The organism is Phreatobacter aquaticus (assembly GCF_005160265.1).
In the GTDB taxonomy this organism is placed as follows: Bacteria; Pseudomonadota; Alphaproteobacteria; order Rhizobiales; family Phreatobacteraceae; genus Phreatobacter; species Phreatobacter aquaticus.
Window position 1 is genome coordinate 2264248 of sequence record NZ_CP039865.1, and the last position, 56014, is coordinate 2320261.

57 protein-coding genes (2 of these 57 running past the window's edge) are annotated in these 56014 nt (G+C 64.6%); 23 read left to right on the forward strand and 34 right to left on the reverse strand.

What is annotated here, in order from left to right; all coding sequences use genetic code 11:
• From E8L99_RS10565 to E8L99_RS10580, 4 genes are all read left to right on the forward strand, one after another.
• On the forward strand, nt 1–340 hold the 3' end of the coding sequence (locus tag E8L99_RS10565; protein ID WP_137099494.1) for an inorganic phosphate transporter. It extends 662 nt beyond the left edge of the window; only the last 340 of its 1002 coding nucleotides appear in the window; the start codon falls outside the window, past its left edge; the stop codon is at nt 338–340.
• A gap of 2 nt (nt 341–342) precedes the next feature.
• On the forward strand, nt 343–816 hold the full coding sequence (locus E8L99_RS10570; RefSeq protein ID WP_168201638.1) for an NUDIX hydrolase: 474 nt from the start codon (nt 343–345) through the stop codon (nt 814–816).
• Nucleotides 817–911: 95 nt separating this feature from the next.
• Nucleotides 912–1730 carry an SDR family oxidoreductase gene (locus E8L99_RS10575; RefSeq protein WP_137099495.1) on the forward strand — a complete coding sequence of 273 codons (819 nt, stop codon included), beginning with the start codon at nt 912–914 and terminating at the stop codon, nt 1728–1730.
• 130 nt (nt 1731–1860) lie between these two features.
• Complete coding sequence (locus E8L99_RS10580; protein ID WP_137099496.1) at nt 1861–3114, forward strand: aminotransferase class I/II-fold pyridoxal phosphate-dependent enzyme; 1254 nt, start codon at nt 1861–1863, stop codon at nt 3112–3114.
• Between the two features lie 6 nt (nt 3115–3120).
• Here E8L99_RS10580 and E8L99_RS10585 read toward each other — a convergent pair whose 3' ends face one another.
• The 4 genes from E8L99_RS10585 to E8L99_RS10600 are packed head-to-tail and all read right to left on the reverse strand — an operon-like array spanning nt 3121 to nt 5393.
• On the reverse strand, nt 3121–3528 hold the full coding sequence (locus E8L99_RS10585; protein ID WP_137099497.1) for a MaoC family dehydratase: 408 nt from the start codon (nt 3526–3528) through the stop codon (nt 3121–3123).
• A complete protein-coding gene (locus E8L99_RS10590; protein ID WP_137099498.1) occupies nt 3525–3902 on the reverse strand; it encodes a hypothetical protein in 378 nt (125 codons plus the stop codon). The genes E8L99_RS10585 and E8L99_RS10590 overlap by 4 nt, the downstream gene beginning before the upstream one ends.
• Nucleotides 3899–5113 (reverse strand): beta-ketoacyl-[acyl-carrier-protein] synthase family protein, encoded by a 1215-nt coding sequence (locus E8L99_RS10595; protein WP_137099499.1) that lies wholly within the window; start codon nt 5111–5113, stop codon nt 3899–3901. The genes E8L99_RS10590 and E8L99_RS10595 overlap by 4 nt, the downstream gene beginning before the upstream one ends.
• Nucleotide 5114: 1 nt before the next feature.
• Entirely contained in the window at nt 5115–5393 is a 279-nt protein-coding gene (locus E8L99_RS10600; protein WP_137099500.1) for an acyl carrier protein, read from the reverse strand.
• Nucleotides 5394–5592: 199 nt separating this feature from the next.
• Between E8L99_RS10600 and E8L99_RS10605 the strand changes: the two genes are divergently transcribed.
• Nucleotides 5593–6204 carry a DUF4833 domain-containing protein gene (locus E8L99_RS10605; protein WP_168201639.1) on the forward strand — a complete coding sequence of 204 codons (612 nt, stop codon included), beginning with the start codon at nt 5593–5595 and terminating at the stop codon, nt 6202–6204.
• Between the two features lie 21 nt (nt 6205–6225).
• Here the strand turns inward: E8L99_RS10605 and E8L99_RS10610 are convergent, their stop codons facing one another.
• Genes E8L99_RS10610 through E8L99_RS24000 form a run of 3 tightly spaced genes read right to left on the reverse strand, consistent with a single transcriptional unit; the run spans nt 6226 to nt 9408 of the window.
• Nucleotides 6226–6984 carry a glycosyltransferase family 32 protein gene (locus tag E8L99_RS10610; RefSeq protein ID WP_137099502.1) on the reverse strand — a complete coding sequence of 253 codons (759 nt, stop codon included), beginning with the start codon at nt 6982–6984 and terminating at the stop codon, nt 6226–6228.
• Between the two features lie 10 nt (nt 6985–6994).
• Nucleotides 6995–8215, reverse strand: coding sequence for an LptF/LptG family permease (locus E8L99_RS10615; protein ID WP_252511368.1), 1221 nt, complete (start codon nt 8213–8215; stop codon nt 6995–6997).
• Nucleotides 8215–9408, reverse strand: coding sequence for an LptF/LptG family permease (locus E8L99_RS24000; RefSeq protein WP_252511334.1), 1194 nt, complete (start codon nt 9406–9408; stop codon nt 8215–8217). The genes E8L99_RS10615 and E8L99_RS24000 overlap by 1 nt, the downstream gene beginning before the upstream one ends.
• A 129-nt stretch (nt 9409–9537) precedes the next feature.
• On the opposite strand from E8L99_RS24000, the gene E8L99_RS10625 reads away from it, so the two are divergent.
• Entirely contained in the window at nt 9538–10674 is a 1137-nt protein-coding gene (locus E8L99_RS10625) for a hypothetical protein (RefSeq protein WP_137099505.1), read from the forward strand.
• Nucleotides 10675–10706: 32 nt separating this feature from the next.
• The gene (locus E8L99_RS10630) at nt 10707–11186 is read left to right on the forward strand and encodes a phosphatidylglycerophosphatase A family protein (RefSeq protein ID WP_168201640.1); all 480 of its coding nucleotides are present in this window, start codon (nt 10707–10709) and stop codon (nt 11184–11186) included.
• Between the two features lie 182 nt (nt 11187–11368).
• On the opposite strand, the gene lptB is transcribed toward E8L99_RS10630, so the two are convergent.
• Nucleotides 11369–12085 carry an LPS export ABC transporter ATP-binding protein gene (gene lptB / locus E8L99_RS10635; protein WP_137099507.1) on the reverse strand — a complete coding sequence of 239 codons (717 nt, stop codon included), beginning with the start codon at nt 12083–12085 and terminating at the stop codon, nt 11369–11371.
• 43 nt (nt 12086–12128) lie between these two features.
• Nucleotides 12129–13214, reverse strand: a complete 1086-nt coding sequence (locus E8L99_RS10640) for an inositol-3-phosphate synthase (protein WP_137099508.1) — start codon at nt 13212–13214, stop codon at nt 12129–12131.
• A gap of 84 nt (nt 13215–13298) precedes the next feature.
• Here E8L99_RS10640 and E8L99_RS10645 point away from each other — a divergent pair, with 84 nt between their 5' ends.
• Nucleotides 13299–14267 (forward strand): NAD-dependent epimerase/dehydratase family protein, encoded by a 969-nt coding sequence (locus tag E8L99_RS10645; RefSeq protein WP_137099509.1) that lies wholly within the window; start codon nt 13299–13301, stop codon nt 14265–14267.
• A complete protein-coding gene (locus tag E8L99_RS10650) occupies nt 14264–15433 on the forward strand; it encodes a glycosyltransferase family 4 protein (protein WP_137099510.1) in 1170 nt (389 codons plus the stop codon). The genes E8L99_RS10645 and E8L99_RS10650 overlap by 4 nt, the downstream gene beginning before the upstream one ends.
• On the opposite strand, the gene E8L99_RS10655 is transcribed toward E8L99_RS10650, so the two are convergent.
• From E8L99_RS10655 to E8L99_RS10665, 3 genes are read right to left on the reverse strand one after another with little or no spacing between them, the layout of a single operon-like run.
• Entirely contained in the window at nt 15413–16402 is a 990-nt protein-coding gene (locus E8L99_RS10655) for a lysylphosphatidylglycerol synthase transmembrane domain-containing protein (protein WP_137099511.1), read from the reverse strand. The genes E8L99_RS10650 and E8L99_RS10655 overlap by 21 nt on opposite strands.
• On the reverse strand, nt 16399–17166 hold the full coding sequence (locus E8L99_RS10660; protein ID WP_137099512.1) for a polysaccharide deacetylase family protein: 768 nt from the start codon (nt 17164–17166) through the stop codon (nt 16399–16401). Before E8L99_RS10660 ends, E8L99_RS10655 begins: the two co-directional genes overlap by 4 nt.
• Nucleotides 17167–17211: 45 nt before the next feature.
• Complete coding sequence (locus tag E8L99_RS10665) at nt 17212–18057, reverse strand: hypothetical protein (protein WP_137099513.1); 846 nt, start codon at nt 18055–18057, stop codon at nt 17212–17214.
• Between the two features lie 29 nt (nt 18058–18086).
• On the opposite strand from E8L99_RS10665, the gene E8L99_RS10670 reads away from it, so the two are divergent.
• Together E8L99_RS10670 and E8L99_RS10675 are read left to right on the forward strand one after the other, a co-directional pair.
• The gene (locus E8L99_RS10670) at nt 18087–18881 is read left to right on the forward strand and encodes a CDP-alcohol phosphatidyltransferase family protein (RefSeq protein WP_137099514.1); all 795 of its coding nucleotides are present in this window, start codon (nt 18087–18089) and stop codon (nt 18879–18881) included.
• Nucleotides 18881–19795: a phosphatase PAP2 family protein gene (locus tag E8L99_RS10675; RefSeq protein WP_137099515.1), complete on the forward strand. Its 915-nt coding sequence runs from the start codon at nt 18881–18883 to the stop codon at nt 19793–19795. The genes E8L99_RS10670 and E8L99_RS10675 overlap by 1 nt, the downstream gene beginning before the upstream one ends.
• Nucleotides 19796–19829: 34 nt before the next feature.
• On the opposite strand, the gene E8L99_RS10680 is transcribed toward E8L99_RS10675, so the two are convergent.
• Together E8L99_RS10680 and E8L99_RS10685 are read right to left on the reverse strand one after the other, a co-directional pair.
• Nucleotides 19830–22037, reverse strand: coding sequence for a S1C family serine protease (locus E8L99_RS10680; protein ID WP_137099516.1), 2208 nt, complete (start codon nt 22035–22037; stop codon nt 19830–19832).
• A gap of 172 nt (nt 22038–22209) precedes the next feature.
• A complete protein-coding gene (locus tag E8L99_RS10685; RefSeq protein WP_215907072.1) occupies nt 22210–23460 on the reverse strand; it encodes a serine hydrolase domain-containing protein in 1251 nt (416 codons plus the stop codon).
• Between the two features lie 509 nt (nt 23461–23969).
• Here E8L99_RS10685 and E8L99_RS10690 point away from each other — a divergent pair.
• The 5 genes from E8L99_RS10690 (at nt 23970) to E8L99_RS10710 (ending at nt 30682) form a co-directional block, all read left to right on the forward strand.
• The gene (locus tag E8L99_RS10690) at nt 23970–25607 is read left to right on the forward strand and encodes an amidohydrolase (RefSeq protein ID WP_137099518.1); all 1638 of its coding nucleotides are present in this window, start codon (nt 23970–23972) and stop codon (nt 25605–25607) included.
• A gap of 5 nt (nt 25608–25612) precedes the next feature.
• Entirely contained in the window at nt 25613–26554 is a 942-nt protein-coding gene (locus E8L99_RS10695; RefSeq protein ID WP_137099519.1) for an ABC transporter permease, read from the forward strand.
• Entirely contained in the window at nt 26551–27447 is an 897-nt protein-coding gene (locus E8L99_RS10700; RefSeq protein ID WP_137099520.1) for an ABC transporter permease, read from the forward strand. Before E8L99_RS10695 ends, E8L99_RS10700 begins: the two co-directional genes overlap by 4 nt.
• A gap of 44 nt (nt 27448–27491) precedes the next feature.
• Nucleotides 27492–29087: an ABC transporter substrate-binding protein gene (locus tag E8L99_RS10705; RefSeq protein WP_137099521.1), complete on the forward strand. Its 1596-nt coding sequence runs from the start codon at nt 27492–27494 to the stop codon at nt 29085–29087.
• 140 nt (nt 29088–29227) lie between these two features.
• On the forward strand, nt 29228–30682 hold the full coding sequence (locus E8L99_RS10710) for an amidohydrolase family protein (RefSeq protein WP_137099522.1): 1455 nt from the start codon (nt 29228–29230) through the stop codon (nt 30680–30682).
• Between the two features lie 27 nt (nt 30683–30709).
• Here E8L99_RS10710 and E8L99_RS10715 read toward each other — a convergent pair whose 3' ends face one another.
• The 7 genes from E8L99_RS10715 to E8L99_RS10745 all read right to left on the reverse strand — a co-directional run bounded on the left by E8L99_RS10715 (nt 30710) and on the right by E8L99_RS10745 (nt 38223).
• Nucleotides 30710–32347 carry an FMN-binding glutamate synthase family protein gene (locus E8L99_RS10715; protein WP_137099523.1) on the reverse strand — a complete coding sequence of 546 codons (1638 nt, stop codon included), beginning with the start codon at nt 32345–32347 and terminating at the stop codon, nt 30710–30712.
• Nucleotides 32348–32497: 150 nt separating this feature from the next.
• Entirely contained in the window at nt 32498–33616 is a 1119-nt protein-coding gene (locus tag E8L99_RS10720) for a 5-methyltetrahydropteroyltriglutamate--homocysteine S-methyltransferase (RefSeq protein WP_137099524.1), read from the reverse strand.
• A gap of 31 nt (nt 33617–33647) precedes the next feature.
• Complete coding sequence (locus E8L99_RS10725; RefSeq protein ID WP_137099525.1) at nt 33648–34364, reverse strand: ABC transporter ATP-binding protein; 717 nt, start codon at nt 34362–34364, stop codon at nt 33648–33650.
• On the reverse strand, nt 34361–35122 hold the full coding sequence (locus E8L99_RS10730) for an ABC transporter ATP-binding protein (protein WP_137099526.1): 762 nt from the start codon (nt 35120–35122) through the stop codon (nt 34361–34363). Before E8L99_RS10730 ends, E8L99_RS10725 begins: the two co-directional genes overlap by 4 nt.
• Nucleotides 35119–36126, reverse strand: a complete 1008-nt coding sequence (locus E8L99_RS10735; RefSeq protein ID WP_137099527.1) for a branched-chain amino acid ABC transporter permease — start codon at nt 36124–36126, stop codon at nt 35119–35121. Before E8L99_RS10735 ends, E8L99_RS10730 begins: the two co-directional genes overlap by 4 nt.
• A 5-nt stretch (nt 36127–36131) precedes the next feature.
• The gene (locus tag E8L99_RS10740) at nt 36132–36992 is read right to left on the reverse strand and encodes a branched-chain amino acid ABC transporter permease (RefSeq protein ID WP_137099528.1); all 861 of its coding nucleotides are present in this window, start codon (nt 36990–36992) and stop codon (nt 36132–36134) included.
• A 55-nt stretch (nt 36993–37047) separates the two neighbouring features.
• Nucleotides 37048–38223, reverse strand: a complete 1176-nt coding sequence (locus E8L99_RS10745; protein WP_137099529.1) for an ABC transporter substrate-binding protein — start codon at nt 38221–38223, stop codon at nt 37048–37050.
• A gap of 338 nt (nt 38224–38561) precedes the next feature.
• On the opposite strand from E8L99_RS10745, the gene E8L99_RS10750 reads away from it, so the two are divergent.
• The 5 genes from E8L99_RS10750 (at nt 38562) to E8L99_RS10770 (ending at nt 43204) form a co-directional block, all read left to right on the forward strand.
• Nucleotides 38562–39527, forward strand: coding sequence for a catechol 2,3-dioxygenase (locus E8L99_RS10750; protein WP_137099530.1), 966 nt, complete (start codon nt 38562–38564; stop codon nt 39525–39527).
• Nucleotides 39528–39665: 138 nt separating this feature from the next.
• Nucleotides 39666–40616, forward strand: coding sequence for a ring-cleaving dioxygenase (locus tag E8L99_RS10755; RefSeq protein WP_137099531.1), 951 nt, complete (start codon nt 39666–39668; stop codon nt 40614–40616).
• Nucleotides 40617–40681: 65 nt separating this feature from the next.
• Entirely contained in the window at nt 40682–41023 is a 342-nt protein-coding gene (locus tag E8L99_RS10760) for a hypothetical protein (protein ID WP_137099532.1), read from the forward strand.
• Nucleotides 41024–41047: 24 nt separating this feature from the next.
• Entirely contained in the window at nt 41048–41788 is a 741-nt protein-coding gene (locus E8L99_RS10765) for a metallophosphoesterase family protein (protein ID WP_137099533.1), read from the forward strand.
• Nucleotides 41789–41797: 9 nt separating this feature from the next.
• Nucleotides 41798–43204 carry a bifunctional serine/threonine-protein kinase/universal stress protein gene (locus E8L99_RS10770; RefSeq protein WP_137099534.1) on the forward strand — a complete coding sequence of 469 codons (1407 nt, stop codon included), beginning with the start codon at nt 41798–41800 and terminating at the stop codon, nt 43202–43204.
• 3 nt (nt 43205–43207) lie between these two features.
• On the opposite strand, the gene E8L99_RS10775 is transcribed toward E8L99_RS10770, so the two are convergent.
• Nucleotides 43208–43876, reverse strand: a complete 669-nt coding sequence (locus E8L99_RS10775; protein ID WP_137099535.1) for an NUDIX hydrolase — start codon at nt 43874–43876, stop codon at nt 43208–43210.
• A 203-nt stretch (nt 43877–44079) separates the two neighbouring features.
• Here E8L99_RS10775 and E8L99_RS10780 point away from each other — a divergent pair, with 203 nt between their 5' ends.
• Nucleotides 44080–44340, forward strand: coding sequence for a glycine zipper domain-containing protein (locus E8L99_RS10780; RefSeq protein WP_137099536.1), 261 nt, complete (start codon nt 44080–44082; stop codon nt 44338–44340).
• A 52-nt stretch (nt 44341–44392) separates the two neighbouring features.
• On the opposite strand, the gene E8L99_RS10785 is transcribed toward E8L99_RS10780, so the two are convergent.
• From E8L99_RS10785 to pdxY, 3 genes are all read right to left on the reverse strand, one after another.
• The gene (locus tag E8L99_RS10785; protein WP_137099537.1) at nt 44393–45430 is read right to left on the reverse strand and encodes a glycosyltransferase family 10 domain-containing protein; all 1038 of its coding nucleotides are present in this window, start codon (nt 45428–45430) and stop codon (nt 44393–44395) included.
• A gap of 64 nt (nt 45431–45494) precedes the next feature.
• A complete protein-coding gene (locus E8L99_RS10790) occupies nt 45495–46406 on the reverse strand; it encodes a PhzF family phenazine biosynthesis protein (protein WP_137099538.1) in 912 nt (303 codons plus the stop codon).
• Nucleotides 46407–46408: 2 nt separating this feature from the next.
• Nucleotides 46409–47257, reverse strand: a complete 849-nt coding sequence (gene pdxY, locus E8L99_RS10795) for a pyridoxal kinase PdxY (RefSeq protein ID WP_137099539.1) — start codon at nt 47255–47257, stop codon at nt 46409–46411.
• Nucleotides 47258–47534: 277 nt separating this feature from the next.
• Here pdxY and E8L99_RS10800 point away from each other — a divergent pair, with 277 nt between their 5' ends.
• A complete protein-coding gene (locus E8L99_RS10800) occupies nt 47535–47921 on the forward strand; it encodes a ComEA family DNA-binding protein (protein WP_168201641.1) in 387 nt (128 codons plus the stop codon).
• 55 nt (nt 47922–47976) lie between these two features.
• Here E8L99_RS10800 and E8L99_RS10805 read toward each other — a convergent pair whose 3' ends face one another.
• The 9 genes from E8L99_RS10805 to E8L99_RS10845 form a co-directional block, all read right to left on the reverse strand.
• On the reverse strand, nt 47977–48438 hold the full coding sequence (locus E8L99_RS10805) for a nuclear transport factor 2 family protein (RefSeq protein ID WP_137099541.1): 462 nt from the start codon (nt 48436–48438) through the stop codon (nt 47977–47979).
• A gap of 2 nt (nt 48439–48440) precedes the next feature.
• Nucleotides 48441–48875 (reverse strand): nuclear transport factor 2 family protein, encoded by a 435-nt coding sequence (locus tag E8L99_RS10810; protein ID WP_137099542.1) that lies wholly within the window; start codon nt 48873–48875, stop codon nt 48441–48443.
• Nucleotides 48876–49126: 251 nt separating this feature from the next.
• Nucleotides 49127–50146, reverse strand: a complete 1020-nt coding sequence (gene ilvC / locus E8L99_RS10815) for a ketol-acid reductoisomerase (protein WP_137099543.1) — start codon at nt 50144–50146, stop codon at nt 49127–49129.
• 47 nt (nt 50147–50193) lie between these two features.
• On the reverse strand, nt 50194–50868 hold the full coding sequence (locus E8L99_RS10820; protein WP_137099544.1) for a TetR/AcrR family transcriptional regulator: 675 nt from the start codon (nt 50866–50868) through the stop codon (nt 50194–50196).
• A 114-nt stretch (nt 50869–50982) separates the two neighbouring features.
• Nucleotides 50983–51726, reverse strand: coding sequence for a pyridoxine 5'-phosphate synthase (locus E8L99_RS10825; RefSeq protein WP_137099545.1), 744 nt, complete (start codon nt 51724–51726; stop codon nt 50983–50985).
• 99 nt (nt 51727–51825) lie between these two features.
• Nucleotides 51826–52404: an acetolactate synthase small subunit gene (ilvN, locus tag E8L99_RS10830; protein WP_137099546.1), complete on the reverse strand. Its 579-nt coding sequence runs from the start codon at nt 52402–52404 to the stop codon at nt 51826–51828.
• A gap of 50 nt (nt 52405–52454) precedes the next feature.
• Complete coding sequence (locus E8L99_RS10835; protein WP_137099547.1) at nt 52455–54215, reverse strand: acetolactate synthase 3 large subunit; 1761 nt, start codon at nt 54213–54215, stop codon at nt 52455–52457.
• A gap of 227 nt (nt 54216–54442) precedes the next feature.
• Nucleotides 54443–55669: a hypothetical protein gene (locus tag E8L99_RS10840; protein WP_137099548.1), complete on the reverse strand. Its 1227-nt coding sequence runs from the start codon at nt 55667–55669 to the stop codon at nt 54443–54445.
• Between the two features lie 109 nt (nt 55670–55778).
• On the reverse strand, nt 55779–56014 hold the end of the coding sequence (locus E8L99_RS10845; protein ID WP_137102073.1) for an RES family NAD+ phosphorylase. 259 nt of this gene lie beyond the right edge of the window; 236 of the gene's 495 nt are visible here — the last part of the coding sequence; the start codon falls outside the window, past its right edge — the gene reads right to left on this strand; it ends in the stop codon at nt 55779–55781.

The following is a 56014-nucleotide window of genomic DNA, read 5'->3' on the forward strand; positions in this document are numbered from 1 at the left end:
GGTCGTGATCACATGCCAGTCGGCCATGGCGCTCGGAACGCTCTTTGGCGGCTGGCGGATCGTCCACACGATGGGCTCCAAGATCACCAGGTTGACACCGCAGCAGGGGTTTTGTGCCGAGACAGGCGGCGCCATCACCCTGTTCCTGGCGACCTATCTTGGCGTTCCCGTCTCCACCACCCACACGATCACTGGCGCGATCATCGGCGTTGGCGCGGCGCGTCGCGTCTCCGCAGTGCGCTGGGGCGTGGCGCGCGGAATTGTGGCGGCGTGGGTCATCACAATGCCGATGTCTGCCCTTATGGCTGCGGCAGCCTATTTCATCTCGGGATTGTTTTGATCATGCGTTCTGCGCCTGTCCCCCTGGCGGACGGCTCGTTCCCGAGCCTTCCCACGCCCCGGCTGCAATATGGCACGCTGGCGTTCCGGCGCGCGCCAGTGCTGGAAATCCTGCTGGTGACCTCGCGTGACACGCGGCGCTGGGTCATTCCGAAAGGCTGGCCGATCAAGGGCAAGAAGCCCCATGCGAGTGCGGTGCGCGAGGCTCTGGAAGAGGCAGGCGTTTCCGGCAAGCCGACCAAGACGCCGATTGGAACCTATAATTACATCAAGCGAATGGGCGACGGCTCCGCCCAACCCTGCATCGTCGAGGTCTATCCCCTTCTGGTGAAGCACCAGCGCGACCGTTGGCGCGAGAAGGACCAGCGCGAACTCCGCTGGTTCACGGCCACCGATGCAGCCGCTGCCGTGGCCGAGCCTGATCTCGCCGCTCTCATTCTGGCTTTCTCCGGCAGCCCGCAAGCTCCGCAGGAGTGATGCAGACTCTGACCGGCATGCGGCGGATTGTGAAGCCGATGCGCTCCCGGTGATTCCTGGGCTAAGAAGCGGATGCACGAGCCGGAGGCTTCGCCATGACCAAAGCAAGGGTTGTCCTGATCACGGGCGCGTCGTCCGGCATCGGCCGCGCGACTGCTACACTCCTCGCGGAGACAGGCCACGTCGTCTATGGCACAAGCCGAAACCCCGACCGGCACGCCAGTGCCTGGCGGATGATTGCGCTGGACGTCTGCGACGATGCCTCGGTTGCGGGCGCGGTCGCCTTGGTGCTCGCCGAGCAGGGCCGGATTGACGCGGTCGTCAACAATGCCGGCCTCGTTCTGTCCGGTGCGATCGAGGACACGTCGCTGGACGAGGCTCGTCGTGAATTCGAGACCAACGTCCTCGGCATTGTCCGCGTCGCCAAGGCGGTATTGCCCACTATGCGGGCACGCAGGTCCGGCGTGATCGTCAATGTTGGCTCGCTCGCAGGCCGGGTCGGCATGCCGTTCCAGGGGCTCTACAGTGCCAGCAAGTTCGCGGTCGAGGGGCTGACTGAGGCGCTGCGCCAGGAGGTGGCAGGCTTCGGTGTCACCGTGGCGCTGGTCGCGCCGGGCGATACAGCAACGGGCGTCGTCGCCAATCGGGTCCGGGTGGCGGATGCATCCCTTCCAACCTCTGCCTATCGCGCCGATTTCGAACGCGTGGTCGCAAGCTTCGAGCGGGACGAACAAGCTGGCTCGGCTCCCGAACAGGTGGCGCGTGTCATTGCAGCAATCGTCGAGGGACGCTCAACAGCGCCCCGTCATGTCATCGGACCTGTCGGCCAGCGTATCCTCGTCGGCATCCGCCCCTTCGTACCGACGCGTATTTTCCAATGGGGAATGGCGCGCTATTTCGGTCTCGGCACCTGACGCCCTGATCCTTGGCCGCCCGGCCGCATTTTGGCCGGCAGCTTGCTTGCATCGAGACGGACCACTATAGCGTCACTGCAGTGACATATGCCGAATGGCCAGTTATTTTTTCTAAGGCTTGTCCTCGCCCATGAACTTCCAGCAGATTCCGCAAGACGGCATACGCGCCGCTTCGACACCGCCCCCCCAGTTGTCCGGTATCCTGCGCCGCATCGCGACCCTCGGCGACATGCTTGACCGAGCAGTCGGTGAGCAGGACCATCCGCTGCGGATCCAGATCGATGAGATTCATGGACCGGTCCATGCGACGATCAGCGGCCGTAAGACCACGCTGTTTGGCACCAACAGCTATCTCGGGCTGAATTTCGACCCGCGCTGCATTGCCGCCGCCCATGAGGCACTCGACAAATGGGGCACGGGCTCGACCGCCTCTCGCGTCGCCAGCGGCAACCAGCAGGGTCATGTGGCCCTCGAGAAAACAATCGCGGATTTCTATGGCCGTCCGGACGCCATCGTCTATTCGACCGGCTTCATGGCCAATCTCGGCTCCATCGGCGGCCTCGCCAGCGATGGCGACCTGATCCTCTATGATGCCTATTGCCATGCCAGCATCATCGACGCCTGCCGCGCCAGCGGTGCCACGTTCAAGCCGTTCAAGCACAACGACACGGCCGATCTGGAACGGGCTTTGACCGAAGCGACCGTCCCGGCTTCGCGCATTCTCGTGGTTCTCGAAGGGCTCTATTCGGTCTGGGGCGATATCGGCGACGTCATCGGGCTCGCGACGGTCGCCAAGAACCATGGCGCGCTGGTTCTCGTCGATGAAGCCCACGGCATGGGCATGTATGGCGCCAATGGCCGCGGTGTCACCGAGGTTCAGGGCGCCGAGCACCTGGTCGATGCCATCGTCGGCACGTTCTCCAAGAGCGTCGGCGTGATCGGCGGCTTCTGCGTCACCTTCCACCCCGCCTTGCGCTCGCTGCGCTATCTGTCGCGAGCCTATCTCTACACCGCCTCGCTGCCGCCAGCGGTCGTCGCCTCCGCGCGCACGGCGATCGAGATCATCGGGTCAGAGCCTGACCTGCGCGCCGATCTCTGGCGCAAGGCCGAGCGGTTCTGCACAAGCGTCGAGGCCATGGGCTATGTCCTGCGCGCCACGCCGGGCCCTGTCGGAGCCATCCGGATGCGCGGCCTGATCCAGGGGCTGGAGTTCTGGCGGGATCTGCTGGCAAGCGGCATCTACGTCAACCTGCTGATCCCGCCGGCGACGCCGAACGGCGAAGTGCTGTTGCGGTTCTCGGTGTCAGCCGCCCACACGGACGCGGATATCGATCAGTTCCTGGCCATTCTGCGCGAATTTGCCCCGCGCGCCATTTCGGCCTGATCTCCGTCACATCGCGACGGCGGCTTCCGCCATCGCGATCACCTTCGCATCGGAGTTCCGCAGGATCAGCCGGAGCGTCAAGGAGCGTCCGCTCTCGAGGTCGCTGACCTGCACCACGCGCGCGCTGACGGCGAGGCTGTCGCCTGCGAGCAGCGGTGCTGCGAACCTGCACGACAGTTTGCCGATCTGTCCTTCGGGAAACCACTTGGCGAGCGCCTGATCGGCATAGGCCATCATCAGCATGCCCTGGACGACAGTGCCCGGCAGCCCGATGGCCCGCGCGGCTTCGGCATCGACATGGATCGGATTGTCGTCTCCGGATGCAAGCGCATAGGCGGCGATGTCGCTCTGCGTGATCGGCCCATACCGCTGCTCGGGCAGGGCAGTCCCGACGGGGAAGCGGTCGTCGCTCATGCCATCAACCGTAGCAGCGAGTGCAGGATCGCCACGGGCTCGCCCGATTGGTCCTCAACCGTTGCGTCGATGGTGACATGGATGTCGTCCGTGCGCCGGCCTTCGACCTGGATCGTCAAGGGAAGCCCGATGGGCAGCGACTTGATCGAGGTGATGGTTTGCAACTCATGGACGGGCAATGCGCTCGGCCGATCCGAGGCAAGGCCTGCGATCAAAGCGATGATCCGGGGATCTGTCAGCCAGCGGATCGGAAAGGTCGTCGGCAGCCGCGCGTCCTCGCCGGATTGCCCGACCGCCATGGCGAAGGCCTGGACCTGATCCGCCTGCGCGATCACCTCGATGGCGAGGTGAGCCACGCCGCCGACCTGGCTCACTGGGCGCTTCCAAACACCAGTGCGGCGTTGATGCCGCCGAAGGCGAAGGAATTGTTCAGAACGTGCCGGATCTTGCCGGGCCTTCCGACATTGGGCACGCAATCGATCGGGCAGTTCGGATCGGCCTCAAGAAAATTGATCGTCGGCGGCACGAAGCTCTCTTCCATCGCGCGGATCGAGATCACCGCTTCCATCGCGCCGGCCGCACCCAGGGTGTGGCCGTGGATCGGCTTGGTCGAACTGACCGGCACTTGGCCAAGCCTGTTCCCGAAGATCCGCCCGAGGGCCTCGCTCTCGGTCGTATCGTTCAGCACAGTCGCCGTGCCATGTGCGTTGACATAATCGATGTCGTTTGAATCGATCCCTGCATCATCGATCGCCGCCACCATGGCATTGGTGGCGCCATCGACGTCAGGACGCAGCATGTCCCGCGCATCGCTGGTGGTGCCATAGCCGAGAATGCGCGCCCGGATGCGGGCCCCGCGTGCGACCGCAAGCTCCTCCGCCTCGATGACCAGCATGGCTGCGCCTTCGCCGAGCAGCAGACCGTTGCGCCCCTTGGAGAAGGGGCGGCACAGGGTCGGCGACAGCACGCGCATCACTTCCCAGCCCTTCATGCCGCCGGGCGTGACGATGGCTTCCGTGCCGCCCACGATGACGCGGTCGGTCATGCCGGCCCGCACCATCTGGGTGGCGATGCCGAGGGCCTGCGATGACGACGCACAGGCGCTCGAAATCACGAAGCTGGTGCCGGTGCACCCATAGGTCATGCCGATATTGGAGGCGGATGCGCTGGTCATCGCCCGAGGGACGGTCAGCGGATCCGGGCGTTTGCCTTCGAGCAGCATGGTGCGGCTCGATTCCTCGATCGTCTGCAGGCTGCCGATCCCTGTCCCGACGATGACCGAGGTCCGCGGCCCAAAGGGACCTGCTTCGGCAAGGCCGGCATCTGTGACTGCCTCTTTGGCGGCGATCATCGCCATCATGGTGACGCGATCGAGAAAGGCCGTCTTCTGGTTCGGAAAGAACCGCGCCAGGTCAAAATCATGGAGTTGAGCGGCAACCTTGATGAGATTGCCGTACTCGTAGTCCAGCATGACAGTCCGTGCACCGGAAACGCCTTCAGCCGCGGCATTCCAGAGCAAATCGACGCCAATTCCGGCCGTGCTGATCGCACCAAGGCCGGTGACGACAACGGAACGCTGTGTCACGTCAGGTCTTCTTTCCGGCCAGAATCTGTTCCTTGAGGACCGCGATCAAGCCGCCGACATCCTTCACCTGCGCCAGACTTTCGTCCATCGGGATATAGACCGAGAATTTCTCCTCGATGGCCGCGAGGATCATCATGTAGTCGACGCTGGCGATATTGAGCGATTCCAGAGTCGTTTCAGGCCCGACACCCGCGAGATCGACCATGCCTTCCTGGGCGATCACGGTGATCAGGTCCTGCGTCAACTGGTCATCCCCGAAGGGCGATGCTGTCCCGCTCATTCTTCGGCCTTTTTTTGGCGTTTTCGTTACGTTGCCATAGGTTAGGTCCTCCGTACGGAGAAGCCAAGGGCTTACCCTTCGAAGGTCATGACGCCTTCCTAAACGGTTATGGCGCCTCTATCTAGGGGCTTCCCGCAATGCGGCGAACGAGCTGGGCCGCCGCACCGCCATCCTGGCCCGTCGAATGAGCGAAGTCCGCATGCTGACCCGTCGTGAAATCCCATTGCTGTCCGCCCTGTTCGCCCTCGGTGGCAGCGTTGGCGCCGTTGCGCAGGATGATCGCCTGCCCGCCATCGCCGTGCGTGGATCGGAGGTGACGGTCAGCCGCCAGCTGATCATTGCCCGGCCGGATCTTCCCGTGCCCGCCGATCCCGGAATGCTCTTTTATGTCCAGCATTCGATCAACAAGAACCAGATCGTCTACGCGGCGCGCCAGAACGCGGCTGGCAAGCTCGATCGGGACGAACCAGTCGAGGCGTTCTGGCGTCGTTTTGATGAGGATGGCCGGCGGCGCGCTCTGACCTTCTTCGAGCGTGTCTTTGCCTTCGGGGTCCGTGTCTCGCCGCTGCCGGATGAGCGCTTTCAGGCGCGGATCGCAGGATATCGCGACCGGGGCATCGTGGTTGACCTCGACGGCGCAGGGAAGCCGCGCGGGTTGCTGACGGTTGGTCAGCGCACGGTTCGTCTCGTTTATGCCTATGCCGTTGCCGATGACAGCGGCTTCATCCCCAAGGTCCACCATGTCGATTTCCATGGCTTCGATATCGCTTCGGGCGAGGCTATCCGCGAGCGTATCCGTCTCGACATGTGAGACCGGCTATGCGGCGGCGGGCTACGACCAGCCGAAATCATGCCAGATTGACGTCGGGAATGGGTTGGGCAGGCGGTTGCGCTCGATCAACCGACGCTTGAGCGAGGGGCCTGGCCCTTCGCCTTTCCACGAGCCCAGGAAGTGATGGCGGCACATCACGCGGGCGCGGGTCGGGGCGAAATCGGCGAAGACGTCCGGTGGCACCCAGCATATCTGCTTGAGAACCCGCACGTCCTTTGGGCGCTCGGCGTAGAATATGCGCGTGAGGGCTTTTGGCCCGGTCGCATCCTCGATGTCGCCGATCCTCGCAACCGACCTTGTCCTCAGGTGGTCGACAACCCGGTCGACCACGCTGCGCAAGAACGGGTGACCGGGCGGGGCCGCGAAGATGCAATTGGCGATCTGGAACGGCTGGTCATAGCCGAGTTCCTGTTGGCGGGTTCGGGTGACATGGGCTTCGACACCGAAGATGGCGCTGTCCGAGCCGTAGAATTGCGACAGCGGAGCCAGACACTCCATGTCCATGTCAGCGTAGAAGCCGCCGACCTTGAGCACGGCCAGGAGGCGGAAAAGGTCGGCTTTCAGAACTGGAAAGGCCAGTTCATCGAAAATCTGGAGATAGTCCGGAAATGCGTCCCGGACGAAGTCACGCATCCGGTCGTCATCGTAGAAGCGCAACTCCATCGTGGGGTTCAGCGCGAGAAAGCTCGCCTGCATCGCCCGCAGATCGGCTGGCAGTTCGGTCGATTTCCAGGTCTGGTGCAGGATCGGCGGTATCACGGTGCGGCCTTCATGATGCAGCCGGCTGCAGGGAGCCTGGCCGTCGGTCGTTGGGCGGGATCGCGGGTGTGAGGCGGACCAACAACAGCAGGGTCGCGGCAATGGTCGCGACCGGGATCAGCCAGCCGGCGAGAATCGGAGCCACATAGCCATATTCGCCGAGCCACACGATCAAATGAGTGGCGACATGGACAAAATACCCGGTTAGTCCGATCCCGATCACGGATTTGAGCGTCGTGCGAAAGGCTATCAGCGTCATGGCGAGCGCCGAGGCGAGCCCCATCATGCCGAATGGCAGCAGGGCCTGGGCCATGCGGACCTGCTTCCAGGTGGCATAGGCGGCGTCGTTTGGAACGCCGTCGCCGAGCGCCGCGAGAGCAAGCAGTGTCTGTTGGGGCAGGAAGCGTGCTTCAATGGCGAAATTGGCCAGCCAGAGGGGATCAAGCGGCAAAGGCAGCACCTCCTCGGTGAACCATTTGGCCTCGCCGATATTCGTCTGTTCGTCGCTTGGCAGGGGCGCGATCCAGCGGCTGCCGTCGATGAAGGTCCATTGACCGGCAACGGATGAGGGAACGGCCGAGCGCGCCTGGATTCGGCTGGTCATGCGGCCGGACGTTGAAATCTCATAGATATCGACATCAATCAGCCGGCTGTTGCGATAGTCGATCCGCGCTCGGATCAGGTGATTGTCCAGGGTGATCCAAGTGGCGTGCGCTTGCAGGCGCCGGTCGAAACGTCCCCCATATGAGCCGATGCCATTCTCGATCTGGTAGGCAACCGCCGCCGGTCTGAGCCACATCAGGGCCGCGGTCTGAGCGATCCCGCATATCAGACCGAGGATCAGAAGCGGCATGAGAGTCTGGAGTGGAGTCCGTCCGCCGTTCCAGACGACCAGCCGCTCGCGCGTCTGCGTGAGGGTCACCTCTGACCAGAAGATGCCGAGGAACGTGCCCAGCGGCAGCAAGGTGCCGATCAGATCCGCGATCCGGAGCATGATGTACCAGGCAACGTGAAGGGCTCTGCCAAGCGCGCTCTGGTCCGGCGCCTGGGCCAGAATGCGCTCGATGAGCGTTGCGAGGTCGAGCGTCAACGCGATGACCAGCAGCGCAGCGACGACCGTCGCCGCATGGCGCGCATGGGAGATCGCCTGTATGCGGGTGTAGGTCCCGAAATAGACGGTCAGGAACCGTCGTTCCTCGCCCGGTGACGGTCGAAAGGAAGGTTTGCCCATCACGATCGGCCAAGACCTGGGCGAGCAATCGCCGAACTGCGGGATGCTGCGATGCCTGACAGCGCCAATGTCAGCGTCGCGGCGAAGATCACAAGCAGAACGAGTGTCGGGACGAGGCCCGTACCCGCAAGCGTTCCAAGTGCCGCTGTGCCGATGATCTCGGTCGCCATCAAACCGGCGCATGCCAAAGGCAGGATGAAGGCCTGGTTCGCCCGAGTGGTCCAGGATAGCGCGATCAGGGCAATCAGCGGGGCAAGCAGACAGAGCAGGCTCCGCCCCAAGCGCTTGCCAAGAGCCAACAGGTGGGCGCGGTCTGTACCGGCCGACCAGAACAGTTCGATTGTGGTGAGTTCAGCAACATCACGGCCGCGTGGGTCCAGCGCGATGACATCGTTGATGACCATGCTCTGCGAGGTCGATTGCCCGCGCAGCGACGAGACTGGCGCACTCATTGGCCGGACCGGGCGGCCCGCCGGCACCAGGCTGGCCGGCGGCACGACGAAATCATCCACCGAGAAGTCGAAGAGCAGCAATGAGACGCGCCCGGCGCGATCGGGATCCGTCAGGCGGGCGCCATTGGCGACCACGATCCGTTCCTGGCCCGCCTGCGGCTCCTGCCGCACGAACAGGCGTGGATTTTCAGGCTCGTCGCTGCGTGGCGACGCCCACACGGTCCCCACCCGAGTGTCGATCAGGCGCGTTTTGGTGATCGTGCCCCCGGCCAGCGCACTGTATTGCGCGACGAACATCACTTCCCGAAATGCGAAACGCGACAGCGGCTCGACAAGACCGGACACCAGAAGCGCGATGACTTGTGCCCCGAGGCCGATTTTCAGAATCAGCCGGACCAGTCCATAGGGCGGTATCCCTGCGCTGGATAGGACAAGGAATTCGCGGTCCTCCCGCATGCCGAGCGCGACCCGGTAGACGGCGATGAGGAGCGCCGCCGGCAGCGCCAATTCGAACACTTCCGGCATCAACGCCGCCATCAGGAACAGTGACTTGCCAAACGAGGCGCTCACCGCGAGAAGTTCAACCAGCAGGCCGGACAGCAGCTTCTCGGCGACGAAGACCGACTCGATCAGCAACAGGACAAGCCCGACCTGCCAGACGACATCACGAATCACCTGCCGCGTCTGCTGACGCGGGAAGCGCCTCTTTCCCGATGTGATCTCGCGCAGGAAATGGATCAAGGATGAGAGGCCTGGTTCCAGTTGGACGAGCCGCGCATTCGCGGCTTGCCTGTTTCGTGGGATCCGGACGACATGCCGGCTACAGACGGTGTATATGGTCCGCGCCAACGCCGACCAAGGGACCGGGCAGTGCGGATAACAGAAGTTGCATCACGGGCCGATCTTAAGCGCTTCGTCCGTCTGCCGCGAGAGATCTATTCAGGCCTCGCCGGCTACGAGCCTCCGCTCGACATCGAGCGTCTGCAACTGTTCGACCCCAAACGTGCGCCATTCTTCAAGCACGGTGAAGGCTGCTATTGGATCGCCACCGACGACGCCGGTCGTCCGCTGGGGCGCATATCGGCCCAGTTTGATCGGGATACGCCGGCCGAACGCGCCCATATCGGCCATTTTGGCTGTCTGGCCGCCGTCAATGACGCTGGCGTCGTCCACGCCCTGTTGGCCACCGCGCGGGCCTGGCATGCTGAGCGCGGGCGCCCGCTGCTTGAGGGGCCCTATTCGCTCAATATCAACGAGGAGGCAGGCCTCCAGATCGATGGGCAGGCGCTTGGCGACATGATCCTCATGCCGTGGAGCCCTGACTATCTGCCGGCCCATGTTGAGGCGGCAGGTCTGGTGGGGATGAAGGACCTGCTTGCCTATCTGGTGCCGCCCCATAAAGGCCGGGACTGGCGCGGTCTCCGGCTCCCCAAGGATGGGGCGATGGGCCGAATCCGGATGCGCACGCTGAATGTCCTGGCCCTGGAGCGCGAAGCGCACTTGATGGCGGACATGTTCAACGATTCCTGGCGCGACAATTGGGGCTTCGCGCCGCTGGCCGGCGAGGAACTTGCAGTGCTGCTCAAGACGGCGAGACCTCTGCTGCGGCCGCGCCATGCCGTCTTCTTCGAGATTGATGGCCGGGCCATCGCCTTTGCCTTCTGCATGCCGAATGCCCTGGAGCTGTTTCGGGGCTTCGGGGGGCGGCTGATGCCGTTCAACTGGGCAAGGCTCCTCTGGCGCGTGATGACCCACCGTTTCACCAGCTACCGCACCATGCTGTTGGGTGTGCGAGCGGAGCTCCGCGGCACTTCGATGGGCGCCCGGCTGCCGGCGGCGGCGATGGCCCAGTTGTTTGCGGCCAATCCTTCCGATGTCGAGGTGGAATCTAGCTGGATCCTGGAGGACAATCTGCGCATGCGGCGGCTTCTTGAGCGGGTCGGCTACACGGTATCCAAGCGCTACCGCATCTATGGCGACCCGGCTGCGGCACAGGTCCCCCATTGACCGGGCCTGCCCCCATGACCGGACGGGTGCCTTTGGATTGGCGCTTTCTGCGCGCGAACCCCGCACATGCCATAGCCCTATCGGGCGGCCTCGGGCTTGTCCCGGTCGCCCCGGGCACGTTCGGCGCGCTCGCTGGGCTCGCGATCGGCTGGGGCCTGCAGGCCGTGCCGCTCGCCGCGGCTATCATCCTGCTGATGCTGTTGGGGGCCGTCGGCGTTTGGGCCTGCGACGTCACCGCGCGCTCGGCCGGGGTCCATGATCACCAGTCAATCGTCATCGACGAGACCTGGGCCATGGCGGCAGTGGCTGCCTTGTCCCCGCCGGGTCCCGTCTGGCTGGTGATCGGCTTCGTGGCTTTCCGCGCCTTCGACATCGCCAAGCCCTGGCCCGTGAACTGGATCGACACTCATGTCGAGGGCGGCTTCGGGATAATGGCCGATGATGGCGCCGCCGCAGTTCTCGCCGTGGCACTTATCCAGCTTGCCGCGCGCAGTGGCTGGGTGCCCGTCTGATTCCGGAGGTCAGCCGGCGCCGAAGACGACGCGCATGGCGACCAGCCCGAAGGCCAGGGTCACGGCAAGTGTCATTCCGTCCAGGAGGGGCATCGACTTCGAACTCCGACAATCCCGCGATTGAAGCAGAACATGCTTAACGTAGCGTGACTGGATCGTATCGTCGCTGCAGGCACAAACGTTCAAAGTTCGAAATTGGTTCCGAGATAAGCGGCCCTGACGCGAGGATCGGCAACGATCCGATGAACCGGCCCCGCTGCAAGAATATGGCCCGCATCGATAATATAGGCGCGATCTACCAGGCTCAGCGTCTCGCGGACATTATGGTCTGTGATCAGAACCCCGATACCACGCCGGATCAGACCACGAACGATCTTGCGGATTTCAATCACGGCGATCGGATCCACACCGGCGAATGGCTCGTCCAGCAGGATGTAGGTCGGGTCGCTGGCCAGCGTGCGGGCAATGCCGAGGCGCTGGCGCTCGCCGCCGGACAGGGCGCCAGCGCGCGACCTGCGCACCTTGTCGAGGCCGAATTCGCTCAGCAGTTCGTCAAGCCGTGCCAGGCGATCGGACTTCACGCCAATGACCGATTCCAGCACGATGAGGATGTTGTCTTCGACCGAGTTGCCGCGAAAGATCGTCGGCTCCTGCGGCAGATAGCCGAGCCCGAGGCGAGCGCGGGCGAAGAGCGGCAATGCGGTGACGTCACGGCCGTCCATAAGCACGCTGCCGGCATCCGGGGTCGAAATCCCCGCAATCATCCCGAACGACGTGCTCTTGCCGGCCCCGTTGGGGCCAAGCAGGCCGACCACTTCCCCTGTCCTCAAGGACAGATCGACGCCCAGCACGATGGGGCGTCCGGCATGGGCCTTGGCGATCCTGTGGGCGACGAGCATGGCGCGGACCCTGAATCGTTGCGGGCGCCAATTGCGCCCAGTGTCAGGCGGTCTCCGTGCCCTTGATGAAGCTGTTCGTCCGCTGGCGCGCTTCCTTGTCGGTAAACTGCTGCGGCGGCGACTTCATGAAGTAGCTGGACGGTCCGATGACCGGACCGCCAATGCCGCGATCCATCGCGATCTTGGCGCAGCGGACGGCGTCGATCACAACGCCGGCGGAATTCGGCGAATCCCAGACTTCGAGCTTCAGCTCCATGTTCAGCGGCGCGCCGCCGAACCCGGTTCCCTCAAGGCGGATATAGGCCATCTTGCGGTCGTCGAGGAACGGCACGAAGTCGCTCGGGCCGATATGGATGTTGGCGGGATCGAGCGGCACGTCGATCTGGCTGTTTACGGCGCGCGTTTTGGAGACCTTCTTGGACGCCAGTCGCTCGCGCTCCAGCATGTTCAGGAAGTCGGTATTGCCGCCGAAATTCAGCTGGTAGGTGCGCTCGATCTTGACGCCGCGCTCTTCGTAGAGACGGGCCAGAACGCGGTGAACGATGGTTGCGCCCACCTGGCTCTTGATGTCGTCGCCGACGATCGGCAGACCCTTGTCGGCAAAGCGCTTGGCCCAGACCGGGTCGGAGGCGATGAACACCGGAACGCAATTGATGAAGCCACAGCCGGATGCGAGCGCCTGTTCGGCGTAGAACTCGCTCGCCTTCTGGGATCCGACCGGCAGGTAGGAGATGAGGATCTGGGCACCGCTGGCCTTGAGCGCCGCGGCGACGTCCACCGGGGGAGCCTTCGATTCCTCGACCACACCCACCAGGTGCTTGCCGATGCCATCGAGCGTCGGGCCACGCTGAACGATCACACCGGTATCGGCCACACGGGCGAACTGGATGGTGTTGTTCGGCTTGGCGAGGATGCCCTGCGCAATGTCCTGGCCCACTTTGCGCGCGTCGATATCGAACGCGGCAACGACCTCAACGTCGCGGATATGATAGGGGCCCACCTCAACATTCATCAATCCGGGGATCGATTCAGTCGGTTTGGCGTCGCGATAAAAGCTCAGCCCTTGCACAAACGCAGAGGCGCAGTTGCCAAGGCCAACGATGGCAACGCGAATGACGGAACGTGACACGAACTCTCTCCAGGCGGTCGGGACGATCCTTACCGCCCGAGCGGCCCCCTTATACTTCATTGTCTCGTCATTTAAAGGGTTACCGTGCTGATCGTCACCGGAGCCACCGGCCTGCTCGGAAATGCCGTCATTCGCCGGGCTCTGGCCCGCCGGATGGACGTGACGGCTCTTGTTCGCCGGACCAGCCCGCGTCGCCCCCTCGATGGCCTCGCCCTCATTCGGATCGAAATCGATCTCTGCGCCGACTCGCTCGGCGCTGTCATCGGGCACGGCGACATTGTCGTCCATGCCGCTGCTCGTGTCGCAATAGGCCGGCGCCACCTGGACGCGTTTCGCCGCGACAACGTCGTGCCGACCGTCCGCCTGGCGGCTGCGTGCCGGCAGGCCGGCGCCCGCCTGGTCCATGTCTCGACCGTGGATACGTTGGCCTGGGGCACACGAGAGTGCCCTGGCGACGAGACACAAGGCGCGGTCGAACCGGTCGCCTCGGCTTATTCCATCTCAAAGCACGAGGCGGAGCGGGCGGTGCTTGCCGAAATGGCGTCAGGGCTCGATTCAGTCATGGTCCATCCGGGTTTCATGCTGGGCCCATGGGACTGGAAGCCCTCTTCTGGACGCATGCTGCTGGACGTCGCTCGGGCCCCGGTCGCCCTGGCGCCGCCCGGCGGCAACGACTTCTGCCATGTCGAGGATGTCGCAGATGCCGTGATCGAGGCGGGTCTTCGCGGTGATAGCGGCAGCCGCTATGTCCTCGGCGGCGAGGCGCTGACCTATGCGGACGCCTTTGCCATGATGCGGCGCGTCGCAGGCCGCGTGCCGCGCGTGGCGACTGCTCCAGCCTGGCTCGTCCAGACACTCGGCTGGATCGGCGATGGCCTCGGCGCCATCACCGGGCGCGAGCCTGTCCTCAATTCGGTGAGTGCCGGTATCGCCTGCTTGCCCCACCATTTCTCGAGTGCCAGGGCCATCCGCGACCTCGGCTATCATCCTCGTCCGGCCGAGATCGCCATGCGCGATGCGTGGGCCTGGTTCACCTCGAATGGCTACGCATGAACGCTTATCCCACCAACGACTCACCCCGCGCCCTGCGAATCGCCCTGGTCAGCGACTGGTTCCTGCCGCGCCTTGGCGGCATCGAATTGCAGATGCGCGACCTTGCGCTGACGCTCATGGAGCGCGGCCATCAGGTCCGGGTGATCTGTGGGGTCGATGGTCCACCGCAGCAGGATGGTATCGATATCCTCAGGCTGCCGGGGCCTCGCTTGCCGGGCTTCGGCATCGCCTTCACGCCCGGTGTGTTTGCCGCCCTGCGGGCAATGGTCGGCCGCGACCAATACGACGTGCTGCACGTCCATTGCGGCAATGTGGCACCCATCGCCCATCACGCCATGCAGTTCGCCATGCGGGCGGGCATTCCGGCCGTCGCCACCTTCCACTCGGTGCTCAAGCATTTTGACCTGCCTCTGATGCTGCTCGACAGGGTGCACGGCTATTCCCGGGGTGCGATTGGCTTCACCGCGGTCTCGTCCGTGGCCGCCAAGGCGATGCGGCCTCTGACGGCGAAGGCGCGGGTCGCGGTCATTCCCAACGGGATCGAACTCGATTGGTGGCGCGAGGGCAACGCGACGGATATCCGGCCTGTGCTGCCGCCTGTCGAGATCGTCGGCGTGATGCGGCTGCAAAAGCGCAAGCGCCCGCGGGTGCTGGTCGAGGCCTTCGCCAAGGCCATCGAGGGGCTGCCACCAGGTGCCGCTCGGCTGACGCTGATCGGCGACGGCGATGAAGCGGGTGCGATCAGGACGATCGCCGCGCGCCACGGCATTTCGGATGCGATCAGCCTTCCGGGTGCGCTGTCGCGGGAAGCCATTCGTTCCGTCCTTCGGCGTTCGCACGTTTTCGCGCTGGCCTCTCGGCTGGAAGCCTTCGGCATCGCCGCGCTCGAGGGCCTTGCCTGCGGCCTGCCGGTCGTGACCATGCGGATGTCGGGCGCGAGCGACTTCCTCACCCATGGGACCAATGCGCTGCTGGCGGATGACGATGGTGAGTTCGCAGCTCACCTTCGCCGCTTGATCACGGATGCCGGCTTTCGCTCACAACTCGCCGATGGCGCCTCGGCAAGGCCGCCAGGCGTCGACTGGACAGAGGTCGCCCCCCGCTACGAGGCGGAATATCGCGCGGCCATCGACCGCGTCAGGGCATCAGGCCTTGTCCGGCCGTGAGCCATTGCGCGGCATGACGATGGCGAGATAGCCAAGCCCTGCGAAGGACGCGAGAAACACGGCGGCGTGCTGCAACACGGCGGCGGCGGCGGCAACGCCGAGCGAAGCGCCCATGAACTGATATGAAAACGCGATTGCCGCCTCGAAAATCCCGAGATTGCCGGGCGAGATCGGCGCCAGCGTCGCCAGTCCAAGCACGGCAATGGTCAGGACCGCGAGCGGCACCGACGGCTCCATGCCGACCGCCATCTGGATCATCAGCGCCGCAACGATCTCGGTCGCATCCTTGGCAATGGCGAGCAGCGTGACCGAAAGCCCGAGCAACGGGTGACGCATCGGCTCAAGATGATCGATGAAACTGCCGACCGGCTCGGCGAAAGCGCCGATCCGGCCACCGATCCGTGCGCCCAGCGACCGGATGACCGCCCCGCCGCGGGCGACGACCAGCAGGCCCGCGACGAACAGCCCAATCACCACGGCGAGCGTCAGGGTGCCGGTCCTGAGCCAGTCCGGCGTGGGAACCAGCCAGACGGCTGCGGCCAGCACCGCGACCTTGGCGATGCCGGTCACCAGTTGGTCGACCGCATAGACCGACATGGCAGCGCTCGCCGGCAGGCGACCGCGCGTGATCAGGAAGGCGACCGATGCCACCGCCCCGGCGATCGGCACTGATATGTTGGTGGAGCCCGAGAGTGCCGTGACCTCTGCCATGCGCCCGAAGCTCGGCCGGTGGGCGGCCGGCGCCAGCAGCCACCATTGCAGGATCCAGAACGGCCATCCCGCCGCATTGATCAGCACCGCGGCGATGACCCAGCCCCAATGGGCGTCCTTGAAGGCGCGCAGGACCTCGTCCCAAGGCAGCGCAAAGGCGGCGTAGGCCGACATGGCGGCCAGCACCAGCCAGCCGGCGATCCACCACAGGCGGCGGTTGGGCGAACCCGATGAGGTCTGGTGCGCGGGCTCGCTCAAGATGCGGCCAGGAGGGCCGGAGCGGCAGAGGCGGCGCGCATCTCATGCCCGAGATCGCGCATCGTCATGAAGCGGGCTCCACGCGCCTTGAAGAAGGAAATGACCGAATCCAAGGCATCGAGTGCCGGCTGCCCGGTGCGGAAGCGGCAATCATAGCGCAGCGTCTCCTGCGTCAGATCGACGAACTCCCAGGGGTGCACGAACAGCACGACCGGATCGGCGAGCCGGCCAAGAAAATACTCGCGGACCAGTTTCGGAATGCGCAGCGCGCTCGATGTGATGGAGGCGGGGATGCGCAGGATATCGCGACCATTCTCGGCGCCCGGTACGTCCTTCTTGTACCTGGCCTGCGAGGAATCGAGGTCGAAACCTTCGTCCTCCAGGAGATCGAGATAGGGACCGGGAAACCGGAGATAGGGTGCGCGGAACGAGGTGACATCAGCGAACTCGCGCAACCGTGCGGCCGACCCGGAAATCTCCGCGGTGGCGCTCTCGCGCGACATCCAGTCGAACCGCTGGTGCGAGATGCCGTGGCAGCCAAGCTCGTGGCCGCGCGCGACGAGGTCGCGGACAGCCTCGGGGTGCAGCCGGGCCGTATCGCCGGTGGTGAAGAAGGTTGTCTTGATGCCCTGCCGCTCGAACAGGTCGAGCAACTTGGGCGAGCCCTCGGTGATGCCGCGCCATGTCCACAGGAACGGCGGGCAATCCGGTTCCATGTCGATGGTGATGGCGACGCGTGGCGGCTTGGGGCTGGAACTGGACATTGCGCGTGCCCTTATCACGGAGCCCGCGGCGGAGTCATGCCCCTCTCACCACCACGCGCGGAACGCGTTGATGGCGATGAGATCGTTGTGGCCGGAGCTGTTGGGGCCATCCGTCAGGGCCGCGAGCCCGGAGGCTCTGGTCTCGATCGGCAGGCCGCGGGCAGGGATGACCAGTCGCCTGACGCCGCGCCTGGCCATATGGCCGGAGAACCAGACATCGTCGACGAACCGGCTTTCGGCAGGAAAGCCCTCGAAATCGTGGACCGCCCCGTCGAATGTGCCGGGCGGCACGAGATAGCCCCAGGTGCCGAGCAGGATATCGACCGGCTGCGGCTTGGCGAGTGCGGTCGCGAAGACATGGGGAAAGCGCTTGGGATGCCGGCCCTCGATAATGCTCCAGCCGCGCCAGCCGATGGCCGCATGCCGGTCACGCCGATGCGCCGCGAGCAACTGCTCCAGGAAATCGACGGGATAGACCACGTCGTCGTCGACCACGACGATGGACGCGTCAGGCTCGGCGATGAGCGCCGGCAGAAGCTTGGTCGCGGGGCCTTCATCGGTGCAGGGCAGAACCTCGACGCCGGGGGGCAGCGGACCGGGATCAGGATAAGCCAGGCCCGAACGGCGCGACGTCGTGGGACGCCAAAGGATGATCCGGTCGGCGGCGATTGTCTGGTCGATCAGGCTCCTCAGAACCGGGCCGAGCAGGGTCATGCGCTCGGGAACGGTGGTCAGCGAGACGACCAGCCTTTCGGGACGAGATGGAGCTGGGGCCTGTCCGGTATCGACCGGCTTGAAGAGCGATCCGCTCAGCCGTCGGGCCCGCCGGATATCCCGGATGAGCCGAAGCGGCGACATCCTGCGAAACCGGTTCAGCGCATTGCCGATCATTGCATCCTCGTCGCGAAACGCGCATTCACATGGCGCGCCCCTTCACCTCGCCCGATTTTTCGGGCAGTGAGACGGCCCTTATCATCATCGACGCCGAACGGGGAGGCGCCTTCATGTTGCCGGACCGGCTCACCCGCTTCCTTAGCGCCCTCGAGCGCGGAGTGTCACTGCAGGATATTGGCCGCAGCGCGTCGTTCAGCGCGGTCCTGTCCAGGGTGGCCTTGCTGCTGTCACGCACGGGCATCACGCCCAACACATTGACCCTGTTCTCTCTGGTGCCAGCGGCGGCAGCCGGGATCGCCGCGGCAACCGGTTCGCTGGCCTGGGCAGCCCTTTTCCTGCTGCTCAGCGGTGTCCTTGATCTGCTGGACGGGCCGCTTGCCCGCGCCACCGGCCGGACCACGCGTTTCGGCGCCTTGCTCGATTCGACGCTCGACCGGGTTTCCGATGCCCTGCCGCTGCTCGGACTGACGGCGCTTTTTGCGCAGAGTGGCTCTGGTCTGGCCGCCATGGTTCCGGCCTTCACCCTGCTCACCGGCTACACGGTCTCCTATGTCCGCGCGCGCTGCGAAGGCCTTGCCGTCGCGCTGCCGCCGCTCTGGATGCGCCGCGGCGACCGCATGGTGCTGATGGCCCTGTCGCTGCTGGCTGGGGCCTTCGCTCTGCCGATCGCATTGGTTGGAACCGGCGTGGCCGGCGTCCTCAGCGCGCTTGCCGCTGCCGATGCTCTGCGCGTCGCGCGTCGCGTCATCGAAGAGGGCGAACAGCTCCGCGAGATGCCGACGCCGGTCACCGATCCGGCCTCCGGCATCCGCGGCGCGTGATGGCGTCCCTCGTCGGTCACGTGAAAGGCCTCTGGGGGCCCTGGTGGTTTGTGCCGCTGGTGCCCACGCTGCATGCCGGTGTCATGGCGGCAGGCGGCGCGCCCAAGCCCGAATATTGGCTGATCGCCGCGATCGTTGCGGTGGCGGCCTACGCCACGCGCTGGACGCGCGATCTCGTCGTGATCGCGGCTCCCGCCATTCTGGTCGCCCTCGCCTACGAGCTCCTGCGGCTGATCACGCCTCTGCTCGTTCGCCCCGAGCGCGTCTGGGGCTGCGAATTGCGTCAGATCGAACTGACGCTGTTCAGCGTCGGGCCTGACACGACGCTCTCGGACTTCTTCCAGGTCCACAACGCGGCGGTCTTCGACCTCTATTTCGCCATTCCCTACGCGGCCTTCCTCTATGTGATCGCCGCCTATGCCGCCGTGCTCTATTTCCGCGACCGGCCCCGCATGGAACTGCTCTTGTGGTCGTTTGCCATCGTGCACTTGATCGCCTTCGCCATCTGGATGGTCATGCCGGCGGCCCCACCCTGGTACATCCGCATGCATGGCTGCGCGATCGACATGTCGGCCCTGCCCAGCGCCGGGCGCCTGCTGCGGGTCGATGAATTGCTCGGCATTGGCTATTTCCGCGCCTTCTACAGCCGCACGGCCAATATTTTCGGCGCCATGCCGTCGCTGCACTGCGCCATGCCGATCCTGACGCTGCTGGTCGCCTGGCCGAAGGCGACGTGGCGGACCCGTCCGATCCATCTCGTCTATGCGGCATCGATGGTGGTCGCCAGCATCTATCTCGACCATCACTGGCTGCTGGATGGTCTCGCCGGCATGGTGGCCGCAGCAATTGCCGTCACCCTTGCCGGTTGGCTTCTGAAACAGAGAAGCCGGACCGCGAACGGCCCGGCTTCCTGATTTCAAGGCTTCCGCTGGCGGCGGAAAGGTCTGCTCATTCCAGGCAGTCGAGCGGCAGCACCGACTGGTCGGAATTCTGCAGGATGTCGGCGGTCGGCAGCGAACCATCCGGCGCCCGCTCCGCCGCCGTCACGCCATTGGCGGCGAGGAAGGTGCGGACCAGATCGAGCTTGATCCCGAAATTGATGTTCTGCGCGCTGCGCTCGCCGGAGATCTTGTCGATCTGCGACACGACCACGCCGACCACCAGGCCCGAAGCATCGATCACCGGGCCGCCCGAATTGCCGGGCTGCGTCGGCGCCGTATACTGGAAGCGGGTCTGGTCGCCGAGCGCGCCGCGCATGCCGGAGACGAGGCCCTCGGTGACATTGACGCCGCCAAGCTGCGACCGGGCGGGGTAGCCCACCAGCACGACACGTTCGCCGGCCCGGATCGGAGTGGCGCCATCGCCGCGCAGCGACAAGGGCTGCGACGTCGTGTTGTCCTGCTGGAGCACGGCGAGGTCGGCACCTTCGTCGGCACCGATCAGCCGAAGCGGGATGCGCTGGCCGCCCGGACGCGAGATCGCAACCGTCGAGCAGCCATCAATGACATGGTGGTTGGTCAGCACATGGCCGGTGGCGGTGATGTAGAAGCCCGTGCCGGTGGATGCCACCTGGCCCGGACGATTGGGACGGCCGACCGCGATCTCCGGGGTGGCGCAGAGGTCCTGGTCACGGCGCTCGATCGTCTGGCCGCCTTCATAGACCAGCTTCATGTCCCAACGGCAGCCGCCCTCGTTGGGCAGGCGCAGTTCGAGACGGAACCGGCGCGGCATGGTCTCCGAGCCCAGGCGGTCATCGCCCCAATGGGTATCGGTGACCGGGGTCAGATAGAGTTCGCGCACATCGTTGCGGCCGGTATTGGTCAGCACGACCTTGCGGCCGTTGTCCGGGCCACCGCCGTCGATGCGGAAGGCGTTCGGGCCGCCGAAGGCCACTTCCCGGCGATCACACAGGTTCTGGCGCATGCGCCGCTCCTCGCGGCCGCCGGTGTAGAGGATGCGCAGGTCATAGTTGCACTGGTCGTCGCGTTCCACGGTCGCCTGGAACCGCGCGCCGGGGGCGATGCGGTTGGTGCCGAGCATGTCATCGCCCCAGCTTGAGACCTTCGACGAGGAGACGAACAGCGACTCGATCGGGTTGGTACCTTCGTTGAGGATGGACACCGAGAGCGTGCGGGCCTCGCCGCCGCTGCGCGCGCTCGGCCGCGACTTCTGCTGGCCGCGGCCGGTGACGAGGGCTGGACCCGTGACGACGAATTCGCGCATCTCGCACAGATCGACGTTCTCTCGCACCTGATCGGGCGCACCGTCGAACACCACCTTCACGTCATAGGCGCAGGTGCGACCGCGCGGCATGCGCACGGTGAAGTTGGCGCGGGCGGCAACGGTGTCGTTGCCGAGGCGGTCCGGCCCCCAGCCGCTGCGTCCACGTTCGCGGACATAGAGATTCTGCATCGACACCGCCGAGCGGTTCTGGAACTCGACCACAACCTCCGGTCCGCTGGGAGCGGGCGTCCCCGCCGGGGGGGCGTCGCGCTCGGCTGCCATGACCACCTCTCGGTTGGTGCAGAGGTTGCGGCGCGCCACGGTGCGATCCTCGGCGCCATCGAAGGTCGCGAGCAGATCATAGGTGCAGCCGTCCGCGCGACGGATGCGACCGGTATAGGTACCGCCGTCATTGACCACCGAGGAGCCGAGCACGTCGTCGCTCTCGTCGCCATTCTCGGAGGTCAGCTTCAGGGTCTGGAGCGTATTGCCGGTGCGATTGCGCACGATGAACAGGCCGATCGGTCCCTGCCGCTGGAGATCGGAGGCGGTCGTCTGGGTGCGGCCGTCGAGGGTGATCTCGCTGCGCTGGCACAGGTCGACGCCGAAACGGGTCTCCTCGCGGCCGCTTTCGTACACGGCGCGCATGTCATAGCGGCACTGCCGCCCGATCTCGAGGTTGAAGCGCTTGCGGCGTCCCGCAGCCAGTGTGTCGCTGCCGAGGCGATCCTCGCCCCAGGCCGGGTCGTCGACCGCGGTGACGAAGATGTTGTTCACGATCGCGTCGGACCGGTTGATCACCGTGATGTCGACATCGGAATTGCCGCCGCGGCGGTTGCGGCCGGACTGGGCATCCGCCGTCGGGATCTGGATGGCGGCAGCGCAGGCCAGCGCCAATGCCAGCCTGAGGGGTGATGACGAAAGGAACGACATGGACGGCAATCTCCGAGCTGGCGCCCCATTCAAAGCGTGGGTCGCATCCACCGTATAGGCAGAGGGGGTTTCTGCAAGATTGCACGACAGGCCGCGTTGGGCTCGCCAATCACGATCACCTGAAACAAGGGCGAAACCATCGCCGCCCCTGTTTCTGTTCGGGGCTCGATTGTCAGCCTTCGGCGATCAGATCCTTCGCCAGCGCCATATAGGCGGGCAGGGTGATCGGGTCGTTCGCGGCATTGCCTGCAGCGGGATGGGAGGCATAGCGCGCGATCACCATCTCGGCCTTGGGGTCGATATAGATGCCCTGGCCGTAGACGCCACGCGCCATATAGGCTCCGTGCGCATTGTGGCTGACCCACCACTGGTTCCGATAGGACGCGCCGGGCAGGGTTGGGTAGCCAGCGGGAGCGAATTGCGCCGGATCCGCGCCGCGCTCGATGTCCTCGACCACAGAAGCCGGGACGATCTGGCGGCCATTGAAGTGCCCGTGGTTGCGCATGGTCTCGCCGAAGCGCGCGAGGTCGCGCAATGTCGTCGACAGACCGCCGCCGCCGCTCTCTGTTCCGATGCGGTCGACGTGGTAATGCGCGTCTTCTTCCGCGCCCATCGGTGCCCAGATGCGATCCGAGAGCAGGTCTGACAGCGTCATGCCGCTGGCGCGCCGGCAGATCCAGGCAAGCACGTCGGTATTGACGGTCTTGTAGGCGAAAACCTGGCCATGCTCGCCCTGCTTCTCCTGGGCGCAGAGGAAATCGAAGATGGTGGTAGCGCCCTGATAGCCGGGCTCACGCGGCGCCATGCCATTGGCCTTCCGGAGACCCCAGACGTCGGAATTCTTGTCGGTGTAGATCTCTGTGTATTTGAGGCCGGTGGTCATATCCATGACCTGACGGACGCTGGCATCCCCGAAGGCGCTGGCCTTCAGTTCCGGCACGTAGTCGGTGACCGGCGCCTTGGGATCGATCTTTCCTTCCGCCACGAGAATGCCGGCAAGCGTTCCGGTGAAGGACTTGGTGACCGACATGCCGATATGCGGCTTGTGCGGCTTCAGCGCGCCGAAATAGCGCTCGTAGACGAGCTTGCCCTTGTGCAGCACGGCAATGCCGTCGGCATAGGTTTCCTGAAGCATCTGGTCGAACGTCATGGGCCGGCCGTCCATGGTGGTGGAGCGCGATCCGCCGATGGCGCGCTCGGCGCGCGGCAGGGCGGAGGCCGGTCCTGGGCCGCGCCAGACATTCACGGTCGGCACCAGCTGGCGGATGTTGCTCCACGCCCAGCGCAGTTCCGGGAACGAGCGGAACGAGCCGTTCTCGAAAGTGATCGTCCGGTCCTCGGCGGGCGGGAACCCTTTCATCCAGCCCAGCACCTCCGGATCGGTCTCTGCTGCGGTGGGAATGGGCGTGGCTGCGGCGGACATGAGAGACGCTCCTGGATTCGGCCCGCTCATCGGCACGCGGGCGCAAGCCGGCAGTCTAGCGCGCCGGCGTCAGGGCACATCCTCCGTTTCAGCGGGGAGGGCCTTGCAGACACGGGGACGATGTCGCGACGCGCGATCGTTGTGTATCGGCCTCCTCTGGTCGCAGCGCCAGCTATGGCGCCAACTGCCCAGTTGTTCGGCAATCTCTTGTGGATTTCGATGAAAATGTATCGTTTACCAATACGATCGGATCGCAATGAGGTCGGCCTGGTAAGGCGACCCCGCACCTGCCGCAACGACAATCGTGACTGTCGTTGATCCCCTATCTATCTGACAATACATAAAAAATCCTGGTGGAGTCGCCGCTTTTTCACTGGCGGGGCGCGCACAATACCCATCGGCAAGGCTCTTGCATCCCCCATTTGCGCCGGGGTGTTCGGCGCGAGCCGCTCTTGCCGGTACAAAAACAGGCATGCCATCCTCTCAGGCAGCCTATCTGGAGAATAAGCATGTCGATCCTTCCGAAAGCCGATGTTGTCTTGCGGGGAGGTCGCGTCTTCGTCGGCTATGGCAGGCCCGTTGTGGAAGCCGTGGCGCTCTGGTCTGGCAAGGTGCTGGCAGTCGGCCCCTCGGCTGACCTGGAGCCGCTGATCGGACCGTCGACGAAGGTTGTCGAATTGCGCGGGCGGCTCGCCACGCCCGGTCTGTTCGAGGCCCACGCCCACCTCCTGCCCATGGGCGTCGCCATGGCCGAGGTCGATGCCCGGCCGAAGAACGCCGGCACGCTCGACGAACTGCTTGGGCTGATCAAGGCGGCCGCCGCCACCAAGAAGCCCGGCGAATGGATCATGGCGCGCGGCTATGACCATTTCCAGCTCGACGTGAAGCGCCATCCTCACCGTTCCGAGCTCGATGCCGCTGCCCCCAACAATCCGGTCTATCTGGTACGCACCTGTGGCCATCTGGCGGTCGTCAATTCGCTGGCGCTCAAGATGGCCGGCATCACCAAGTCGTCCCCGGTCCCGGCCGGCGGCGCGATCGAGCAGGTCAACGGCGACCTGACCGGCCTGCTGGCCGAGAACGGCCGCCTGCCGGTCAAGGCCGTGCTGTCGCCGGTGAGCGACGAGGACCTGGTTGCCGGCATCGAGCGCGGTGCCAAATACATGAACTCGTTCGGCATCACCTCGACCATGGATGCCGCTGTCGGCATTCACTCGAAATACCGCGAGATGGTCGCCTACCGCACCGCCGTGCGCACCGGCCGCCAGCCGATCCGTGTGACCCAGTGCCTGCTCGACATTCCCGAGGGGATCCTCGACCAGTGCTACGACGAGGGGCTGGTCACCGGCTCCGGCGACGACATGCTGCGCATCGGCCCGGTGAAGATCTTCACCGACGGTTCCGCTGGCGGCAAGACCGCCGCGATGACCAAGGTCTATGCTGGCGAGGAAGAGACCCACGGCATCTACTGTCTCACCGACAAGGAGATGGAAGAGGCCACCATGGCGGTCCACGCCAAGGGTTATCATCTCGCGGTCCATGCCATTGGCGACGGCGCGATTGAGCAGACCCTGGTTGCGATGGAAAAGGCGCTCGCCAAATATCCGGACGCCGATCGCCGCCACCGCATCGAGCATTGCGGCTTCAACACGATGGATCAGATGAAGCGCATGCGGAAGGCCGGCATCGAGCCGGTGCCGCAGCCGATCTTCATCTATGACTTCGGCGACCTCTATCAGTCGGTCATGCCCGATGAGCGGCCGGCCCAGAGCTATCCGATGAAGACCTGGATCGACATGGGCTTCCGCCCGGCTGCATCGACCGATGCCCCGGTCTGCGATGCCAACATCTATCCGAATTTCTACACGATGCTGACCCGCAAGACCTCCAAGGGCACGGTGATCGGCGGCAACGAGGCGATCTCCATCGAGCGCGCGCTGCAGGCCTATACCGAGTTCGGCGCATATGTGAACAAGTGCGAGGACCACCGCGGCACCCTGGTGCCCGGCATGGCTGCCGATGTCGCAGTCTTCTCGCGCGACTTGCTCACGGCCAGCCCTGAGGACATTCTGCACGACACGCGCTGCGACCTGACCATCCTGGGCGGGGCCTGCGTGTACGATGCGACCGGCGAGTGGGGGCGCTGACCGGTATGGGTTCCCACCTCGTTCACCGCCTTCTTCTGTCGGTGCCGGTCCTTTTCGGCGTGCTTCTTCTTGGCTTCCTGCTGCTCCAGCTCGTGCCTGGCGACGTCGCGCAGGTGATCGGCGGTCCGCAGGCGACGCCCGAAGTGCTTGAGAGCATCCGTCGCGAGATGGGCCTCGACAAGCCGCTGGTCGTCCAGTTCTTCCTCTACATAACCCGGGTGCTGCGGGGCGACCTCGGCTATTCGATGATCAACAACACGCCGGTGATCTCGGAACTCGCCGATGCCGTCGGGCCGACCGCCGAACTCATGGTCGCCTGCCTGATCTGGTCGGTGCCGCTCGGCATCGTGCTCGGCACGATCGCTGCCGTTCATCGTGGCAAGCTGCTCGACCGTCTGGTCATTGCCATCTCGGTTGCTGGCGTCTCGACCCCGGTCTTCTTCATCGCCCTCATGCTGATCATGTATGTCGGCTACTATTGGGAATTGCTGCCCTTCCTCGGGCGCGAGGGGCCGATCTGGACGCTCGATGGTCTCGCCCACATAGCCCTGCCGGCACTGACCCTTGGCCTCACTTTCATCGGGCCGGTGGCGCGCATGACGCGCACTGCCGCCCTCGAGGTCATGAACGCGGACTATGTCCGCACAGCCCGGGCGAAAGGTCTCAATGAGCGCACCGTCATCATCCAGCACGTGCTGCGCAACGCGCTGATCCCGGTCGTGACGCTGATCGGCCTGCAGGCCGGCTTCCTGCTCGGTGGCGCTGTGGTCACCGAAACCATCTTCTCCTGGCCCGGCGTCGGTCGGCTGGCGGTCGGTGCCATCCTGGCGCGCGACTTGCCTGTCGCGCAGGGCTCCATCCTCGTTCTGGCTGTGTCCTTCATCGTGATCAATCTCATCGTCGATCTGCTCTACGGCGTTCTCGATCCGCGGGTGAGCAAGCGATGAGCGCCGTATCGACTGAGAGCGTCGTCGCCCCCGCGCCGGCTCGCCGCAATTCGGCGATCGAGCGCCTGACCCGCGACAAGCTGGCGCTGGCCGCAGCCGTGATCCTCGTGGCTGTCATCATCGCGGCCATGCTTGCGCCGTGGCTCGCCCCCAACGACCCCTATCTGACCAATACCCGCCTGCGCATGCTGCCGCCGGTCTGGGAAGCGCGGGGCCGCCCGCAATTCCTGCTCGGCACTGACGGGCTCGGGCGCTGCATGCTGTCGCGCATCCTTTACGGGACACGCGCGACCCTCATGATGGGCCTGGCCGCAACAGCGATTGGCGGCAGCATTGGCTTGCTGCTCGGCCTGTTCACCGCCTTCTACCGCAAGGCCGACGGGTGGATCATGCATTTCTCGGACATCCTGCTGTCGTTCCCGGCCATCCTTCTTGGCCTGGCCTTCGCGGCAGTGGTCGGCCCGGGCATGACCGCCGTGGTCATCTCACTTGCGGTCTCCACCATTCCGGTGGTCACGCGTGTCACCCGTGGTTCGGCGCTGGTGGTCATGGGGCAGGATTTCATCGAGGCCGGCCGTTCGATCGGCTTGTCCGATCGAACCCTGCTGGTGCGCTATCTTGGCCTGAACTGCATCTCGTCGGTCTTCGTCTACCTGACGTTGCGCTTCGGCCAGGTTATCCTGCTTGGCGCGGCGCTGTCGTTCCTCGGGCTCGGAGCCCAGCCGCCGGCCGCCGAACTCGGCACGATGGCCTCGTCTGGGCGCAACGAGCTGTTCCTGGCTCCGCATATCGCGATCATCCCGAGCCTGGTCATTGTGATCATCGTGCTGTGCGCCAACGTGCTTGGCGATGCCCTGCGCGACCTGCTCGATCCCCGGCTCCGGAACGGCTGATGCCAAACGGAAAAGACAAAAATCGTCTCAGAGGAGAACCACGCATGAGTGCCCGACGAACTTCCCTCCTGGCCGCTGCCCTGGTCGGCGCGGTCGCCTGCGCGGCGCCAGCCCTCGCGCAGCAGCAGACCTCGATCACAGTCGTCCGCGAGGTCGATTCCGACCGTTACGACCCGCATCGCTCGACGGCCCGTGCTGCCTCCGAAGTGCTGTTCATGCTCGCCGACACACTTGTGTCGCTCGACCACGACATGACATCGATCAAGCCGGGTCTTGCCGAGAGCTGGACCGTCTCGCCCGATGGCAAGACCTACACGTTCAAGCTGCGCCAGGACGTCCAGTTCTGCGACGGCAAGAAGATGACGGCTGACGACGTCGTCTATTCGATCAAGCGCTGGATCGACCCGGCGACCCGCTCGCCGGTCAGCTGGCGTGCCGGCCCGGTCGAGGACATCGTCGCCAAGGACGCCTACACCGTCGAATATCGCCTGAAGGCCCCCTTCTCGGAGCTGCTCTACCAACTCACCCAGAGCTTTGCCGTCGTCATCGACAAGGCCAATGTCGACGCGCTCGGCGCCGATTTCGGCGTGCGCGGCTTCAACGGCACCGGTCCCTATTGCTGGGGCGAATGGCGCCCGCGCAACGACATGCGCATGCGCCGCCACGATGCCTATCGCTGGGGCCCGCCGATCTATGAGAACCGCGGCCCGGCGCATATCCAGGAAGTCATCTGGCGCATCGTCCCCGAGGAGAACACCCGCCTTGCCGCCGTTCTGACCGGCCAGAGCCAGGTGACGCAGTACATTCCCTATTCGGGCCTCGCCCAGATCCGTGCCAACCGGAACCTGCGCGTCGTCGAGAATGCGGCGGCGTTCTGGACCTATTTCATCGGCTTCAAGGTCGACAAGGCCGGCGTCGACGATCCGGCCGTGCGCCGCGCCATCGTCATGGCTGTCGATCAGGAGGCGATCTCCCGCGACCTGAACTTCGGCGAGACCGAGCCGGCCTATTCCTACATCCACCAGGCCGCGACCGACTGGAACAAGGCGGTCGATCCGATGCTCATCCGCACCAATGTTGCCGAGGCCAACCGCATTCTCGACGCGGCCGGCTGGGTGCGTGGTGCTGACGGCTTCCGCGCCAAGAACGGCGTGCGTCTGTCGCCTCTGGTCTATGGCTTCACCGGCTCGACCTGGCAGAAGCTGATGGAAACCGTGCAGGGCGACTTGCGCAAGATCGGTGTCGACCTGCGCATCCAGCTGTTCGATGCGACGGTGGCATGGGGCAAGCTTGCCACGCAGGAATTCGACCTGTTCGGCATGTCCTTCCCCTACATCACCGCCGGTGACGCGCTGAACCTCTATTTCCGCTCGGCCAACGCGCCGACGCCGAACCGGATGAACTGGAAGGATGCCGCCACGGACCGGCTGCTTCAGGCCGGCATGACGGCGTCGTCGGACAGCGAGCGCGCAGTGGCCTATGGCGAGGTACTCCGGCAAGTCCATGAGGCCGCCGTGTGGATCCCGCTCTACCACGAGCCGATGAAGATCGCCGCGTCGAACCGTCTGGCGGCGTTCAAGGCGCACAACATCTATGGCTGCGGCCTCTACAAGGGTCTCGACCTGCGCTTCATCCGCTGACTTTTGCGAGGGGCCGGATGCGATGAGCGCATCCGGCCCTTCGTCTCTACGAAAGACCGACCATCACGCGCCTGTTCGCTTGGTCGTGGCCGGGCGCACACGCAGCCGCGACAAGAAACATTGATCCGGAAGAAACCTCGATGCCCGTTACCCTCATCAAGTCAGCCGCCTGGGTCGTTGCCTTCGACGGGCGCAAGCACACCTATATGCGGGATGCGGATGTTGCCTTTGATGGCAACACGATCATCCATGTCGGCCCGGGTTTCGAGGGCAAGGCGGCGACCACGATCGACGGCGCCGGCATGCTGGTCATGCCGGGCCTGGTCAATGTCCATTCCCATCCCTCGTCCGAGCCCATGGCCAAGGGCTGGAACGACGAGCTTGGCTCGCCCAAGCTCTACCAGTCGGCGCTCTATGAATTCATGCCGCTGTTCCGGGCCGATGCCGGCGGCGCGCCGAACCCGGACGACATCCCGGCCTCCGCGACCGTTGCCTATTCCGAACTGCTCCTCTCCGGCGTGACCACGCTGGTCGATATGTCGGTCGCCTGGAACGGCTGGGTCGACACGTTCGCGGCCTCCGGCCTGCGCGGCGTGCTGTCGCCCATGTACCGCTCGGCCCGCTGGTTCACCAAGAACGGCTATGTCGTCGAATATGAATGGGCCAAGGACGAGGGCATGGCGGCGATGGAAGCCGCGATGAAGGTGCTCGACGAGGCGGCAAAGCATCCCTCGGGTCGCATGTCGGGCATGGTCTCACCGAGCCAGATCGACACCTGCTCGCCGGCCCTCATCAAGGCGAGCTTCGCCGAAGCCAAGAAGCGCAAGCTGCCCTTCCAGATTCACGCGGCCCAGTCGGTCGTCGAGTTCCACGAGATCACCCGCCGCCACGGCATGACGCCGGTGGAATGGCTGGGGTCGCTCGGCGTCCTGTCCGACCGCTCGCTGATCGGCCACGGCATCTTCATGGACCATCACACCTCGGTCCACTGGCCGCGCCGCGATGACCTGCAGGATCTGGTTGATACCGGCACAACGGTCGCCCATTGCCCGACCGTGTTCCAGCGCCGCGGCATCGCGCTGCAGACCTTCGGCGAATATGTCCGCCGCGGCGTCAATATGGCGATCGGCACCGACACCTATCCGCACAACATGATCGAGGAGATGCGCGCCGTCGCGATCACCTCGCGGCTGGTCGCCGAGGATGTCTACGACACCCGCTCCTCCGACGTGTTCAACGCGGCGACGCTGGGCGGCGCCAAGGCGCTGGGCCGCAAGGATATCGGCCGCCTCGCTGTCGGCGCCAAGGCCGACATCGTGCTGGTCGACACCACCATGGCCTGCATGAAGCCGCTGCGCGATCCCGTGCGCTCCATGATCTATGCGGCGGCCGAGCGCGCCATCAGGACGGTCTTCGTCGACGGCACCAAGGTGGTGGATGGCGGCAAGGTCCTGACCATGGACCTTGATGCCGCCTCCGCCCAGCTCGAAGTGGCGCAGAAGCGCGCCGAGGCCGGGGTGAAGAGCCTCGACTGGGCCAAGCGCGATCACCTGAAGATCTCGCCGCTGATGTTCCCGCCCGCCAAGGGTTCGTGACGCCGGGCCGGCGTCAGCCCGCATTGGTCAGGACGCGGCCACCGATACCTCGGTGGCATCGTTGGCTGCGGTGGTCAGCGGGCGCGGGGCAAAGGTCTGGGCATCCGCCATGGCCCACATCCGCTGATAGGCGGGATCGCGGGTGCCCTGGATGAGTTCACCCGGCGACAGCTGGGCATAGACCTCTGCGAACGAGCGCACTTCCAGCTGCGAGACCCGCTTCATCACGTGGCGCGCGGTGATCTCGCTGGGATGCTGGAGCCCGGCTGCCGCAACTATCTCGCGCAGCGCCTCCAGCGTTGAATCGTGGAAGTGCCGGACGCGCTCTGCCTTGTCGCCAACCACAAGCGCTCGCTGGCGGATCGGGTCCTGGGTCGCCACCCCGGTCGGGCAGCGGTCGGTGTGGCAGGCGAGCGACTGGATGCAGCCGATGGCGAACATGTAGCCACGTGCGGCATTGCACCAGTCGGCGCCCAGCGCCAGCACGCGCGCCATGTCGAACGCCGTGACAATCCGGCCTGAAGCACCAAGCTTGACCCGGTCCTTGAGGCCCGCGCCGACAAGGCAGTTGCGCACGATGGTCAGCCCTTCGCGCAGCGGCGTGCCGACATGGTCGGTGAATTCGAGCGGCGCCGCCCCCGTGCCGCCCTCCTTGCCATCCACCACGATGAAATCGGGCGTGATGCCGGTCTCCAGCATCGCCTTGCACATGGCAGCGAATTCCCAGTCATTGCCGATGCAAAGCTTGAAGCCGACCGGCTTGCCGCCGGAGAGCTCGCGCAGTTTGGCGATGAAATGCATCAGCTCGATAGGCGTCGAGAAGGCGGAATGGCTGGCCGGGGATACACAATCAACCCCCAGCGGGACGCCGCGGGTCAGCGCGATTTCGGCCGAGATCTTGGCCGCCGGCAGGACGCCGCCATGGCCGGGCTTGGCGCCCTGCGACAGCTTGATCTCGATCATCTTGATCTGCTCGGTGGAGGCCGTCTTGGCGAACATCTCCTCGGAGAAACTGCCATCAGCATTGCGGCAACCGAAATAGCCGGAGCCGAGCTCCCAGATGATGTCGCCGCCGAACTCGCGGTGATAGGGGCTGAAGCCGCCTTCGCCAGTGTCATGGGCAAAGCCGCCTAGCTTGGCGCCCTTGTTGAGCGCGCGGATCGCATTGGCGCTGAGCGAGCCGAAGCTCATCGCTGAAATGTTGAACAGCGAGAGGTCATAGGGCTTGAGACAGTCCGGCCCGCCGACGCGCACGCGGAAATCGCTGCTCGGGATGTGGGCCGGCATCATCGAATGGGTCAGCCATTCGAAATTGTCGCTGTAGACGTCGAGCTGAGTGCCGAAGGGGCGCTTGTCGAGGGCGCGCTTGGCGCGCTGGTAGACGATGGCGCGCTTGGAGCGGTTGAACGGAGTGCCGTCGGTCTCGCTTTCGAGGAAGTACTGGCGGATCTCCGGCCGGATCTCCTCCAGCAGGTAGCGGATATTGGCGAGGATCGGGTAATTGCGCCGGACCGCGTGCTTTTCCTGGAGTATATCCCGGACCCCGATGGCGGTGAGTGCCGCCGAGATCGTGAACATCACCCAGGCGAAACCGCCCAGAGCGCCTGTGGTGAAAGGGAAGACGAAGACGCCGAGAATGCTCAGGCCGAACGGCAGGTAACGCATGCTTCTCCCCACGATGTCGGGGCCGGTTGCAACGTCACGCCGATGGCCCGAAGCGTCAGTCGGCCATCAGATCATGACATTGCGAAGAAACCGTTGTGCCCATGCACCGGAGGGAGACGGCAGGGGCGGGCAGGCCCGCCCCTATGGCACTCAGCCCCAGACTTCCCGCGAGATCTCGACGATCAGCTCCAGCTTGCGCCATTGCTCGTCCTCGGCCAGCGTGTTGCCTTCCTCCGTGGAGGCAAAGCCGCACTGGCCCGACAGGCAGAGTTGCTCCAGCGGCGCATATTTGGCGGCTTCGTCGATCCGACGCTTGATGTCGTCCTTCTTTTCCAGCGTGCCGGTCTTGGTCGTCACGAGGCCGAGCACCACCGCCTTGCCCTTGGGCAGGAAGCGCAGCGGCTCGAAGCCACCGGCGCGCTCGGTATCCCATTCCATGAAATAGGCATCGACCGGCATGGTATTGAACAACAGGTCGGCGATCGGCTCGTAGCCGCCGGAGGCGACGAAGGTCGAGCGGAAATTGCCGCGGCAGAGATGCATGGTGATCAGCATGTCGGCCGGGCGATTCTTGATCGCGGTATCGACCATGCCGGCATAGATGGCGCCCTGCTTGTCCGGATCGTCGCCGCGCTCGGCCAGCATCTTCTTCTGCTCAGGGTCGCAGAGATAGGCGAAGGACACGTCGTCGAGCTGCAGGTAGCGGCAGCCAGCGTCATAGAAGGCCGAGACCGCCTTGGCATAGGCGCCGCCGAGGTCGCGGTAATAGTCGTTCATGTCGGGGTAGAGACCCATGTTGATGAGCTTCCGGCCGCCCCGGTAATGCAGCATCGAGGGCGACGGGATCGTCATCTTCGCCGTCTTCGTCGTGTTCGCCTTCAGGAACTTGAAGTGCTCGATGAAGGGATGGGTCGAAAAGCCGATCTGGCCGGTGACGCGCGGCGCCTCGGCCTTTGTCTGCACGCCGGCGAACTGGATGCCCTGGTCGAGTTCGACACGGGTCACGCCGTCGAGCTGCCAGAGGAAATCGTAGTGCCACCAGGAGCGGCGATATTCGCCGTCGGTGATGCCCGTGAGGCCGACGGCCTCCTGCTTGGCGATCAGCTTGCGGATTTCCGCATCCTCCACCGCCTTGAGGCCGGCCTCGTCGAGTTTGCCGGCGGCCTTGGCGGCGCGGGCGTCCTTCAGCGCGCCCGAGCGCAGGAGTGAGCCGACCTGGTCGGCGCGGAAGGGTCCGGTCTTGCCGGGAACGGCGGGTGTCTTGGTCATCTCTGTGGTCTCCCTTCGAGGTCTTGTTTGTTCAGGTGTGGGCGCGATCGGCCACGCCCAGATGGCGGTCCAGCGCGGCGGCATCGTTCATCAGGGCGGCGCTCGTGCCCTCCCAGACGACGGCGCCACGGTCGAGGATCACGGCCGCATCGGTCAGCGGCAGGATCTTGCGCGCCTTCTGTTCGACGATGATGGCAGATAGTCCCTCGTCGCGCACGATGCGGGCAATGGCTGATAGCAACTCGTCGACGATGATTGGCGCGAGACCTTCCAGCGGCTCGTCGAGCAACAGGATCTTCGGATTGATGACCAGGGCCCGCGCGACCGCCAGCATCTGTTGTTCGCCACCGGACAATTGGTTGCCGAGATTGCCGCGCCGTTCGGCGAGGCGCGGGAACATGTCGAACACCCGCTTCGGTGACCATGGACCGGCAACCGCGATGGCGGTGAGGTTCTCCTCCACCGTCAGCGACTTGAAGATGCCGCGCTCCTGCGGCACCCAGCCGAGGCCAAGGGCCGCGCGCCGTTCGGGCCGGGTGCGGGTGATGTCCTGACCGCCAAGGTGGATTGTCCCGCCCTTGAGGGTAGTCAGCCCGCAGATCGTCTCGATGAGCGTCGTCTTGCCGGTGCCATTGCGACCGAGCAACGCCAGCGAGCGCCCTTCGCCAAGCGTCAGGGACAGGCCGTTGAGAACAACAGCCTCGCCATAACCGGCGATCACCTTGTCGATCGTGAGAAGCGCGCTCATGGCTCGCCCTCGCCGAGATAGACGGCACGCACTCTGGGGTCGGCCTGGATCTCTGCCACAGTGCCTTCGGTGAAGACAGCACCCTGCACCAGCACGGTGATGCGCTCGGCGAAGCGGAATACCAGGTCCATGTCATGCTCGATCAGCACGATGGTCACCTCGCGCGGCAGGCTCGACACGATGTCGATGATATCGCCGCGCTCGCCCTCGGGCACACCGGCCGCCGGCTCGTCCAGCAGCAAAACGCGCGGGCTGCAGGCGAGAGCAGTTGCGATCTCCAGCAGCCGCCGCTTGCCATAGGGCAGGGTGGAGGTGCGCTCCAGCATGACATCGGCGAGTTTGAAGCGCGTGAGCAGTGCTTCGGCCTCGTCGAGCACGGATTGCTTGGAACCGGTGAGGCGCCACCATTCCGTTCCGTGGCCCTGATGCTCGGAAATGGCGAGGCCGACGGTCTCGAGCGGAGTGAGGTCGGCGAACAACTGGTTGATCTGGAAGGTGCGGGCAAGCCCGCGCGCCACGCGCCGGTGCGGCGCGAGCGCCGTGATGTCCTGGCCTTCCAGGTGGATCGATCCAGCGGTCGGCTGCAGAACCCCGGTCATCAGATTGATCAACGTTGTCTTGCCCGCGCCATTCGGCCCGATCAGCGCGTGGCGGGCCCCCTGACCGATGCAGAGCGATACATCGTTGGTCGCCACCAGTCCGCCGAAGCGGCGCACCAGGCCGCGGGTTTCCAGCGCCGGCTGGGATGAGGCGGTCACGCGGAGCGCCTCCCGGTCAGCCGCGCCAGGAGATCCTTGGCCTGCACATTGATGCGGTCCCGGCCGACGAGCACGAGGATCACCAGGAACAGGCCCATCCAGAACAGCCAATAGGCCGGCGTGATGCCCGACAGGAAGTCCTTCATCAGCTTGAAGGCGATGGCGCCGACGAGCCCGCCATAGAGATAGCCGGTGCCGCCGATCACGAGCACCAGCAGACCATCTGCGGAGCGGCCGAAATCCAGCACTTCGAGTGAAACGAAGGATGTCGTCTGGGCGAGCAGCGCGCCAGCGGCGCCAGCATAGGCGGCCGCCAACGTGTAGATCATCACGATGCGCCGGCCGGGCGAGATGCCGACCGAGGAGGCCCTGAGCGGATTGTCCTTTACCGCCCTCAGTGACAGCCCGAACGGTGAATGCACGACGCGGCGCGCCAGCAGGAACAGGAGAAACAGGACGGTGAGCGAATAGAGATAGGCCGTCTTGCCGAGGAAATCGAAGGCGAAGAGACCCAGGATCGGCCCCATCATGATGCCGAGCAGGCCGTCGGCGCCGCCGGTCAGCCAATCCGCCTTGTTGGCGATCTCGTGGAGGATCAGCGCGACACCTAGCGTCACCATCAGCCGGGTGAGATCGGTGCCCCGGATGATCAGCACACTGGTGAGGAGACCGAACAATCCGGCGAACAGCGTGGCGATCACGAGGCCAGTAATGGGCTCGGTCACGCCATGCTTGGCGAGAAGGCCGGCCGTATAGGCGCCGAGCCCGAAGAAGGCGGCCTGGCCCAGTGACACGATGCCGGCGTAGCCGAGGATGAGATCGATCGAGAGGGCGAACAGGGCGAGGATTGCGATCTCGTTCATCAGCGCGGCCCGGTTGGGCGAGATGAACAGGATGGCCAGCGCCAGGATCCAGAACACGACCTCCTGCGGTCTCCACGACGCCTCCGCCTTCAGGAAGGCAGCCGGCGTGGTCGGCTTGGTGGGCGAAAGGAGCTTCAGCATCGCGATCACCGCGTGATGCCACGGGCAAACAGCCCGTTCGGACGGACCATCAGAATGGCGATCATGATCGAGTAGATGATGAAGGCACCGGCCTGTGGCACGTAATATTTGCCTGCCACGTCAGCGATACCGAGCATCAGGGCGGCCAGGAACGGTCCGGTCATCGACGATGTGCCACCGACCGTCACCACGATCAGGAAATAGAGCATGAATTTCAGCGGGAAGGTCGGATCGAGGCCGAGAATCTCGGCGCCGAGCGCCCCGCCAAGCCCCGCCAAGCCGGACCCGAACGCGAAGGTCAGCGCGAAGATCCGATTGACGTCGATGCCCATGCCACGGGCCACCCGCTGGTCATCGACCGCAGCGCGAAGCCGCGCGCCGAAGCGGGTTTTCGCCAGCACGAATTGCAGGGCGATGGTCAGGCAGCCGCAGACCGCGATCAGGAACAGTCGATAGATCCCGATACCGACGCCCCCGATCTCGAAACGCCCGGTGAGAAAGGCCGGCAGCCGGATGTTCTGCTGCTGCGACCCCATCAGATAGTCCATCGCCGCGACGCTCATGAAGACGAGCCCGATGGAGAACAGCACCTGGTCGAGATGGCTCCGGCGATAGAGCGGGCGATACAGCGTCCGCTCGGCCACCGCGCCAACAGCTGCGGCCACCACGAAGGCGGCAGGCAGGGCGAGGAGGAATGGCAGACCGGCCCGCTGCATCAGCACGACGACGGTATAGCCACCGACCATGGCGAAAGCGCCGTGAGCCAGGTTGACGAAGTTCATCAACCCGAGCGTCACCGCGAGCCCGCACGCCAGCACGAACAGCAACATGCCATAGGCGATGCCGTCGAACAGGATGGTCAGCATGGCAGCCGCCGGATCATGAACATTGGGGGAAACCGCGATCCGGCGCGCCGCACGCTCACCGACCCTTGATCGGATCGGGGACGGCCTCGTAGGTCTTGAACTCGACGTTGTAGAGCTGGCCGTCGACCCGCTCGACCTTGCGGACATAGATGTTCTGCGTGATGTCGCGGGTCCTGGCCTCGATGGTCACCGGTCCGCGCGGCGAGACGAAGCTCATGCCCTTCATCGCCTCCATCAGCGCCGTGCCATCGGTGCCCCCATTGGTCTTCCTGATAGCCTCATAGGCCAGGTGCATGCCGTCATAGCCGCCGACCGCCATGAAGTTCGGCCGCATGTTCGGATTGGCGGCACGGAAGGCCTGGACGAAGGCGCGGTTCTCGGGCGAGGGATGGGCGGCCGAATAATGGTGGGTGGTGACAACGCCCAGAACCACATCGCCCATGTCGTTGAGGATGTCGTCGTCGGTCACGTCGCCCGGTCCGATCAGGCGAACGCCGGCCTTGTCGAGGCCGCGCTCGACGAACTGCTTGACCAGTTGCGCCCCGACGCCGGACGGCACGAAGACGAACAGGGCATCGGGCTTGGCGTCGGCGACGCGCTGAAGGAAGGGCGAGAAGTCCGGATTGCGCAGCGGCACGCGGAGTTCTGCAACCAGTTCGCCGCCAGCCTTGGTGAAGCGCTCCTTGAACGCCTTTTCGGCATCCAGACCTGGGCCATAGTCGGTGACCAGCGAGATCACCTTCTTCACGCCATTCTCGCTCGCCCAGTCGGCCATCGGCTGGGTGGCCTGCGGCAGGGTGAAGCTGGTGCGCACGATGAACGGCGACTGCTCGGTGATCGCCGAGGTGGCGGCGGCCATCACAATCATCGGGGTCTTCGATTGGGTGGCGAGCGGGGCAACCGCGAAGGCGAGCGGCGTCAGGCCGAACCCGGTGAGGAAGGCCACCTTGTCGTTGACGATCAGTTCCTGCGCGATGCGCCGGGTGATGTCCGGCGTGCCGGTATCGTCCTTCACCACCAGTTCGATGGTGCGGCCGGCAATCGTCGCACCCTTCTGGGCGATGTAGAGCTTGGCTGCCGCTTCGATCTGCCGTCCGGTCGAGGCGAAGGGGCCGGTCATCGGCAGGATCAGGCCGATCTTGGTCACGGCCTGGGCAAGGGCCGGGGCAGCAAGCGGGCCGGCAAGCGTCGCGGCTCCCAAGCCGGCAAGGGTCTGGCGTCTGGTCAGCATGGTTAGGTCCTCCCGGGGCGTGTCCGGCGGTCGCTCGTTGGCGATCCGCTCTTGTTGTTGAGGCGCAGTCGTCGCGCCACGTCGTCTTTGTGTCAAGTGCGATATCTTGTCGTTCGTGCGATTAGCGCACGAGATGCCTTTGTGCTGGTCTGGTCCAATTCTGCACTGCCGCGCGCAGCATGGCATGGGGCCCGGTCGAAGTGTTCCTGAAAGCTCGTCACAGGGTGATGAGGAATTCTGCGCAATCCCACCGAACATGCCACTTGATCCGCGGCGCCCGCGAAGGACCAATGGCGGACAGAACGGCCACCAATGGCCGCGCTCAGAGGGGGAACATCATGCTCGCGCCCGAGTCCTGTCGCGATCTCGCCCATCTCGGCCATGTCGAGATGTTCACGCCCAAGCCCGAGGCGAGCCTCGCCTTCTTCGTCGATGTCATGGGCATGACCGAGAGCGGGCGCGACGGTGACAGCGTCTATCTGCGCGGGTGGGACGATTATGAGTTCCACACGTTGAAGCTCACCGCGTCCTCGACGTCCGGCGTTGGCCATGTGGCCTTCCGCACGGCAAGCCGCCAGGCATTGGATCGCCGGGTCGCTGAACTCACCGCCATGGGCGCCGGCATCGGCTGGACCGATGGCGATCTCGGCCATGGTCCCGCCTTCCGGGCGCGGGGGCCGGATGGCCATGCCTTCGAACTCTATTACGACACCCGCTGGTACGAGGCGCCGCCGGATCTCAAGCCCGCGCTGAAGAACCAGGCGCAGCGGTTCCCTGCCCGCGGCGTCAATGCCCGCCGCATCGACCACTTGAACCTCTTGGTGCTCGACGTCACCGCCACCCGGCACTTTCTGGAGCGAGGTCTCGGTATGCGCCTGACCGAGCAGATCATGCTCGACGATGGCACCGAGGCCGGCGCCTGGCTGACCGCCACCAACAAGACCTATGACATCGCCTTCACCAAGGACCATACCGGCACGGCCGGGCGCTTCCACCACGTGACCTATGCGGTGGACAGCCGCGAGGACGTGCTGCGCGCGGCGGACGTGTTTCTCGAGCACGGGGTTTTCATCGAGACCGGCCCGCACAAGCACGCGGTCCAGCAGACCTTCTTCCTCTATGTCTACGAGCCCGGCGGCAACCGCGTCGAGATCGCCAATGCCGGCGCGCGGCTGATGCTGGCCCCCGACTGGAAGCCGATCGTGTGGACGCAGACCGAGCGTATGAAGGGGCAGGCCTGGGGACTTCAGACGGTCAAATCATTCCACACCCATGGCACGCCGCCGGTCGAGGACCACGACTGAGCTCACGCGGGCATCGCTGCAAATTGGTCTTGCGAGGGCGCGCGCGCCGCGCCCTTGCGCCGCTTGAGGGATCGGACGATCTCTTGGGGCAACGGATCGGTGCGGCTCCCGCGCACCGCCAGATCAGCGAGTTCCCCCATGCAGCTCACAGGCATCCACCATCTCACTGCCGTTTCGGCCAATGCCGCCGGCAACCACGACTTCTACACCCGCGTGCTCGGCATGCGGCTGGTCAAGCGCACCGTCAACCAGGACGACACTTCCGCCTACCACCTGTTCTATGGCGACGGCGAGGCAACGCCCGGCTCCGACATCACCTTCTTCGAATGGCCGGTGCCGCCGGAGCGGCGCGGCACCCACTCGGTGATCCGCACGGCCCTGCGCGTCACCGGCGAGGCGACCATTGCCTGGTGGGTCAAGCGCTTCGCCGAGCTCGGCATCAAGCATGAGGCGCCCGCGATCCGCGATGGGCGGCTCACCCTCGATTTCGAGGATCCGGAGGGCCAGCGGCTCGCGCTCATCGACGATGGCGGCAAGGGTGCCGGCAAGGTCTGGGCGAAGAGCCCGGTACCGGCAGAGCACCAGATCCGCGGTCTTGGACCGATCACCGCCAGTGTGCCGAAGCTCGAGATGACCGATATCGTGTTGACCAGGGTGCTGGAAATGCGCCCGGTGCGCACCTATCGGCTGGGCGCCGAGGGCCCGGAAGTCCATGTCTACGAGATGGGCGAGGGCGGTCCCGACGCCGAATATCATGTGGCGGTCGAGCCCGGCCTGCCGGAAGCTCGCCAGGGCGCGGGATCGGTCCATCACGTCGCGTTCCGTACCCCTGACAAGGCCCAGTACAACGCCTGGGCCGAGCGGCTGGCGGGCCTGCGCATCCCGAACTCGGGCCCCGTGGATCGCTTCTACTTCGAGAGCCTCTACTTCCGGGAGCCGAACGGCATCCTGTTCGAGATCGCAACCGACGGTCCGGGCTTCGATGCCGACGAGCCCATGGAGGTGCTGGGAGAGAAGCTGGCGCTGCCGCCCTTCCTCGAGCCGAAGCGCGCGGCAATCGAGAAGGGCCTGAAGCCGCTCTCGGCCTGAAGTCGGTCTCCTCAAGAGCAGTCGGGCGGACTAGAGTGCCGTCCGACTCGTCTCTGGAGAAGGCCATGCTGCCCCGCCATTCGGTTCTCGCTCTCGTCAGCCTCGTGGCACTCGCCGGCTGCAACACCACTGCGGATGTTCCGGCGCCCCAGCCGGCGCCCCAGCAGCAGAACTACGTCACCCGGCCGGATTTCCGTCTGCCCGAGGGGCAGGGCTGTTCGGGCGAGATCGCCCGCTTCCGCGCCGTGATGGACAACGATCTGTCGACCGGCAACGTCAACCGCGACGTCCATGGCCGCGTGATGGCCGACCTTCGGGGTCCGGAGGCAGCCTGCGCCGCCAACCGGTCGGGCGAGGCACTCGCCGGCCTGCGCAGCGTCAAATCGCGCTACGGCTATCCGGGATAGCCTGTTCCGCGCCGGGGAGGCCCCATGCGCATCGCCATCCTGTCGGACATCCACGGCAACCGCGAGGCTTTCGAAGCTTGCCTCGCCCATGCCTCCCGCCAGCGGGCAGATCGCTATGTCCTGCTCGGCGACATCGTCGGCTATGGCGCCGATCCGGGATTCTGCACGGATGTGACCATGCGCCTGGTCGAGGCCGGCGCCATCGCGATCAAGGGCAACCATGACGAGGCGCTGGACCTGGCGGCGCCCGACATGCACGGGGAGGCGCTGGCCGCCATTGCCTGGACCCGCACCGTCCTGTCGGATGGCCAGCGCCAGTTCCTGGCGGGGCTGCCGTTGAGCCATCGCGAGGACGACAGGCTCTTCGTCCATGCCAGCGCGCGCGAGCCTGGCTTCTGGCCCTATCTGCGCGAGCCGCGCGATGCCGAATTGAGCCTGGCGGCCACCGATGCCCGCCTGGTCGTGTGCGGCCACACCCATTTGCCGGCCATCTTCGCGCTCCAGCGCAGCGGCATCTGCGTGCCGTTCCGGCCGGCGACCAATGAGGCGGTGCCGCTTCTGCCCCACCGTCGCTGGCAGGTTGTGGTCGGGTCGGTCGGCCAGCCGCGCGACGGCTCGCCGCTGGCGTCCTATTCCATTCTTGATCTCGCCCAAGGCAGCATCACGCAACATAGGGTTGCCTATGACCATCAAGCGGCAGGACAGAAGATCCTCGCCGCCGGGCTGCCGCCGCGATTTGCGTCCCGGCTCGCCGAGGGACGCTAGGGAGAGGCCATGCGGCTGCCGCGGATCGAGAAGGGGCTGGTGCTAGACGGCTTCACGCTCGAGGAGGCCATCAAGCTCGGCGGCATGGCACAGATATGGCGGGTGACGCGGGCAGGGGACGAGCGACCGCTGGTCATGAAGATCCCGCTGATTCTCGATGGCGACGATCCCACCATGATCGTCGGCTTTGAGATGGAGGAGATGATCCTGCCGCGTCTGTCAGGCCGGCACGTGCCACGCTTCGTGGCAGCCGGAGACTTCTCGCGCCAGCCCTATATCGTCATGGACTTCGTGGCGGGACGATCGCTGTTCGAAACGATGCCCGAAGCGCCGTTCCCCGCAGCCGAGGTCGCCCGTATCGGGGCTGCGGTTGCCACCGCGCTGGCCGACCTGCACCGGCAGAATGTCCTGCATCTCGACATCAAGCCGGCCAATGTCATCATGCGCGACGATGGCACTGCGGTCCTTGTCGATTTCGGACTTGCGCGCCACCTCCGCCTGCCGGACCTGCTCGCCGAACAGTTTCGCGTGCCGATCGGCACCGCGCCCTATGTTGCTCCCGAACAGGTGCTGCGCGCGCGCGACGATCCACGCTCCGACCTCTTCGCGCTAGGCGCTGTCCTCTACGAACTGACCACAGGGCGGCAACCCTTCGGTGACCCCAAGGGCATGCGCGGCTTTCGCAAGCGGCTCTGGTCGGATCCGATACCGCCGCGCGCGCTCCGGCCCGATTGCCCGGAATGGCTCCAGGAGATCATCCTGCGCTGCCTGGCCGTCGACCCCGCAGAACGGCACCCGACGGCAGCGCAGCTGGCTTTCGACCTCTCCCATCCCGAACAGGTGACCATCACCGATCGCGGCCGCCGGATGAGGCGCGATCCCTTTGGGATACGGTTCCGCCGCTGGCTGCGCGCCGCCGGCATGGAGCGCCCGGCTCCCCAACCGGCCAAGGAGGGGCTTGAAGCAGCGCCGATCATCGTCGCGGCTGTCGATCTCTCGGAGGATTATTGCGACATCGCCGATGGCGTGCGCGACATGGCTGCCCGCTTGCTGGCCGTGTCACCCGACGCGCGGCTGGCCTGCATCAACGTGCTGAAGCTGAAGCGCCTCGGCATCGACGAGACGACCGATTCCAGCGGCCGCTCGCTGCATGTTGCGCGCCTGGTGCTGTTGCGCGCCTGGGCGCAGTCGCTCGCGCTCGACCCTGACCGCGTCAGCTTCCACGTTCTCGAAGCGGTCGATCCCGCCGCAGCCATCGTCGATCATGCCCGCGAGAATCATGCCGACCAGATCGTGATGGGTGCGCGTGCCCATTCCTCGACCAGGCGCTATCTCGGCAGTGTCTCGTCGCAGGTCGCGGCCGAGGCGCCCTGCACCGTCACCATCGTTCGATTGAAGACCGCGGTTGAGCCCTGATGCTTAGCCGCGCTCGGCGAACCACCAGTTGGTGAAGGCGGACTGGAAGGGCGGCATGCGGTCGGCAAGAGGGTCAGCGGCGCCGCGGACAATATGGATGTCCGCCAGTTCCGGCTGCTGTTGCCGGCTGATGCGCTCCATGATCAAGGTCCGGGCGGCGTCGGCCGGCATTGCCAGGCGCACGATCTTGACGAAGGCGCAGCGCTTGTCGTCCTCGCGCAGCAAGAAGCCGTCGTCGAATGCCACCTCGCCCAGGGTGAGGCCGGTCTCCTCCTCCAGTTCGCGCCGCACGCTGCCTTCGAGATCGACCCGGTCGCCCACGACGTCGCTCATGTCGGGCGTCCCGCCGGGAAAATAGATGCGGCCGGCATTGACGGTGTGCTGGCCCATCACACCCATCAGCAACGCGCCATCGCTGCTCACCAATCCGGCCAGGGCAAATCCATTGCGCGTCTGCCCGTCGGCTTCACCGTGGCGCATGAAATGCAGGAAGGTCGCGTAATCGGTCGCCGAATAGCGCCCGCGGAACATCTCGCCGACGCGTCGGCCTTCGGTCATCAGCAGCACCTGCCCGTTGAACAGGGCTGGCTGCGCGGCCACACAGGCGTTCCACGCCGTCTTGATCGCCTCCCGCTGGCTCTCGCCATAGGCAATCGGCCGGTCGTCGAACAATGTGTCCATTTGACGAATGTCGTGGAACCTATGCGGCATTGGTGCGTTCTCCATGTGTCGAACACCGGTTTCGGCACTCGTCACGACAAGGTTGCATGTCCGGTTGATATCAGACCGGTCGACACCCGAGGTTGGCAATCAGGGGGAATTTCTCCTATGGTTTGCAGAGGGTGCGGGGCCATTGCTGCAGGAGGGAATTTCCCATGTTGAAGAAGCTGATTCTGGTTAGCGCTGTTGCACTCACGCTCGGCGCCTGTACGGCGCGCGAAGAGCGTGCTGCTGGTGGCGCTGCCATCGGTGCTGGTGCGGGTGCTCTGATTGGTGGTCTTGCCACTGGCACGGGCGGCGGCGCTCTCGCCGGCGCAGCCATCGGCGGTGTTGCTGGTGCCGTGATCGGTGCCGAGACCACGCCGCGTCGTCGCTGCTGGATTGATTCCTACGGTTACCGCCGCTGCCGTCGCTGATCGGCTCTAGAACCCAGAGTTTGAAACCCGCCGGACCTCGTCCGGCGGGTTTTCATTTGGTACCGCCCGACGAGACGATGGCCCGCCGCGCGCTCCGGCGTTGCCGATGTGTCCTGACGAGGCGGCGCAACCTTGTCTCAAGGAAGCGCCGCAGTCCGAAAGGCAGGCTTGGCCATCCTCTGGCCCGCTCACTGCCAGGCGCGATCCGGCTGGATGCGATCGCCGCGAGGCGTCCCAGGGCAGGCTCTTGCACCAAGGCCAGCCGGTCCGCGAGGAACGGCGGTAAGGGCCGCATGCGCCATTCAAAATAGCGGGCATAGGCTTCCTCGTCCTTGAGTATCCGCCGCAGATGGTCCGCGAGCGCTATGGGCGAGGGAAAGTCGGAGACATCGATATAGGATCCAGCGGGGACGAAATCCGCGACATCCGGCGCCCCGCGATAGATCGGAATCGTGCCGGAGAGCAACGGATCGAAGATCTTCTCCGTGACATAGCCGTGAGAGATGGCATTCTCGAAGGCGCAGCAGAAATGGTAGCGCGCGATGGTGTCGAGCTTGGTCTGCCGGCCCAGGTCCGGCCCGGCAAGATCGCGGTTGCGCAGCAGTCGCCCGTAGGAATCGACCCTGATCGCCTTCATCAACTCAAGTGCGAAATCGTTGCGCCTGCTGCGGTCGACGCTGGCCGACTGGAACATGACGGCGGGGGCGAACTCGGTCTTCGCCGGCAGGGGGCGGTCAACGGCGGCCTGCCAGGCTCGCATAGGCGGAAGATAGGGCGTCCAGATATCCGCCGCCGTCTCGTGGCTCATGATGAGGTCGAACCGGCGCATGAAGGCTGGGTCGGTCCACAAGGGATAATGAGCGCTCGCCTCCATCGAGAAGGCGACCCAGACCTGGCCAGCATATTTCAGTGCGTCGCCGATCTCCCAGGCATCAGGAATATGGAAGATGACGATATCGGCCTCTGCCAGACGGCTCCTGTCGAACGTGAGGCGGACTGGAACGGAGCATCCCGCTGTGTCGAACGGAGGCGGGCGGCCAAAGAATGCGGTGTAGAACAGGACCAACGGACCCTGGTTGTCCTGTGCCATCGCCCTCTGCCCTGTGTGGTTCCGCCAGCCCTGCGAGAGGCGAAACAGATACCCGCAACCGACATCAGATGAACAGCCGCCCCTCGGAAATCACCACGGCCCCGCCGCCGATCGTGACCATCGAGACCTGCCCCTGTGCAATGCCGATGCCGAGCTCGATCCGGCTCGGCCGGCCTATGGCAAATCCCTGCTCGATGGCGAAATCATGCCGGCCGTCGCCAAGGCGCTCGAACATGCCCAACACGCCGGCGAAGGCAGCGGCGGCTGAACCCGTCGCGGGATCCTCCGCTACTCCGAGTCCAGGTGCGAACATGCGCGCATAGAAACGGGCGCCTGGGTCGACCGTCTCCGGGCAATAGGCGAAGATTGCCGGATGGGCCTCCCCGATGGCGTTGAACGTTTCGCCAAACCAGCGGGTATCCACCCTGATCCCGTCCACCGCCGCGCGGGTCTTCACCGGCACATAGCAGAACGACACGGGTGCCCCGAATCGCGAGGGCACGTGGCTGGCAAAGCCGAGATCCCGGCTTTCCAGGCCCAATATGCCCGCGAGCTGCGCCGGGTCGGGTGTCGGACCGATCGGAGCAGGCAGTCGCGGCGCATCGAAGCTCGCCTGATAGCTGCCAGCGGCGTCACGGCTGACGCGACAGGGCACGGGTCCTGCCTTCTCGCCGAGTACGAAATGCGCCTCGGTGCCTGCCGCCAGGCCATCCATCGAAGCCAGAACGATGGCGGTCCCGACGGTCGGATGGCCTGCAAACGGCAATTCGCCACCCGGTGTGAAGATCCGGATGTCCGCGCGATGGCCCTCGGTGGTCTCCGGCAGAACGAACACTGTCTCTGACAGGTTGAACTCGCGGGCGATCGCCAGCATGCCGGCTGTGTCGAGCCCTTCGGCATCGTGCACCACGGCAAGCGGATTGCCGGTCAGCCTCTGCTGGGTGAAGACATCGAGCGTGTGGTAGCGACGCGACATGGTCAGACGGACTCCGGCGTAAACAGGCGGCTGGGTGTCACGAACTCGTCCTGCGCCGCGACCGTCAGGATCTCGCGCGAACCAGCCTCCGCCGTCCGCTTCAGCAGGCCATAGGTGGACGATGCCGCGCGCGACAGCGCAAGCGCGACGTCGCCGGTCTCGGCCGCATGGACGAAGAACAGTGCGGCGATCGCATCGCCAGCCCCGTTGACTGAAATGCCGAGCTTCGGCGTGCGGACCCGGAACCGTCCGTTCGGCCCGGAGGCCAGCAGGTCGATCTGGTCGTCCGGCGTATCCTCGGTCATCAGGCTGGTGACCAGCACCATGGACGGTCCCGCCCTGTGCAGCAGGTCGACGGCTGCGATGGCCTCAGCAAGCGTCGAGATGGTCGATCCCGTCAGATATTCCAGTTCGAACTGGTTCGGGGTGATGACGTCGGCTGCCGGCACCGCCTGGTCACGCATGAATTCCGGAATGCCCGGACGAACGAACACGCCGCGGCCGACATCGCCGATCACCGGATCGCAGCAATAGAGCGCCTTCGGATTCAATCCGCGCACACGGCCAACCGCGCCAAGGATCGCGGTGCCGATATCGGCCGACCCCATATAGCCCGACAGCACACCATCGCATCGGCCAAGCACGCCGCGCTCTTCAATGCCTGTGACCAGTTCCTCGATCATCGGGCCGTCATAGACCCGGCCCTTCCAGGCGCCGTAGCCGGTATGATTGGAAAACTGGACGGTATGGATCGCCCAGACCTCGTGGCCCAGCCGCTGCATCGGGAAGACCGCCGAGGCATTGCCGACATGGCCGTAGGAAACCCAGGACTGGATCGAGAGAATGTTCATGGCTGCACTCCTAGGCTCCACGATATCGGTCCCGTGTGACCAGTCCAATTCGCATCGCTGAACTGTGCCATCACGTCCGTGCTGGCTTCGTTCCCAGCCGTTGTCCGCCATTCATCCAAAGACCTCGAATTCGTGGCAATCCGTCCCAAGGGCGACCATGATCGGGCTCTCTACTGTTCCCGTCGCCCGAACCCGGGCCGACACTGCCCGATGCGGCCGGTCCGGCCGACGCAAGGGTTACGACGACACACGGCCGGACATTTCGAACAGGTTCGCCATGTTCCTTTCGCGCCTCCTCACTGCCGCCGCAGTTTCCGCCCTCGTGGCCGTCCCCGCCTTTGCACAGACGCAGGCCCAGCCCTCCACCACGACGCCTCAGCGTCCGGCGGTGACGGCGCCTGCCGCACCGACAACGGCGACGCGTCCGGCCGCCACCGCTCCTGCAGTGGCCCCTGCGGCTCAGGCTGCCCGTGTCAATCTGAATACGGCGACTGCGGCTCAGCTCGACGGCCTGCCGCAGATCGGCGCGGCTCGCGCTCAGGCCATCATCACCGAGCGCGGCAAGGGCCGTTTCCTCAACTGGGCTGACTTCGAACGGCGCATGACCGGCTCCGCGGTCAACCAGGCCGCCAAGGATGCCATCCGCGATCGCGTGAGTTTCTGATCGTCGGATAAGCGTCCTGCATCGGAAGGGCGGCCGAAAGGCCGCCCTTCTCGATTCAGGCGCCTGAGTTTCGAAGCGGCAGGTGGCCGCGCATCAATGACGCAGCGCCCGTGTCGAAATACTCGCTCATTTCGACCACCTGGCGGTCTTGCAGCCGCAGATGGGTCAGGATTTCGAGCTCCCGCTCCTGACCGGTCGCGGAACTGCGAATGGTCACGCGCCAATGAACCGCCACCATGTCGCGGCTGGAGATGATGTCGTCGATCTCATGATGGAGATAGATGTTCTGGCCACGCATCCGGATGAGCTGCTTGCCGATATCTTCCCGGCCGATCCGCGTGCCAGACAAGGGGTTCAGCACCGGGTTGCCGGGGATGTTCAGCCGGGCCTTGGGCGCGAAGAATTCCAGATAGGTTGCAACGTCACCCTGAAGCCGGGCCGCGACAAACTCGCGGATCGTACGGTGGAGGTCGCTGCGCTCCTCATTGTCCGAATTGAGCCATTGTGCGTCAGCCATGGTCAGATCCGCCCGACCAGAAGTCCAAGGGAAGCCGTGTCGACGAACTGGGTCATCTTGGTGATCATGCCGTCGCGAAACTCCAAAAGATCGGCAATCTCGAACTCGCCGACATTGCCGGTCTCGCGCGATCTGATTGTCGCGTGACGACGCACGACGGCCCGTCGTTCGTCCACGATCATGTCGACCACGATCGTGTCGATATATTCGAGGATCTGGTCGCAGGCCCTGAAGGATTCCAGAATTTCGGTATGCCCGTAAAAGGGGCCGACCTTCGGGAACAGCCGCGGGTCACAGATCAGCCGGTAGGAGCATTCCGGGGCGAAAATCGTCAGGAGGTCATCGGCTTTCCCGTCGCGCCGGGCGAGAAAGAGCCGTGCCACCCGTTCCTTGATCAATGGCAGGCCCGTGTGAACCCGCAGTATCGGTTGCGCCATGATGTTCTTCTGCGTCAAGTGACCGGACTTACCATAGGGCAGGTAGTGTCAGATAATCCATGTAATTTCATGTGGGTGAACAGAAGCTGACGAAAGGATCAGCTGGGTCTGGAAGACAGCACGCAAGACAATAGGCGGTTTTCTACTCGGGACCGGTGTGCAAGGCGGATCGCCGCCGCGGCTTGATCCACATACGAAAAAGGGGTGGCCCGCGGACCACCCCAATTCGTTGCATCCGAAAGTACGGGCGATCAGTTCTTGGTCTTGTCGACCAGCGCCTTCGCCTTGATCCAGGGCATCATGTCGCGAAGCTTCGCGCCGACTTCCTCGATCGGATGGTTGTTCACGCGGGCGCGGGTCGCCTTGAACGAGGTCTGGTTGACCTTGTTCTCCAGCATCCAGTCGCGGGTGAACTTGCCCGACTGGATGTCGGTCAGCACGCGCTTCATCTCGGCCTTGGTCTCGGCGGTGATGATGCGCGGACCCGTCACGTACTCGCCGTACTCGGCGGTGTTCGAGATCGAGTAGTTCATGTTGGCGATGCCGCCCTCATAGATGAGGTCGACGATCAGCTTCACCTCGTGGAGGCACTCGAAATAGGCCATTTCAGGCGCATAACCGGCTTCGGTCAGCGTCTCGTAGCCAGCGCGGATCAGCTCGACCAGACCGCCGCAGAGCACGACCTGCTCGCCGAACAGATCGGTCTCGCACTCTTCCTTGAAGGTCGTCTCGATGATGCCGGCGCGGCCGCCGCCATTGGCGGAGGCGTAGGACAGGCCGAGGTCATGGGCATTGCCCGAGGCGTCCTGATGGATGGCGATCAGCGTCGGAACGCCACCGCCGCGCTGATATTCCGAGCGCACCGTGTGGCCGGGGCCCTTCGGGGCGACCATCAGCACGTCGAGATCCTTGCGGGCCTCGATCAGGTTGAAGTGGATGTTGAGGCCGTGGGCGAACATGATCGCCGCGCCCTGCTTCATGTTGCCGGCGAGGTCATCGCGATAGATGTCGGCCTGCAGTTCGTCCGGGGTGAGCATCATCATGATGTCCGAGACCTTGGCGGCCTCCGACGGGGTCATGACGGTGAAGCCGGCGGCCTCGGCCTTGGCGCGGGTGGCCGAGCCAGCCTTCAGCGCGATGATGACGTCCTTCACGCCCGAGTCGCGCAGGTTCAGCGCGTGGGCATGGCCCTGGCTGCCGTAGCCGACAATGCAGACCTTCTTCGACTTGATCAGGTTCAGATCGGCGTCGCGATCGTAATAGACACGCATGGGATAGTCCTTCCTTGGGCTTGCGTTCTGGAGGTTGGGGAGAGGGGTCAGGCGGCGGCCGGAATCATGTTCTTCCGGCCGTAGAGGGTGAGAAACTGGTCGGTCGCCGCCGCAGCGTCGCGGGCGATCTCGGCCTGGCCGAGCTTGAGATCATCGCCGAGCAGCAGGCGGATCTGCACATCGCGGCCAGCGAGGCCGAAAAAGGTCCGGAACGCCGCCTCGGTATCGTCGAACTGAAGCAGACCGGCCGCGCGCCCTTCTTCGAGCACGGGCTTCAACCGGTCGCCAATGGCGAAGCGGCCGTTATTGAGCACGATCTGGCCGAGATTGCTCTGCTGCGACGCGGCGTGTGTGATCGCCAGCCGGTTGAGCGCGATCGATGTGGCGCTGGAAATGACCGAGAGCCAGTTCGCGGCGAAATCCCTGAGGCTGTCCCTGAGGCTCGAGGCATCGAGCTTCTGCCGGTCGTAGCGGCCGGCACGCACCCGGGACGCCTGCCACTGCACCGTCGCGGTCAGGAGGCCGTCGCGGTCGCCGAACCACTTGTAGAGCGTTTCCTTGGAGCAGCTCGCCCGCCGCGCAACGGCCGTCATGGTGAGCTGGCCGCCCTGTTCCTGCATCAGCGCGAGCACCGCATCCAGAACCACCGCCTGGCGGGCGGTCGGCTCCGGCGGATCGGCGCTCGGCGTTTCGGAAGCAAGGGATTTGGCGGCTGACGTCATGATGCAGAGGAGTGGGAACGGACCGTACCGTACGTTACGGTTCTCTAGCTCAGCGCGGCGCACCGCGCAAGCCGTCCGTCGGGTGAGCGGACGGTGCCCCGGTCGGCGATGGCGTCACACGGTCTCGCCGCAGGCCTTTCGATAGAGCCGCACGGTCTCCGCCATGCCGTGGATCAGCGCATCGGCGGTGAGGGCGTGGCCGATCGACACTTCCGCGATGCCGGGGACGCGGGCGATCAGGGAGGGGAGGTTGTCGAGGGTGAGATCGTGCCCGGCATTGACGCCGAGCCCGGCACGGGCCGCGGCCTCGGCAGTGGCCGCCAGCTTCTCGCGCTCGGCGTCGGCCACGTCAGGCTCGAAGGCGCCGCCATAGGGGCCGGTATAAAGCTCGATCCGGTCGGCGCCGGTGGCGCGGGCGCCCGGCACCAGCGCCGGGTCGCCGTCGAGGAAGATCGAGACGCGCATGCCGCCAAGCTTCAATCGGCCGATGACCTGGCGCAGCAAGTCTCCATCCGTCGCCACATCCCAGCCATGGTCGGAGGTCGCCTGTGCCGGATCATCCGGAACCAGCGTCACCTGATCGGGCTTGGCCCGCTCGCACAGCTCCAGGAAATCCTCGCTCGGATAGCCCTCGATGTTGAACTCGGCCTTGGGGAACTCGGCGCGGATCATGTCGGTGAGGTCGAACACGTCGGTGCGCCGGATATGCCGCTCGTCCGGCCGCGGATGCACGGTGATGCCGCTGGCACCCGCCTGCAACGCGATGCGCGACAGCCCGACCACGCTCGGCCAGGGGAGCGAGCGGCGGTTGCGCAATTGCGCGATGGCATTGACGTTGACGGAGAGATGCGTGGCCATGGCGTGCCCTGAATGCGAGGTCAGACGAAGGAGGTAGACGTGGGTCGCATTTGCTTCACGCGAACCGGTGCCCACTTCGCTTGCAAATGCTCCGTCTATTCAGCGTCCCTGTGCGCCATCCGGCAAGGCCGCTTCCTGCATGCCTTCCGGTCCGCGGCTCATGGCAGCGATGCCAGTGCGCGACACTTCGACCAGTCCCACCACGCCCATCAGACGGATGAAGCGCTCGACTTCCTCGGTCGTGCCGGTCAGCTCGAAGACGAAGGAATTGAGCGTCGCGTCCAGCGTGCGGGCGCCGAACGCGCCGGCAAGCCGCAGCGCCTCGACGCGGGCATCGCCCTTGCCGCGCACTTTGAGAAGGCAGAGCTCGCGCTCCAGCGCCTCGCCCTGCACCGTCAGATCGACCACGCGATGCACCGGAACCAGGCGATCAAGCTGGGTCTTGATCTGCTCGATGATCTTTTCCGTGCCCGTCGTGACGATGGTGATGCGCGAGGTGTGCCGCTCGTGCTCGGTCTCCGAGACCGTCAGGCTCTCGATATTGTAGCCGCGGCCGGAGAACATGCCGGCGATGCGGGCGAGCACGCCCGGCTCGTTGTCGACGATGACGGCGATCGTGTGCCGGCGGGTGGCATCGACGGCGTCGGAAAGGAAATAGGCGGACTGGGACTGGGCCATGGGGCTGTTCGTCTTTTCGATTGAGAGAGGAGGGGAGGGCCGGTCGGCCCTCACACCAGCTGCTTGCCCTTGGCGTCGATCACCGAGCCGATATCCGTGACCGCATCGCCCAGGATCATCTCGTTATGCGCCTTGCCTGACGGGATCATCGGGAAGCAGTTCTCGTCCTTGGCCACCAGGCAGTCGAACAGAACCGGCCCCGGATAATCCAGCATCTCCTGGATCGCACCGTCGAGTTCGGCCGGGTCCGAGCAGCGGATGCCCTTGGCGTGATAGGCCTCGGCGAGCTTCACGAAATCGGGCAGCGCCTGCGAATAGCTTTCCGAATAGCGCCCGCCATGCAGCAGCTGCTGCCACTGGCGCACCATGCCCATATATTCGTTGTTGAGGATGAAGATCTTGATCGGCAACCGATACTGCGCCGCCGTCGACATCTCCTGCATGTTCATCAGCACGGAGGCCTCGCCCGCAACGCAGACCACCAGGTCCTTCGGATGGGCGAGCTGCACGCCCACCGCCGCCGGCAGGCCATAGCCCATCGTGCCGAGGCCGCCGGAGGTCATCCAGTGGTTCGGGTCCTCGAAGTGGAGGTACTGGGCAGCCCACATCTGGTGCTGGCCGACTTCGGTCGTGATGAAGCGCTTGCGGTGCTTGGTCAAAGCCTCCAGCCGCTCCAGCGCATATTGCGGCTTGATGATCGTGTCCGAGTTTGTGTAGGCGAGCGACTTGCGTGCGCGCCAACCCTCGATCTCGTCCCACCAGCTCTTGAACGCCGCCTTGTCCACCTGGCCGGAGACCTCCTTCCAGAGGCGCACCATGTCTTCCAGCACGTGGCCGCAATCGCCGACAATGCCGATATCCACCTTGACGTTCTTGTTGATCGAGGACGGGTCGATATCGATATGGATCTTCTTCGAGCCCGGCGAGAAGGCGTCGAGCCGCCCGGTGATCCGGTCATCGAAGCGCGCGCCGATATTCACCATCAAGTCGCAGCCGTGCATGGCGAGGTTCGCCTCGTAGGTGCCGTGCATGCCGAGCATGCCCAGCCACTGCCTGTCGCTCGCCGGATAGGAGCCAAGCCCCATCAGGGTGGAGGTGATCGGATAGCCGGTGGCGCGCACCAGCTCGCGGAGCAGGGCCGAGGCATGCGGGCCGGCATTGATCACGCCGCCGCCGGTATAGAAGACCGGGCGCTTGGCCTTGGCGATCAGCTCCATCGCCGCCTTGATCTTGCCGAGGTCGCCCTTGATCTGCGGCCGGTAGGTCTTGTGCTGGTTGTCGCGCGGCTTCTCGTATTTGCCCGCCTTGAACTGGATGTCCTTGGGGATGTCGATGACGACGGGACCCGGCCGGCCGTTCTGCGCCACGTAGAAGGCTTCGTGCAGGATGCGCGGCAGGTCCTCGATCGATTTCACGAGGTAATTGTGCTTGGTGCAATGGCGCGTGATGCCGACCGTATCGGCCTCCTGGAACGCGTCCGAGCCGATGAGATGGGTCGGCACCTGGCCGGTGAAGCAGACGACAGGGATGGAATCCATCAAGGCGTCGGTGAGGCCGGTCACGGCATTGGTCGCGCCGGGGCCGGAGGTGACCAGCACCACGCCGACCTTGCCGGTGGAGCGCGCATAGCCCTCAGCCGCATGAACCGCGCCCTGCTCGTGGCGGACGAGGATGTGCTTGACCGAGTCCTGCTGGAAGATCGCATCATAGATCGGCAGCACGGCGCCGCCGGGATAGCCGAACAGGGTGTCGACGCCCTGGTCGATCAGGGCTTGCACCACCATTTCGGCGCCGGTCATCTCGCGGGACATGGGTCGTTCCTCAGGTCGTTCGTTGGTCTGGCTGTTCAATGCGAATGCGGGGTTCCGGGCAACAAAAAAGGCCCCGCGAGGGACCTTGTTTTGAGCGCCACCGATCGGCTGCCGTGTAATGTCTCACACGTCCGACAATGGCGCCCCGGATACAATAAGAATGAAACGCACGGTGTGCGGCTCCAGCTGGTTAGGGCGCGGACCATAGGGGAGGGGGAGGGAGGGTGTCAAGGCGGCGACCTCTTGGTAGGCGAGAGAAAATTGCTGTACTCGGACGCTATGAACTGGTTCGGTCGCCAACCCTTGATCAGTTTGTCCAAGAAGAGGCTATCGGCCGCTCCCACGGCAAGCCCTGCTGCCGTACCTAGTCCCGTTGGAAAGACGGCATCCGCAATTGCGCCTAGTCCAGTTGCGACCGCGAAGCGGACCGACTTTGTGGGCAACTTATCAGCCCATGTCTGGCTCGTAGCAGAACGATGATAGTGTTGGACTAGCCCTTCGTTCGGATTCGTGACTTGAATCCATTGTTTAAAACGGTCAGCTTTCTCTAGTAATGCAGAAAATTCACTAAATGAACGATCTCCGTTGTTTATAGATTCACGAATTAGCGGAAAATTTGGTAAAATAATATCATGAAACAAGGCAATCTCATTGTCATGAGATCTCCGACGAACAAGGAACTCCATATGTTTTTCTTGGATTATCTCGCTATAAAGGGGGGATATAACAGGTTCTGACATATAATACGCAGAAAAGAACGTGTCTGCTCTCGCGGTAACGAAATGTGACATAATGTAGGCGGGAGATAGCGTGCTGTGGCTGGGTGGTATTTTTTTGTGATAAATTTCATTTGCCAAATCAAAGTCAATATTTGTATCTATTGCGTATCCATCATTAATTTTTATTAAGTCAAAACGGAAATTGTTGTCGATAATGTAATCGGGAGTAAGGTGTCTAATTATTTTCCTTGCTATTTCATTAGAGAAATTGACATCGATTAAATCGTCCTGACATATTTTTATTATCGATTCTGGTCTGTTATCTCCAGAATATCTGTGAGGCCTCGCCTTGTCGGCAATGAGAGTTGCAATTCGTTGGGCGTCATCGCGTCCCTTAAGGGCTCTCTCAACGGTCTCAAATATAGCCTCGCGGTAGTCCCCCTTCCTCGGAGGTCTCTTGCCAGCGCCAATTGTAGCGGAGATAAATTGATGGCTCTTGGGTAGCCCTGCCGAGACAACCCCGAAAAAATTCGGGAGATAGGTTAGCTGTACATTGGGATTTTTCAGAAGTATATCAAGGTCGGGGCCGCTAAATGCGGTCGCTAGTGAGGCTATTGCCCCGCGATGCATTAGAAGATGGGTTTTCCCGTAGAAAAATAGCGTTTCAGCAATCAGGCCAATGTCAATCTGGTCTTGATCGCCGGTACCCCGGAAAATCAGAGCGCTTTCAAACATTTGTCGCTGTCACGCATCTGGTCATTGACTTAGAACTCACCTCAACATAGCAAAAATGATAAATATAATCTAGCCTATTAGCCAATATTCGCTTGCTCGCTTCGAGGCGTCATCCCAACCTCCCCTCCTCATCCCACACCACCACCTTCTGCCTCTCCCCACCCCAACGCCACAGCACCAGATTCCGCATCCCCTCCGTCGCCCCATTGGCGAAGCTCGGCACCAGCGCACCCGCCGCGCCTTCGCGCCTCAGCCGTTCCGCCAGCGTCCATGAGGCCGGCTTGCGGCCTTCGGCGCGGTCCAGCGCCCAGGGGCAGGCAATTGCGGCGCGCGTCGTGCCGGCTT

Coding starts and splice junctions, on each gene's coding strand:
- E8L99_RS10605 (WP_168201639.1), top strand. CDS start 5,593: ATGCTGACCCGTCGTGAAATCCCATTGCTGTCCGCCCTGTTCGCCCTC.
- E8L99_RS10725 (WP_137099525.1), bottom strand. CDS start 34,364: ATGAGCGCGCTTCTCACGATCGACAAGGTGATCGCCGGTTATGGCGAG.
- pdxY (WP_137099539.1), bottom strand. CDS start 47,257: ATGAACATTCTCTCGATCCAGTCCTGGGTTTCCTACGGCCATGTCGGC.
- E8L99_RS10580 (WP_137099496.1), top strand. CDS start 1,861: ATGAACTTCCAGCAGATTCCGCAAGACGGCATACGCGCCGCTTCGACA.
- E8L99_RS10790 (WP_137099538.1), bottom strand. CDS start 46,406: ATGTCGCGTCGCTACCACACGCTCGATGTCTTCACCCAGCAGAGGCTG.
- E8L99_RS10835 (WP_137099547.1), bottom strand. CDS start 54,215: ATGTCCCGCGAGATGACCGGCGCCGAAATGGTGGTGCAAGCCCTGATC.
- ilvN (WP_137099546.1), bottom strand. CDS start 52,404: ATGGCCCAGTCCCAGTCCGCCTATTTCCTTTCCGACGCCGTCGATGCC.
- E8L99_RS10660 (WP_137099512.1), bottom strand. CDS start 17,166: ATGTCCAGTTCCAGCCCCAAGCCGCCACGCGTCGCCATCACCATCGAC.
- E8L99_RS10695 (WP_137099519.1), top strand. CDS start 25,613: ATGGGTTCCCACCTCGTTCACCGCCTTCTTCTGTCGGTGCCGGTCCTT.
- E8L99_RS10700 (WP_137099520.1), top strand. CDS start 26,551: ATGAGCGCCGTATCGACTGAGAGCGTCGTCGCCCCCGCGCCGGCTCGC.
- lptB (WP_137099507.1), bottom strand. CDS start 12,085: ATGCTCGTCGCCCACAGGATCGCCAAGGCCCATGCCGGACGCCCCATC.
- E8L99_RS10600 (WP_137099500.1), bottom strand. CDS start 5,393: ATGAGCGGGACAGCATCGCCCTTCGGGGATGACCAGTTGACGCAGGAC.
- ilvC (WP_137099543.1), bottom strand. CDS start 50,146: ATGCGTGTCTATTACGATCGCGACGCCGATCTGAACCTGATCAAGTCG.
- E8L99_RS10650 (WP_137099510.1), top strand. CDS start 14,264: ATGAACGCTTATCCCACCAACGACTCACCCCGCGCCCTGCGAATCGCC.
- E8L99_RS10805 (WP_137099541.1), bottom strand. CDS start 48,438: ATGGCTGACGCACAATGGCTCAATTCGGACAATGAGGAGCGCAGCGAC.
- E8L99_RS10785 (WP_137099537.1), bottom strand. CDS start 45,430: ATGGCACAGGACAACCAGGGTCCGTTGGTCCTGTTCTACACCGCATTC.
- E8L99_RS10735 (WP_137099527.1), bottom strand. CDS start 36,126: ATGCTGAAGCTCCTTTCGCCCACCAAGCCGACCACGCCGGCTGCCTTC.
- E8L99_RS10755 (WP_137099531.1), top strand. CDS start 39,666: ATGCAGCTCACAGGCATCCACCATCTCACTGCCGTTTCGGCCAATGCC.
- E8L99_RS10615 (WP_252511368.1), bottom strand. CDS start 8,215: ATGGGCAAACCTTCCTTTCGACCGTCACCGGGCGAGGAACGACGGTTC.
- E8L99_RS10690 (WP_137099518.1), top strand. CDS start 23,970: ATGTCGATCCTTCCGAAAGCCGATGTTGTCTTGCGGGGAGGTCGCGTC.
- E8L99_RS10680 (WP_137099516.1), bottom strand. CDS start 22,037: ATGTCGTTCCTTTCGTCATCACCCCTCAGGCTGGCATTGGCGCTGGCC.
- E8L99_RS10685 (WP_215907072.1), bottom strand. CDS start 23,460: ATGTCCGCCGCAGCCACGCCCATTCCCACCGCAGCAGAGACCGATCCG.
- E8L99_RS10715 (WP_137099523.1), bottom strand. CDS start 32,347: ATGCGTTACCTGCCGTTCGGCCTGAGCATTCTCGGCGTCTTCGTCTTC.
- E8L99_RS10710 (WP_137099522.1), top strand. CDS start 29,228: ATGCCCGTTACCCTCATCAAGTCAGCCGCCTGGGTCGTTGCCTTCGAC.
- E8L99_RS10825 (WP_137099545.1), bottom strand. CDS start 51,726: ATGGCCACGCATCTCTCCGTCAACGTCAATGCCATCGCGCAATTGCGC.
- E8L99_RS10765 (WP_137099533.1), top strand. CDS start 41,048: ATGCGCATCGCCATCCTGTCGGACATCCACGGCAACCGCGAGGCTTTC.
- E8L99_RS10720 (WP_137099524.1), bottom strand. CDS start 33,616: ATGACCAAGACACCCGCCGTTCCCGGCAAGACCGGACCCTTCCGCGCC.
- E8L99_RS10665 (WP_137099513.1), bottom strand. CDS start 18,057: ATGATCGGCAATGCGCTGAACCGGTTTCGCAGGATGTCGCCGCTTCGG.
- E8L99_RS10745 (WP_137099529.1), bottom strand. CDS start 38,223: ATGCTGACCAGACGCCAGACCCTTGCCGGCTTGGGAGCCGCGACGCTT.
- E8L99_RS10800 (WP_168201641.1), top strand. CDS start 47,535: ATGTTCCTTTCGCGCCTCCTCACTGCCGCCGCAGTTTCCGCCCTCGTG.
- E8L99_RS10675 (WP_137099515.1), top strand. CDS start 18,881: ATGGCGTCCCTCGTCGGTCACGTGAAAGGCCTCTGGGGGCCCTGGTGG.
- E8L99_RS10840 (WP_137099548.1), bottom strand. CDS start 55,669: ATGTTTGAAAGCGCTCTGATTTTCCGGGGTACCGGCGATCAAGACCAG.
- E8L99_RS10780 (WP_137099536.1), top strand. CDS start 44,080: ATGTTGAAGAAGCTGATTCTGGTTAGCGCTGTTGCACTCACGCTCGGC.
- E8L99_RS10570 (WP_168201638.1), top strand. CDS start 343: ATGCGTTCTGCGCCTGTCCCCCTGGCGGACGGCTCGTTCCCGAGCCTT.
- E8L99_RS10740 (WP_137099528.1), bottom strand. CDS start 36,992: ATGCTGACCATCCTGTTCGACGGCATCGCCTATGGCATGTTGCTGTTC.
- E8L99_RS10750 (WP_137099530.1), top strand. CDS start 38,562: ATGCTCGCGCCCGAGTCCTGTCGCGATCTCGCCCATCTCGGCCATGTC.
- E8L99_RS10585 (WP_137099497.1), bottom strand. CDS start 3,528: ATGAGCGACGACCGCTTCCCCGTCGGGACTGCCCTGCCCGAGCAGCGG.
- E8L99_RS10575 (WP_137099495.1), top strand. CDS start 912: ATGACCAAAGCAAGGGTTGTCCTGATCACGGGCGCGTCGTCCGGCATC.
- E8L99_RS10760 (WP_137099532.1), top strand. CDS start 40,682: ATGCTGCCCCGCCATTCGGTTCTCGCTCTCGTCAGCCTCGTGGCACTC.
- E8L99_RS10670 (WP_137099514.1), top strand. CDS start 18,087: ATGGCGCGCCCCTTCACCTCGCCCGATTTTTCGGGCAGTGAGACGGCC.
- E8L99_RS10770 (WP_137099534.1), top strand. CDS start 41,798: ATGCGGCTGCCGCGGATCGAGAAGGGGCTGGTGCTAGACGGCTTCACG.
- E8L99_RS10820 (WP_137099544.1), bottom strand. CDS start 50,868: ATGACGTCAGCCGCCAAATCCCTTGCTTCCGAAACGCCGAGCGCCGAT.
- E8L99_RS10705 (WP_137099521.1), top strand. CDS start 27,492: ATGAGTGCCCGACGAACTTCCCTCCTGGCCGCTGCCCTGGTCGGCGCG.
- E8L99_RS10810 (WP_137099542.1), bottom strand. CDS start 48,875: ATGGCGCAACCGATACTGCGGGTTCACACGGGCCTGCCATTGATCAAG.